This is a genomic window from Bradyrhizobium sp. SZCCT0231 (genome assembly GCF_018130245.1).
GTDB classification, from domain to species: Bacteria; Pseudomonadota; Alphaproteobacteria; order Rhizobiales; family Xanthobacteraceae; genus Bradyrhizobium; species Bradyrhizobium japonicum_F.
Genome location: NZ_JAFCKP010000021.1, coordinates 1 through 57,671 on the forward strand (window position 1 = coordinate 1; position 57,671 = coordinate 57,671).

The following is a 57,671-nucleotide window of genomic DNA, read 5'->3' on the forward strand; positions in this document are numbered from 1 at the left end:
GCGACCAAGGAGGTCACCACCAATATCGGCGGCGTCTCGACCGCCGCGAACGAGACCGGCAACGCCGCCGGCATGGTGCTCGCAGCAGCTTCGAACCTCTCCAAGCAGGCCGAGCAACTCTCCGGCGAGGTCGGCACGTTCCTCGCAGGCGTGCGCGCGGCGTAAGCGGCACATAACACTCCCAAGCGATCGCCGTCATGCCCGGGCTTGTCCCGCCTGCGCGGCCGAAGCCGCTTCGGCGAGGCGAAGGCCCGGGCATCCACGTTCTTGGTGCCGTGTGGTGAGGCGTGGATGGCCGGGACAAGCCCGGCCATGACGTCGGAGAGAAGCAGGTCGCCGCTATCGCCGCGCGAGGCTGCAGCCGCTCGACAGCTGGCGCGTCGATCCGGTCGAACCGTCGTTCGACTGCGAGGGGAATTCGTCGAACGGCGAGTTCTGCTTGCCGGTGTTGAACTCGAAGATCTTGCGGAACAGGCCCGGCGCCATCGCCGAGATCGGATTGACGCGCATCACGGGCGCGGCCGGCGTGCCGACGACCTCGTAGGTCACGCCGATCAGCCCCTCATTGTTGCCGCCGCCGAGGAAGATGCCGAACAACGGGATCTGGCCGAAGATGTTGTTCACGCCATACATCGGCACGAAAGTGCCGCTCATGCACACCTGGTTGCCGGGATAGTCGATCGAGCCCTCGATGGTGGCACCGATCATCGGCCCCTTGACCACGCCGTCGCGGATCGTGAGCGCGCCGTTCTGCCGGGTGAACTCGGCGCGCAGCGCGCTGAAGGAGACGCCGTTTCCGGTCCCGTTGGGAGCGCCGGCAGCCACGCGCTCCAGCTGCGCCTCGCCCTTCACCGTGAAGTCGCGCACGTTGATGAGACCCTCGCGCGAGGTGTTCGGCTCCGACGTCGGCGGCTCCAGCGCCACCACCATCTGGCCGCCGACCGCCTTGGTGTAGGTGTCGGTGAAGCGCAGCAGCGCGCCGGCATCGTTGGTCTGGAGGTAGATCACCTCGCGGTTGCCCTGCGCGCGGCCGCCGCGCAGATCGGCTGCCACCGGCGTGTCGCGGCCGATCTTGCCGCTGAGCGTGAAGGCTTTGATCGCGCCATTGCGTTTCGACATCTTGGCATCGACGCTGCGCATCGCCTCGCCGTTGAAGCCGGCCACCGCACCGAGCTTCACGTCGATATCGAAATCGACGTTCTTCAGCTTGTTCTTGTCGTCCCTGGAATTGCCTGAGATCGCCGATTTCAGGAAACCGCGGCCGTCGAATACGTCGCCACGCATGGTGCCGCGTACGACACCGTCCTGGTTACGCTCCACCTTCAACGACGCCTTGTCGCCGTCGGACGGCGCGTAGGTCGGGAAGTTCGCGTTCATGAGATCGCCGTTCGCGTCGACCTCGAGCGAGCCCTTGATCGAGGCGCCGCCGCCTTCGATGACGATGTCTTCCAGGCGTGTCGATTGCGCGGTCGGCACCACCTTGAATGTGGCTTTGCCTGACTTGCCCGGCAGCTTGACCCAGCCGGGCAGGATGTTGTCGAGCCTGACCGGGGTCAGGTCAACCTCGACGCCGAGCTTGGTGGTCTGATCCACACCGCTCGCGATCTTGCCCGACAATTTGATCGGCAACGATCCGCTCACGGCGGGGCTGAGATCGAATCCCAGCCGCGCGCGGCTGGCATCGTCCAACGTCGCCTGCAATCTGACATCCGCATCGCCCTCGGTCGGCTTGCGATAGTCGAGCGAGGCTGCCTGGCCGTTGATCTTGACGTCGCCCTTGACCTGATAGCCCTGGTTATTGGCTGATATCTTGAGGTTGTTGGCCTCCAGCTTCTGGTTCATCACCAGCTTGTCGGCGGCAAAGCCGTTGAGCTCGGCGGTGACGGCATAAGTGGTGTCAGCCTTGGTCAGCTCGCCCTTGACCGGCATGCCGAGCTGAATGTTCGCGGAGAAGGTTCCCTTGCTGGTGTTGGGATCGACGACCGTTGCCGACAGATCGCTCAGCCGATCATTGGCGAGCATCTCGGCGGCCGCAGGCACCGGGCCTTCGACACGGAACCTGCTCCGCGACGGCGACGGCTTGGGCGCCATGTCAGGCACCTCGAACACGAAGTCGGAGATCGTGACCTTGCGACCCGAGGGCGTATCCGCAACGCCCTGCCCGATGTTCACGGTCGCGGTGCGCCCGGTCACGCGCGCCTTCAAATCGGCATCGCGCACCACCGGCATGCCGTCCACGGGGCGGACTGCGACGCCGCTCGCTACGATGTTCACCGACAGGCCGTCGTCCGGAATGGGCGGGCCCTTGCGCGGCAGGTTCCTTGTCGGCGAGTTGACGCCGATCTCGATGCGCTGGAGCGTTCCGCGCTCGATCCGTTCGATCACCCATTCACGCAATTCAGGGACGATCAGCGTCGGCCACATCCGCTTCAAGGCAGAGGCCGACATCGGCGTCCCCGCAAAGCCGAGAGTCAGCCGCGGCTCGCCCGAATAGTCGATGGCGCCGGTGCCGGCGACGCCGATCTCGCCGTTGGAGACGTCGGCCTGTGTCAGCAAGATGCGCTTGTGGTCGGTGTCGAAGCGGAAGCCGATCGCAATGCGGTTGAAGACCAGCGGCGGCTCGTTGTCGATGCCGCCGAGCAGGATCGATCCACCGCTGAAGCCGAGCTGCCAGTCGTTGATGTTGCCGTTGGGCGGCTCGAGATGGGCCAGAAGCGTCAGACGGTTGGCGCCGGAGAGAATCTTGAATGGTGCGACCAGCACGCGCCGGTTGGCGTCCCATTCGACATTGATCTCGGCCGAGTCGATTGCCATGGGATAGTCGGGCGTGTCGGTGTCGATGATGTTGCCGGCGCCGACCGCGATCTTGCCGCGGAAAAAGGTCGGCACGCCGTCGCGGCCGAGCTCGCCCTTGAGCTCGCCCGTCAGCGGCAGGTCGGCGGTGTAGGTGAGGTCCTTCACCCGCAGCGCTAGCAGTATGTTGGAGGTCGAGACCTTGTCCGCCTTGATGTCGACCGAGCGCACGCCATTCTCGGCGGGACCGATCGTGGCACGCAGCATCCACGGGCGCGCGCCCTCCTCGCCGAGGCTGAGCGCGACGCCGCCACGGCTCGGCCGGCGCAGGCTGAGCGTGATATTCTCAAACGACCATTTGCTGCCGCGCTGCTGATCGTCGACGATCAGATTGCCGTTCCTCAGACCGATCTCGTTGAGATTCTGGCCGTCGAGGCCGGTCATGCTCAGGCTGTCGAGCCAGTCGAGGCCCTGAAGGATGCCGCTCTGCGCGGGCGCCTGCGGTGCGGCCTGCGATACCTCCGGGCTCGCAGGCGCGGTCGCGAATGGCGGCGGGGGTACACCGTTGCGCGGGAATGTCGGCGGCAGGCCCGCGTCCTTCTTGGACGCGACGCCGGTCGCCAGCGGCTTTGCAGTGTCGCCGGCGGACACGGTGACGGTGCCGTCAGGCGCAATGCGGATTGCGAGCTCGGCATCGACGAGATTGAGGCTCTCGGCGCGCAGGTGCCCCATCAGGAGGGCCGCACCCGACAGCTTCACCTCGGCCTTCGGCGCGCTGGCGACGATGGCGTGATCGCGATCCCGAACGATGATGTCTCGGATGCGGACGGCGATGCGGACCCGCCCGGCGCGCTCGATCTGGGTGCCGCCGATCTCAACCGTGTTGCCGTGACCGATATTGTCCTCGATCGCGGCTGCCAGCCATGGCGTTGCGATGTCCAGATTGATGGGACCGGCGCCGAGCCGCCACCACAGCGCACCGAAGCAGCCGACGAAAATGGCGACCAGGGTGCCGACGACCACGGCCATGCGCTTCAGCCAGCGACCACCCCCCACCCAGCGGCGCAACGCGACGAATCCGTCACCGAAGCGATGGAAGCCCGAACCGGAACGCGCCAGCAACCGGCGTGCGCGATAGCCCGCCGCCGCTTCCTGATCCGGATCCCAGTCGGCGTCGTCCCATTCCTGCGGCTCATAATGGCCGCCGCGCCGATCGAAATCCCGGTTGTAGTCCTGGGGCGACGTATTCCTTGCCATTGCCTCTCGATACAGGCGCCCGTCGTAGGATTGAGCGCCGCCGGGACCGCAGCCGTTCGCGGGAGGTGAAGCTCCCCGCGCCGGCACTGCCGCCATACCTCGAATATTCCTGCTGTTCGTCATTTCGCCCCGGGAGCGCGTTCAACGAGCAGTGGGGTGGTGTGTGGAATTCCTTGTAACCATACTCCGGCGTCGTCAGACTTGCCCAGCCGAGGGCGCGCTTCCGGCACGCCGGACGAGAGCTGCAATACCGCTTCGGTTGACCCGCCGAAAGCGTCGAAAGGAAGGCGTATGTCCAAGAAATCCCGAAAGAAATCGTCCAAAACGTCCTCCGGCAGTCCGACCGCCAAAACGAAGACCGCAAAAACGCGGGCATCGACTCAAGCAAGGTCCGCGAAAACACAGCGGACACCGGCAAGCAAATCAACCGGGACCATAGCAAAAGCAGGATCACATAAGGCCGCATCGAAACAGTTAAAATCATCCAAATCGGCCTCCCCGCCCGCTGCGGCGAAGTCCGGCTTGGCCGAGGGCCAGAAGGCCCCCGCTTTCCGTCTGCCTCGGGACGGCGGCGACGTGGTCACATTGGCAGGCTATGCCGGCCGAAAGCTCGTCCTGTTCTTCTACCCCCGGGCCGACACGCCCGGCTGCACAAGGGAGGCGATCGACTTCACCCGCCTGGCCGACGCCTTCGCTGCCGCCGGCACTGCGGTGCTCGGCATCTCCGCCGATCCATTAAAGGCCCAGGAGAAGTTTCGCGACAAGCACAAGCTCGGCGTTCCCCTCATCTCGGACGAGAAACATGAGATGCTGGAGGCCTATGGCGCCTGGGGTCAAAAATCCATGTATGGCAAGAGCTTCCTGGGGATTCTTCGCACCACGATACTGGTCGGGGCCGACGGTCGGGTGGCCCGGGTCTGGCGCAACGTCCGGGTCGACGGCCATGCCGACGAGGTGCTGGAGGCGGCAAGAAGCCTTTAACCAGTCCGTTAAATTCGCGTGTTCCCGTTTCCGGAAAATTAACCATGACCGGCCCAGATTGCTGCGGCAATGAGGCCGCAAGGAACCCATCCGACCGGCGCGGGAGTGCCGATGTCGAAAAGTTCTGCCCAATACTCGCAGTCCCCCCAACATCATCCACACGACCACGGACGGCCCTTCCAGCGCCGTCCGGCCGCCCCGGCGGCGGCAACCGCGATTCCCCTGCCCGCCACCGACGACGCCTACACCATCGTCCATGCCGGCAAGCAGGTCCGCTTCGGACCCGTGGTGTTCTGGATCGTGGTCGGCACCGTGGTGCTGCTCGGGCTATGGTCGGCAGCGACCGCCACCTATTTTGCGTTCCGTGACGACGTCCTCACCCGGCTGATCGCCCGCCAGGCCGAGATGCAATACGCCTATGAGGACCGCATCGCCGAGCTGCGCGCCAAGGTCGACCGCACCACCAGCCGCCAGTTGCTCGACCAGGAACAGTTCGACCAGAAGCTCGACCACATCATGAAGCGCCAGACGGCGCTGGAGTCCCGGGCCACGGCGCTCGGGGCCATGCCCGACGTGACCGGCTCGATTCCCCGTACCGCCCCGCAGCGAGGCGATTCGAGCCAGGCCACGCCAAAGCCGTCGCCGATCAGCGACACCGTCATCTTCGTGGCGCCACCGGATCGCGAAGCGCGCCTCGAATCGCGCGCGCCGACCGTCGTGGCGCCGCCGACCAGCCAATTCGCCAAGAACCAGGGCTTCGACAACGTGCTAGTCCGGCTCACGACTTCGCTTGACCAGGTCGAGCGCCGCCAGATGGCGGCGCTCAACGCCGTCGAGGAAGGCATGGATTCGCGCATGCGCCGGATGCGCGGCGTGGTCAGCGATCTCGGGTTGAACCTTGCCCATCTCGAAGCCGCCGTGCCGCGCAGCGCGATGGGTGGGCCTTTCGTACCCGTCAAATTGACGGCCAGTGCCGGACCGTTCGAAAAGCAGCTCTATCGCATCAACACGACGCGCGCCGAGATGGACCGTCTCAACCGCACGCTGGCCCTGGTGCCCTACCGCAAGCCCGTCATCGGCGAGGTCGAGTTCACCTCCGGTTTCGGCGTGCGCAGCGATCCCTTCCTGGGCCGGCCCGCGATGCACACCGGCCTCGACTTCCGCGCCGCCAGCGGCGATCCCGTTCGCGTCACCGCCAACGGCAAGGTGGTCTCGGCCGGCTGGTCCGGCGGCTACGGCCGCATGGTCGAGGTCGACCACGGCAACGGGCTTTCGACCCGCTACGGCCATCTCTCCGAGATCAATGTCAGGGTCGGCGAGATCGTGAAGATCGGCCAGGTCGTCGGGCTCGTCGGCTCGACCGGCCGCTCCACCGGTCCGCATTTGCACTATGAGACCCGCATCGAGGGCGAAGCGGTCGACCCGCAGAAATTCCTGCGCGCCGGCGTCCGGCTCAGCGCGGGTTAGTCCCGCGCTTCTCTCCGTCCCGTAAGCGGCCTCTAGCGCCGGCCACCCATTCCGCCTCCAGGGCCGCCGAAGCCGCCACCACCCATTCCACCACCGGGTCCCATGGGCCCGCCGGGCCCTGACGGGCCGCTCGGTCCTGTCGGCGCAGAGCCGGGCGGCGCGCCGAGCCCTGCTCCTGGCGCAGGCGCCCCCGGTGCACCGGGCTGGCCGCCGCCAGAGGTAGTGCCGCGATTTGGATGCAGGATCGAGCCGCCCGACGAGCGCCCGGGATGCTCCGCTCCGCCGGGAGCCTGCCCCGGCGATCCCGGGAATTGCCCAACCGCCTGCGCCGAATCGAGCTGAAGCCCGCGCGACCGGTCGAACACGCCATTGACCACCATGCGCGCTTCACCGGCGGCTGGGCCGAAGCGCGAGCCGTCATGGGCAATGAGCCCGGAGCCGAGCTGGAGGTTCGCCCCCGCCCGCTGCACATAGGCTTCGATCGACAGGCGGCTGGCGCCGACGAGATCCGAAAAATCGTCGATTCGCGTGCGCGCCGCCTGCATCGCCCCCTGGCTCGCGCTGCCCTCGATCTGGACTCGCTGGCCGACCAACCGGGGATCGACGCCGTTCAGCTTCAACCCGCCGATTCGCAAGCCGTCCGGCCCGCGCTCGACCAGACCCGTCACGCGTGCGACCGCATTGCGCCTCGGCTCGACTAGGCTTGCGACGATGACCGCGTCAGTCCGGCGCAAGCCGTAGACGGCGACTTGCGTACCCGTCCGGAGCTTGCTCGCCTTGTCACCGGCGAAGATCTTCTGGCCGAGCACGGTCAGCTCGTTGCCCTTCACCTGCTCAATCGGACCGGAGACCTCGCTCGCGATCGTGATGTTGCGCGTGACGAGCGTGCCGTCGGCCTGACGGATCGCAACCACGCGCGCGAGTTGACCGATACGCAGCGCCCTAGGGCTGGCTGCCTCCCCGTCGATCCGGACCGGCACATCGCTCGCGTAAGTGATGCGCTCGCCGTTGACGTAGATGCTGCCGAAACGCTGGATCACGCCGACGATGCCGGTGCCGCCGATGCCGTGATCATCACCGCGCTTGATCCCGGTGCCACCGATGCCCTGATCGGTGCCGCGCTTGACCTGTGCACGGGCGATAGCCGTGCCGGCGAGCCAGAATCCGGCCAGCAGCAGGCGACGAGAGATGAACGGCGGCCGGCTCATGAAGGACCACCTTCTTTGCCACGCGCCTTCGCTTCACCCCCCTCGTCGGCACCTTCGCTGTAGATGTAGATGCCGAAATTCCAGCGCGCATTGCCACCCTTGTCCTTGGCGAGCGCGCGGTTGGCCTCGCGATTGGCGGTCTTCAGCGCATCCATGGCGAGCTCGCGCGAGCGCGCTTCGAGCCGCCGCGCCAGCTTCGGCGAGATGTTGTTGTAGTGCACCGCGCGCTCGAGGAAGCGTGGCGCGGGCCCGGAGACGTTTTCCGCGGCGGCCGCGATATGGTCGTGCAGATTGCGGCCGAGATAATGCCATTTGCCGTCGTCCTCGCCGCTCGGCACGAAAGCGGCCTCGACCAACTCGATCTCGTCGGCCTCGTTGATGGTGACGAGCTTGCGGTCGATCCACTCGTCGAGCACCGCGCGTGGCCGCACGTCCTTGGTGACGGAAGCGACCAGTTGCTCGAACGAGGGCGCATCGTCCTCGGCCGTGCGCGGCAAAGCGAGCGGCTCGCCCCTGGCATCGGTAAACTCGGGCGCGGCGAGCCAGCGCGCGATCACCGCGCTGGTCAGCGACACTGCTGCCGGCGCCTCGTGCACGGGCGCGCCGGCGCCGCGCAGCCGCGCCACTTCCTTGCGATGGATGCCGGTGAGCAAGCTGACCCGGCTGTCGGTCTGCTCCTTTCCTTCCAGCGAGAAATCGTGCTCGGCGACGTTGACGAACAGTTCGCGAAGCAGCTGCGCCAATGCCGGAAAGGTCATGCCGCTTCGGATGCAGAGCCGCACGAGCGGGCGCAGCAGCCGCGCCAGCGGCGCGTGCAGCTTCGAGGCGGCATTCGGCTGCGGCGCCGCTGCTTTGAACCCGGACTTGGCATTCATGTCTGAACTGTACCAACGCTACACGTGGGACACAATCCCACACTTTCTCGTGTTGCAATTGACGTGGTAAATTTTCCCACATATACGCGACACCACTGAGGGCGCGACATAGAGGGACTTTACCCATGGCTGACCGCTTGGTCCGCATTTCCAGTTCACCGCGTGCTGTGCCGGCTCTCGACTGGGGACACGGTACGATCGAGCCGATGCTGCCGGCGCTGATGCGCAGCGTCATCTTCGTCTCGATGTTGGCCGCACCGTTCCTCGCAGCGCTTCTCGCAGGCTGACCGCCATCATGCATCACACCAGCGACAGCCCGCCCCGCCCGTCGGTGCTGCACATCTTCAAGGTATATTATCCCGACCTGTTCGGCGGCACGCTCACGGTGATCCGCGACATCTGCGCGAGCCTGAAGGATGCCTTCGCCTCCGCCGTGCTGGTCTGCTCGCAATCGGTCGAACGGCGTGAGATCGTCGTCAACGACGTCCCGGTCGAGCGCGTGCGCTCGTTCGGCAACATCATGTCGCTGCCAGCCGCCCCGACCTATCCCTGGCGTCTGTGGCGCAGGATCGCCGAGCACGACCTGCTCGCGCTCCATGCCCCCTTCCCTCTCGCCGACCTCGTCTTCGCCTTCGGAATCGGCGCCAGGCGCCCACTGGTGGTGCACTGGCACGCCGACATCGTCACTCATGCCGGCCTGCGCTGGCTCGTCGAACCTTTGATGCGGCGAACGCTGCACCGCTCCAAGGCGATCATCGTCTCGGACCAAGCGCTGATCGACAACACGCCGCTGCTGCGCGAATTCGAGGACAAATGCCACGTCGTGCCGTTCGGCATCGACACCACAAACTACGATGGGCCGAAGATCGAGCCGCACCATGTCAACGATCGCGGCCGGCTCGTGCTGGCCTGCGGCCGGCTCGTGCCCTACAAGGGTTTCGACGTGCTGGTCCGCGCTGCAGCCGCGCACGATTTCGAGGTCTGGATCATCGGCGAGGGCATCGAGCGGCCGCGGCTCGAGCAGTTGATCCAGGAGCTCGGCCTTCATGACCGCGTCCGCCTGCTCGGCTCGGTCAACGATTGCGAACGCATCAAGCTGATGCGTCTCGCCGACGTCTTCGTGCTGCCGTCGGTGACCAATGCCGAGACCTTCGGCCTCGTCCAGCTCGAGGCCATGGCCGCCGGTCGCCCGGTCGTGAATACGGCGCTCGACACCGCGGTGCCGCGTGTCGCCCGCCACGGCATGGAGGCGATCACCGTGCCGCCCGGCGACGTCGCGAAGCTGGGTGAGGCCATCGATATCCTGATCCGCAATCCCGAGCGACGCCGTCACATGGGGCTTGCAGCGCGCACGCGCGCCCTCACCCGCTACTCGACCACGGCCTTCAGGCAAGGCATGGAGACCGTCTACCGCGATGCCGTTGCCGTACCAAGCAAGGAGCGATCAGCAACCGCGGAGCCACTTCAAGCGACCGCCTGGCTGGACTGCGTTCGGATCGCGGCGGCACTGGCCTGGTCGGACATGCGCCACCGTTACGTGCGTTCGTTGCTCGGTCCGTTCTGGATGTCGCTCCAGATGGCGATTGTGGTGGCGGTTCTGGGCTCGGTGATCGGCCAGATGTCGAACGACGACATGCTGTCGCGCCTGCCCATGCTGGCGCTGTCGATGACGGCCTGGACTTTCCTCAACAGCGTGGTGCTCGACGCCACCACGGCGCTCCAGAACTCCGCGAGCCTGATCCGCGACCGGGCGCTGCCGCCGGTCATCTTCCTGCTGCAATGCACGTTCCGCCAGGCGCTGTTCGCGCTCCATAACGCCAGCGTACCACTCGTCCTATGGCTCATCCTGTCCCGCCATGAGCTCTCCCACGCACCGGCGGCGCTGCCGGGCCTCCTGGTGTTCGTGGTCTGCACCTTCGCCTTGAGCCTCGTTCTCGGTGCGATGGCAACACGCTATCGCGACCTCAAGCCAATCATCGAGTCCACGTTGATGCTCGCCTTCCTCGCCTCGCCCATCATCTGGTCGTCGGAGATGATCAACCACCGCTCGACGGTGATGCGGATCAATCCGCTCACGCATCTGTTCGCGGTGTGGCGCGAGCCACTGGCCGGCGGCCATGTCGACCCCGTCAGCATCGTCTATGTCCTCGTCGCGCTGGCGCTTCTGATCGTTGCGAGCGTGCTGACGCTGCTCCACCTGCGCAAAGCCGCGTTCTGGATCTGATGCATGGTCTCGATCAGCCTACGCAACGTCTGCCTCGACTATCCGGTCTATGGCGCCTACGACTATTCGCTGAAACGGCGGCTGCTCGGCCATCTCATCCGCGAGCCCGGCGAGATGCGGATCATCCGCGCCGTCGACGACGTCACCATCCAGGCTGAAGCCGGCGCCCGTATCGGACTTGCCGGAGCCAACGGCTCCGGCAAGTCGACGCTGCTACGGCTGATCGCCGGCGTCTATCCACCAAGCAGCGGCAGCGTCGCGATCCAGGGCAAAGTCGTGCCCCTGCTCGGGCTCAATGCCGGCGTCAACCTGGATTTCGTGGCCGAGGACAACATCGCGCTGCTGCTGCGGATCGGCGGCCGCAAGCCGACCCGCGGCGTGATCGACGAGATCTGGGCCTTCACCGAGCTGGAGGCGCGCATGCAGCGGCTGCCGCTGCGGATGTTCTCCTCGGGCATGCTGATGCGGGTCCTGTTTGCGACCGCCACGGCCTTTCCGGCCGACATCCTCCTGCTCGACGAATGGCTCAGCGTGGTCGACGAGCACTTTGCCGAAAAGGCGCAGGAGCGGCTCCTCAAGCTCATGTCGCAGGCGGCGATCGTGATGATCGCCTCGCACGACCAGCCGCTGCTGCGCCGCACCTGCACCAGCATCATCAACCTCGATCACGGCCGCATCGCCTCGACCATCACGGTCAACCCGCCGGCCCCCAACGCCTTCGAGCTCCGCGAGAAACGCGCATGAAGCACAACATACTCGTCATCTCCGAGTCGCTCGGACAACCCAATCACAAGCGCGGTATCTTCCACTTCACCCGGGAATTGGTACGTTCGCTCGCCTCGGAAGGCCACGAACTCACGCTGGTGGTGGAGACCACGAAGCGCTACCGCAAGCTCTGCCGGCGCGAGCGGCGTACGAGGCTGTTCGCGGCGCAATCGCGCAACATCGAGCTGCTTGCGCTTTATCGCTACCTCGACGAAATCAACGTGAGCGGGCCGTTGACGCTCAGCGGCACGCGCCGCAAACTTGACTGGCTCCGCCGCAGGGTCGGCCTGTTGCTGTCGCGGGACAACACCGTCTGCCTCCTGCGCGCGATCGGCCTGCTCGGCCTGCCCACGCGCCTGATCGAGAACCGGCCCGCCGCGCTCGAATACATTCCGCCGGATCTGAGGCACCTCGAGCTGTTCGGCGACTTTCAGCTCGAGCCCGGCTTCTTCAACTATCAGGACGCATCGGCCTTCTTCCTGCTGCCTCCGCCGCGGATCGACGCGCGCGATTACGACTTGATCGTCGTGGACACCCCGACACGGGTGGTGATCAGGCGCAAACCCGGCGCCAAGGTGATCTGCATCGTCCACGACCTGTTGCCGCTCACCGACCTCAAGCTCAGCGACATCGCCACGCGGCAGTTCCTGGCGCGAATCCGCACCAGCCTGCGCCAGGCCGACGAACTCGCCTTCGTTTCAAACTACGGCATGATGCGGTTCAGGGAACTGCTGCCGCAATTTGCGCGCCTGCCGGCGCGGGTCGTGTATCCCCGCACCCGGTTCGACGCCCCGGATGTCCTGCACCTTCCAGCCCCGTCGGGGCGTCCGGGGCGGCCGAGCTTCGTCGTCATCGTCTCGAACGAGCCACGCAAGAACGTGGCCGCCGTCGTCCGCGCCTTCCGCAACGTTCCCCACGCCGATCTCGTCGTGATCGGCTATGCCGGCGAGATCAGCCGGATGCGCAACCTCCCGCCCAACGTCCGCTTCGCCGGCTATGTCGACGAGCACGAGAAGGCGGCGCTGATCGCGGAAGCGCACGGCCTGATCATGCCGAGCCTCGCCGAAGGTTTCGGCGTGCCGATCATTGAGGCGCTGGCTGCGAACACGCCGGTGCTGTGCTCCGACATCGCCGTCTTCCGCGAGGTCGCGGGCGAGCTCGCCGACTATTTCGACCCGTTCTCCACGGAGGCGATCGCCGCCTCCGTCACCCGCGTACTGACGCGGCAGGAGGAGTGCCGCGGCCGGATTCGGGCGCGGCGCCACGAGCTCGCCGAACGCTTCGGCTACGAGACCCAGGCCCGGGATTTCCTCAGCCATGAGGCGCCCAGAGAAAGCCTGGTCGCAGCACAGTAAGCGTCAGCCACATGCCCGCTGAGCAAGCCGTATCGCCCAGTCCGGCCAGCCCGCCAGCCGTGTGCAACCGATCGCAGGCCCCGGGCCACTCCGACCGGCTGTTTCGTGCTGCCGACCTGTTCGTCATCCTGATCGCGGCATCGCTGCCCTGGTCGACCACCGCGACTTCGATCTTGGTCGGGTTCTGGTTGCTTGCGGTGACGCCGACCATCGCCTGGCGCGCCTATGCGCGCCAGCTTGCGCGACCGGCGTTTGCCTTGCCCTTGGCACTCCTGCTGCTCGCGCTTATTGGCGCGCTGTGGTCAGAGGGTGCGTGGGCAGACCGGCTGCATGCGATCAAGCCGGTTGCAAAGCTCATGCTGATTCCGCCGCTGCTCTACCATTTCAGCCGGTCCGAGCGCGGCTTCCATGTCTGCATCGCCTTTCTCGCCTCCTGCGCGCTGCTTGCCGTGTTCTCCTGGATCGTGCTGCTCGATCCCGCCTGGAAGATCAGTGCAACGGCGTCATCAGGCGTTCCCGTCAAGAACTACATCGACCAGAGCCAGGAGTTCACGCTCTGCGCCTTTGCGCTCGCGCTGCCTCTCTGGCGCGGCAGGCGCGCGGCGACAACAGTCGTCTGCCTGGCCCTGATCCTGCTGTTCGTCACCAACATGGTGTTCGTTGCCTCGGCCCGCACCGCCCTGCTCTGCATCGCGGTGCTGCTGGCGCTGTTCGCCTTGAGGCATTTGAGCCGGCGGGCGGCGCTGGTCCTGCTCGCAGGCACGGTCGCCGCGAGCCTGTTGGCCTGGACCACATCGTCCTATCTGCGCCAGCGCATCGACGACATCGCCGTCGAATACCGCCACGGCCACGAGGACATCAGCCGCGCCTCGACCGCGCAGCGGCTGACCTATTGGCGCAAATCGCTCCATGCCTTTATCGAGGCGCCTCTGATCGGCCACGGCACCGGTTCGATCAAGCGCCAGTTCGAGCGCGCCGCCACCAGCGAAAGCAGACTCGATGCCGAGGTCGTGAGCAATCCGCACAACCAGACCCTCAACGTCGCGGTGCAGTGGGGCCTTCTGGGTGTCGTCCTGCTCTACGCCATGTGGATCGCTCATCTTCGCATGTTCGCGGGTGAAGGCTTCGCCGCCTGGATCGGCCTCGTGGTCGTCGTACAGAACATCGCGAGCTCGCTGCTCAACTCGCACCTGTTCGATTTTCATGAGGGCTGGATGTATGTGCTCGGCGTCGGTGTCGCCGGCGGCATGGTGCTGAAGGCCCAAGCCGGAGAAGCGACAGGCAGCCCGCGATTGCTGGCTGGGCTCGCCCGTCAATCACCAGCAGCGCGCTGCCGATGACGATTGCGCCCGCGATCTCGCGTCTGGAGATCGGCTCACCCAGCACCAGCCACCCCAGCAGGATGGCGGTGACGGGAATGAGCAGCGCCACCAGCATGACATTGCTCGCACCCGAGCGCCGCACGATCTGGAAGAAGACGATGTAGGCGAGCGCCGTCGACAGGCCGGCGAGGCCGAGCACCGCAAGCCATGTCGTGACGCTCGGCATCGCAAGACGCCAGGGCTGCTCCACCGCACCGGCGATGATCGCCATCATCACGGTCGATGCGATCAATTGAAACGTCGCCGTTCCAAGAGGCGGAGAATCCTTCAGCAGCCGCCGCGCCGCCAGCGCCGCAAAGCCATAGCTCAGTGCGCCGCCAAGGCAGAGCAGGATACCGAGCCCCTGTCCCGGCCTTGCCTCGAAGCCCCATCCGCGCAGAAGGATCACGCCGGCAAGGCCCAACACCACCCCGGCCAGGCGGCGCATCTGCAAGGCCGACTCGCCCGCTGCAATCATCACCACAACCGTGAACATCGGCGTGGTCGCGTTCAGGATCGACGCCAGCCCGCTCGGAATGAATGTCTGCCCGATCACGATCAGCGAGAACGGGATGACGTTGTTGAGCAGCCCGATCGCGACGAACGGCGTCCAGCCCGCCCAGCTCTTGGGAAAGCCGATTCCCTGCATGCGGAGCAACGGCAGCAGCAAGGCCGCGCCAAGCGCAACACGCAGGAAAACCAGGGTCAGCGGCGGCAATTCCCGCAAGGCCGCGCCGTTGAAAAAGAACGATCCACCCCAGAGGATCGAGAGCACGGCGAGCAGCGACCAGTCTCGCGCGTCGATCCGGTTGTCTTTGGGGGGCATGCGTTTCACCTTGGCGGCCGAACCTGCCGCGTAAGACAGCACGGCAGGCAGAGCCACCCGATTTCCGATGAAGTTTGGAATTCCAGTGTGCGGAAGAGACAGGGCGAACACGGCTGCCCCATGTAGATGTACGGACTAGGGCGGCTTCTTCGGCCGCGACACCAGTTCGATCATCCTGCCTTCGTCGTCATCCGGCATCTTCGCCTTCGCCTGCGCGTAGGCCTCGACCGCGGCGCGCGCGACCCGCGGCTTGCCCGCGAGCAGGCTCTCCGCGAGCTTCACGGCATAGGCGGCATCCTTATGCCGCAGCGCTGCGGTGAAGGTCGCGCCGCTGAAATCACGGGCGACCATGCGCTTGGAGTGACGCTGCACCTGCGGGCTTGCGGCCACGCCCGCCTGGATCGACTCCAGCACCAGGTTCATGTCGAGCCCGGCCTGCTCGGCGATGGCGAGGCCCTCGGCGAGACCAGCGATCTGGATTGCGCCCAAGAGATTGTTGATGAGCTTGTAGACCGTGCCAGCGCCGACCGGGCCGAAATGGCGGATGGTCGAGCCGATCGGCGTCAGATACAGCCGCGCGCGTTCGAGGTCGGCGGCATCGGCGCCGGCCAGCAGCGTCAACTTCCCGGCCGCCGCCGCGTCCGGCAATCCCGTCACGGGACAATCGATATAGATCAGCCCGCGCGCATTGAGCTCGCGGCCCATCTCGCGGGCGTGGTCATAGGAGACAGTGGAGCACTCGATCGCGATGGTGCCGGCCTTCGCCGTGTTGGCCGCGCCGTTCGGCCCGAGCCAGACCGCGCGCGAGGCCTCGTCATCGGCGACCATGGTCACGACGGCGTCAGCATCGATCGCGGCGTCCTCCGGCGAGGTCGCCCAATGCGCGCCGCGCGCGATCAGGTCTTCCGCTTTTGTCCTGCTGCGATTCCACAGCGTCACCGTGAAGCCGGCATCGAGATAGCGGCCGGCCATGCCATGGCCCATCCGCCCAAGCCCGATGAAGGCGACGCGGGGCATGGCTAGTCCACGTCCTCGACGTCACCCGCGGTGGTGCCGAACGCGCGCTGCGCCAGCGTCGCGGCCATGAACTCGTCGAGATCGCCGCCCAGCACACCAGACGTGTCGGAGGTCTGCACGCCCGTGCGCAGATCCTTCACCATTTGATAGGGCTGCAGCACGTAGGAGCGGATCTGGTGACCCCAGCCGATGTCGGTCTTGGCCGCCTGATCGGCGGCGGCCTTCTCCTCGCGCTTCTTCAGCTCGATCTCGTAGAGCCGAGCACGCAGCATGTCCCAGGCCTGCGCCCGGTTCTTGTGCTGGGAACGGCCGGCCTGGCAAACCACGGCGACACCTGTCGGGATGTGCGTCAGGCGCACTGCGGATTCGGTCTTGTTGACGTGCTGGCCGCCGGCACCGCCCGAACGCATGGTGTCGGTGCGGACGTCGGATTCCTTGATGTCGATCTTGATGCTGTCGTCGATGACGGGAAACACCTGCACGCTCGAGAACGAGGTGTGCCGCCGCGCGTTGGAATCGAACGGCGAAATGCGCACCAGGCGATGCACGCCGGCTTCCGTCTTCAGCCAGCCATAGGCGTTGTGTCCGGAGACCTGGATCGTCGCCGACTTGATGCCGGCCTCCTCGCCCTCGGACTCTTCGAGGTACTCGACCTTGAAGCCATGCGTCTCGGCCCAGCGCGTGTACATGCGCAGCAGCATCTGCGCCCAGTCCTGGCTCTCGGTGCCGCCGGCGCCGGCATGGACTTCGAGATAGGAATCGAAGCGGTCGGCTTCGCCCGACAGCAGCGCCTCGAGCTCGCGCCGCGCGACTTCCTTCTTCAGGTTCTTCAGCGCAGCTTCGGCTTCGGCAACGACACCGTCATCGCCCTCGGCCTCGCCGAGCTCGATCATGCCGATGTCGTCTTCGAGCTCCTGCTCGACCTTGCCGATGCCGGACAGCGAATCCTCCAGCGAGGTGCGCTCCTGCATCAGCTTCTGGGCCTTCTGGGGATCGTTCCAGAGGTTGGGATCTTCTGCGAGCTTGTTCAGCTCGGCGAGGCGTGCCGTCGATTTCTCGACGTCAAAGATGCCTCCTCAGCAGCCCGACTGACTGCTTGATCTCTTCTACCAACCGTTCGATTTCGGCGCGCATGTCGTTCTCTGATCTCGCGGAATCCCGCGTGCAATTCGAGATGGGGATGTAGCGGCGGTGGCTCGAAAGCGCAACCGCCGGAACCGCGATCGTCTGTCTTGTCCCTAAGCCCTAGTACAGCCCGCCGGTGCCCGGCCGCATGAAGAAGCCGGAATCCGGCTGCTGCTGTTGCGACGCCGGCATGCGCCCGTCGGCGTCGGCGACGCCGATGACCGAATAATTATCCGGCGGCGCCGTACCCGGCTTGAAGGCTTCGAGGATGGTTCCGCCGGTCTCGCCCGGGCCGGCGCGCATGCCGGTCTTGGCGACGACGCGGACGAGCTTGATGCCGGCCGGCACCTTGAACGGAACGGCGGGCTTGTCGGCGAGCGCGAGCTTGAGGAAGTCGCGCGCGATGGGAGCTGCCAGATGGCCGCCGGTCGCGGCGTTGCCCCTGCCCAGCGGACGCGGCTTGTCGTAGCCCATGTAGATGGCGACGGCGATGTCGGGCGAGAAGCCAACGAACCAGGCGTCCTTGGCCTCGTTGGTGGTGCCGGTCTTGCCGGCGACGGGTTTGCCAACGTCCTTGACGACGGTGGCCGTACCAGCCTGCACCACGCCTTCCATCAGCTCAGTGATCTGATAGGCGGTCATGGAATCCAGCACCTGCTCGCGGCGGTCGATCAGTTGCGGCTCCGGCTGGCTCTTCCAGCCGCCCGGCGCGTCGCAACCGCGGCACTCGCGCTGATCGTGCTTGAAGATGGTGCGGCCGTAGCGGTCCTGGATACGGTCGATCAAGGTCGGCTTCACCCGGCGGCCGCCATTGGCGAGCATCGAGTAGGCCGTGACCATGCGCATGGCCGTGGTCTCGCCGGCGCCGAGCGCGTAGGAGAGATAGTTCGGCAGCTCGTCATAGACGCCGAAACGGCGGGCATATTCGCCGATCAGCGGCATGCCGATGTCCTGCGCGAGGCGCACCGTCACCGTGTTGAGCGACTGCCGCAGCGCGTTGCGCAGCGTCACCGGTCCCTGGAACTTGCCCGAGGAGAAGTTCTCAGGCCGCCACACACCGGCGCCCTGGCCCTGATCGATTTCGATGGGCGCGTCGAGCACGACGGTCGAGGGCGTATAGCCGTTGTCGAGCGCGGCCGAATAGACGATCGGCTTGAACGACGAACCCGGCTGCCGATAGGCCTGCGTGGCGCGATTGAACTGGCTTTGGTCGAACGAGAAGCCGCCGACCATCGCGAGCACGCGGCCGGTCCAGGGATCCATCACCACCATGGCGCCGGAGACTTCCGGGATCTGGCGCAGCCGGTACTGGCCTTCGACCGGTTGTCCTTCCTTGGTGTAGAGCGGATCGGCATAGATCACGTCGCCGGGCTGAAGCACCTGCGACACCGCCGTCGGCGTCTTGCCCTTCGTGCCGCCCTGCACGGCCCGCGCCCAGCGCACGCCGTCCACCGTGACGATGCCGGTTTCGCGCTGTTTGCTCACCGCGCCGCCAAGCTCGCGGCTCGGCTGGAAGCCGATGCGCGCCGACTGATCGCTGGTCTCCAGCACGACCGCCATGCGCCACGGCGAGATATCGGAGAGCGATTTGATCTCGGCGAGCTTCACGCCCCAGTCGCCAGAAATATCGAGCTTGCTCATGGCGCCGCGATAGCCCTGCTGCTCGTCATAGTTCACGAGACCTGCGACCATGGCCTTGCGCGCCATGACCTGGATCTTCGGAGCGAGCGTGGTGCGAACCGACAGGCCACCCTCGTAGAGCTTCTTCTCGCCGTAGCGCTCGAAGATGTCGCGGCGGACTTCCTCGGCGAAATATTCGCCGGCGAAGGTGTGGGCGCCGTTGGAACGGCTGGTGACCGCCAGCGGCTCCTTGCGCGCCTTGTCGGAATCGGCCTGCTTGATCCAGCCGTTCTCCAAGAGACGGTCGATCACGTAATTGCGGCGCTCGATGGCGCGGTCGCGGTTACGCACCGGATGCAGCGTCGCCGGCATCTTCGGCAGCGCCGCCAGATAGGACGCTTCCGCCACCGTCAGCTCGTTCACCGACTTGTCGAAATAGACCAGCGAGGCGGCGGCGATGCCGTAGGCGCCGAGGCCGAGATAGATTTCGTTCAGGTACAGCTCGAGGATCTTGTCCTTCGAGTAGGTCTTCTCGATCCGCATCGCCAGCAAGGCTTCCTTGATCTTGCGGGCGAAGGAGACCTCGTTGGTGAGCAGGAAGTTCTTGGCGACCTGCTGGGTGATCGTGGAAGCACCCTGCGGACGGCGGTTGGAGCCGTAGTTCTGCAGGTAAAGTAATCCGGCGCGCGCCATGCCGGTGTAGTCGATGCCGCCATGCTCGTAGAAATTCTTGTCCTCGGCGGCCAGGAACGCGTTGATCACGAGCTTGGGCACCGCCTGGATTGGCAGATACAGCCGCCGTTCCTTGGCGTATTCGCCGAGCAGCGAACCGTCGACCGCGTGCACGCGGGTCATCACCGGCGGCTCGTAATCCTGGAGCTGAGAGTAGTCCGGCAAGTCCTTGGAGAAATGCCAGATCAGGCCTGCCACGGCCCCGACACCGACGAGGAACACCACTGTTCCCGCGGCGAACAGGAAGCCCATGAACCGCACCAGCAAGCGCATTATCTGTTTATCCGTTCAAACTCTGGATCAGCCCAGTATCAGCCCCTTAGCACCCCAAACAGGCGCCAATTTCACGTCGCGAATTCGCCGGCTTACGCAATCACATCAATGCCGGACTTAAGACGCTTGCCGAACAGGATTCTCGCCGATTCCGGAACCCCCTGCTGGGTTTTTATAAAGGGTCCGCTGTGGCCAAACTAGGGCCTTTGGGTCGGGAGGAACAAACCGTTTCAGTTGGACGTCCCGGCTGTGGCCATCCGCTTGGTCAAAAATCCGTCGATCGCCTGTGCCATCGAGCCCACGGCGCGGGACCGCCACCCCTCGGAGACCAGGTGCTCGCGGTCGCCCTTGTTGGAGACATAACCGATCTCGACCAGCACCGAGGGCACGTCGGGCGCCTTCAGGACCCGGAATCCGGCGGACTTCAGGGGATGCTTGTGCATCCGCACCGTCTGCTTCATTTCACCCATCAAGAGGCGGGCGAAACGGTTTGAAAAGGTGCGGGTTTCGCGCTGCGTGAGGTCGATCAGGATGTCGGCGACGTCGGTCGGCTCCTCCGCGAGGTTGAAGCCGGCGATCGCATCCGCCCGGTTCTCCGCATCGGCCAGCCGCTGGGCCTCGGCGTCGGACGCCTTGTCGGAGAGCGTATAGATGGTCGCGCCTTGCGCATCGCCTTCGGCACGCGGCAGCGCATCGGCATGGATCGAGACGAACAAGGCCGCCTTGAGATTGCGGGCGATCTTGGTGCGGTCATGGAGGGGAATGAAGGTGTCGTCGTCCCGCGTCATGACCACGCGGTACTTGCCGGCCTTCTCCAGCCTGTCGCGTAGCGCCCGGCCAAAAGCCAGCACCAGGTTCTTTTCGCTCTCACCGCCCGACTGCGTCCCGTTGTCGATGCCACCATGGCCGGGATCGATCACGACCACCGGACGGCCGTCGGCCTTCTGCTGCGCGGCTTCCGGGGTCGCCGCGCCGGGAACCGTGGCAGGCGGCGACGCCGCGATCGCGGGCCGCAGCTCGGGATGGTTTTCGGGGGCAGGCGACGGCACGAAGGCGGAGCGATCGACCTCCTCCAGCTCGAGCACGAGCCGAGCCGGCTGGCCGTTGGCCGCCTCCAGCACGTAGGAATTGGCGATCTTCGCCGGCCCGGTCAGATCGAACACGATTCGCGAGCCGCCCGGCATGACAAGCCCGTAGCGGAAGGCCTTGACCAGCCCCCGCCCCCCGCTCCCGGCCCCGGCGGGCAGCTGAAAATTGACTTGCGGGACGTCCACCACCACGCGGTAGGGATCGGCCAGCGTGATGGCGCGGAAGGTGACGGTCTGATCGAGGTCGAGGATGAAGCGGGTCTGCTTGCCATCGCCGGCCAGCCGGGCGGCCGAGGCGATTGGAAAATTCGCTGCCGCAACAGCGGGTTGGAGCTCGCTTTCCGCAGCAATGAGGCGCGAGGAATCAGCACACGGCAATGCCGCGATGCACAGCAACACGCCTGCCAGCAAAATCCGTCGATTTGTGCGGCTCGCCACCGATTCCGTGCCTCCGAGCAGCCCTCTTAACGCAATAGAACCACAGGGTTAATCGCTCTTTAATGACGAAAACGCGAAACTCGCCGACTGTGACCGCCGTGCGACGCTCCCTTGCACGGCTGGCTCATTCCTCGTATGTACGGAATGCTGACGGCCGATATTTCCGGTTGTGTCGCATTCAGCCTCCCGGTGCAGCGCCGGAACTCCCAAGGTTTGGGAATTCCAGCGTTTTCCGCTTCCCTCTAAGACCAGCGCGGTGCGCGGCAGCGAGGTGGAGCGGGTCAAGCTCCGGCGGCGGACGGTCTCGGGTTACCACTCATGTTACCGGGACGGTTCTGACAGCGACGTAACCCATTACCCGGTCCCTTGATCCCAAGGGAGCGGTTCGTGACCCCCAAGGCGAGCGCGCTCGCGCCGTGCCTGGCCAGCAGCAACTGATTGAAGGGCGGCCTCGCCGCCCAGTGTTTCATACGGGCCGACGCTTGATGCGCCAGACTGTGCCGACGAAATCTGAAGGATCATTCGCGACGCTGCGGAGTGACAATCCCGCGCGTCGCAACGGTCCTGAAGCTTCCGGTTCGGCGAGGCGCGAGAGACGGCGTTTCGGCCTTCCCCTCACCCCCGAATCAGGTGGACCGTCGCGTCACCCGGCAGCGCGATACGCGCCCACGGTTTATCGCGCCCGCCGCCGCCAAGAGTTAAGACATGCCCAACAAGATGTTGATCGATGCCACCCACCCGGAAGAGACCCGGGTCGTCGTGGTCCGCGGCAATCGCGTCGAAGAGTTTGATTTCGAGACCGCACAACGCAAGCAACTGCGCGGGAATATCTACCTCGCCAAGGTCACAAGGGTCGAACCCTCGCTCCAGGCCGCCTTCGTCGAATATGGCGGCAACCGCCACGGCTTCCTCGCCTTCAGCGAAATCCATCCCGATTACTACCAGATCCCGGTTGCCGACCGGCAGGCGCTGATCGAGGCCGAGGAACAGGCCCATCGCGAGGCCGAGGAAGAGAGCGAGAATCGCTCGCACGGCCGCCGCCGTTCGCGCCACCGCAACGCCCGCCGCCGCGGTCATGGCGAACGCGTGCGCAGCGACATCGTCGAAGGCCTCGACGCCGGTGCCGATCCCGTCGCCCAGCCGGTCGAGGACGCGACGCTGCCGGAGCATGCCGAGGGTGCCCTGCACGAGGGCGAGCATCTGCACGCCGACGCGGAGCATCACGGCGAGCACGAGAGCCACGATCACGATCATGGCGAACATGATCATGACGATCATCATCATGCCCATGATGACGAGCACCATCACGCTCACGATCATGACGCCCACGGCCATGAGGGTGAGCACGATCGTCACGACCATGAGCATGCCGACGAGGCGCCCGCGCCCGTCGCTGCGGTCGGCGCCGAACCCGTGGTCGCAACCGAGACCGTTGCCGAACCGCAGCAGGCCCCCACGTTCGAGACTCCCGCCTCCTTGGAAGCGCAAGCAGAACCTCTTGCGGAAGCCGTGACTTCGGCCGTCGAGCCGGCCGATGCCGTTTACGCCGCCGGCGAGCGCTCTGAGGCTCCTCATCAGGAGTCCGATGAGGAAGACGACGAGGACGAGGACGGCGAGGAAGCCGAAGAGGAGCACGTCGAATCCGTCGGCGGCGACGACGTGCTGGAGGAGGTGCCGGAGCGCACCTTCCGCCCGCGCCGTCAATACAAGATCCAGGAAGTCATCAAGCGCCGCCAGGTGATGCTGGTGCAGGTCGTCAAGGAAGAGCGCGGCAACAAGGGCGCGGCGCTGACGACCTATCTCTCGCTCGCCGGCCGCTACGCCGTGCTGATGCCGAATACCGCGCGCGGCGGCGGCATCAGCCGCAAGATCACCAGCGCGCAGGACCGTTCCCGTTTGAAGGAAGTGGTGCAGGATCTCGACGTGCCCGAGGGCATGGGTATCATCCTGCGCACCGCAGGTGCCTCCCGCACCAAGCCCGAGATCAAGCGCGACTTCGAATATCTGATCCGGATGTGGGAGACGGTGCGCGACCTCACGCTGAAGTCGCAGGCCCCGACCCTCGTCTACGAGGAAGGCTCGCTGATCAAGCGCTCGCTGCGCGACCTCTACAACAAGGAGATCGACGAGATCCAGGTCGCCGGCGAAGCCGGCTACCGCGAAGCGCGCGACTTCATGAAGATGCTGATGCCCGCCAATGTCAGCGCGGTGAAGCAGTATCGCGACGGCCAGCCGCTGTTCTCGCGCATGGGCGTCGAGAGCCAGCTGGATGCGATGTTCTCGCCGACGGTGCAACTGCGCTCCGGCGGCTACATCGTGATCAACCAGACCGAGGCGCTGGTCTCGATCGACGTCAACTCGGGGCGATCGACCCGGGAGCACCATATCGAGGACACCGCGCTCAAGACCAATCTGGAGGCGGCCGAAGAGGTCGCCCGCCAGCTTCGCCTGCGCGACCTCGCGGGCCTGATCGTCATCGATTTCATCGACATGGACGAGAAGCGCAACAACCGCGCGGTCGAGCGCAAGCTGTCCGATTGCCTCAGGCAGGATCGCGCGCGCATCCAGGTCGGCCGCATCTCGCATTTCGGCCTGCTCGAGATGTCGCGCCAGCGCATCCGCGCCAGCGTGCTGGAGAGCTCGACCGATCCGTGCCCGCATTGCGGCGGCACCGGCCACGTCCGCTCGGTGTCTTCGGTGGCGCTGCAGCTCTTGCGCGGCCTCGAAGAGATCCTGATGAAGGGCGCGACCCACAATCTCGTGGTCCGCACCCGCACCGACGTCGCGCTCTATGTGCTGAACCACAAGCGCGGCCACCTGCGCGACCTCGAGAACGGCTTCAAGGTCACCCTGTCGGTGATCGCCGATCCCAGCGTCAGCGGTCCGCAGGCCTATGTGATCGACCGCGGCGAGCAGGTGCATACGCTCGAAGCCGCCAAGGCGCTGCTCGCTGCGCAAGCCGCAGCGAGCCCGCCGCCACTGGCCGAAGAAGCCTATGACGACGAGGACGGCTTCGACCTGGAGACTGAATCCGAGGTCGAAACCGACGAGACCGAAGGTCTTGCCGACGAGCAGGCTGCGGGCGAGGCAGCCTCCGAGCAGGACGGCCAGCGCCGCAAGCGCCGTCGCCGCCGGCGCGGCCGCGGTGGCCAGCGCGAAAGTGAGTTGCGCGAAGATACCGCCCCCACGCTGCCCGAAGCGGCCGTGGCGGCCGGTGAAGGTGAAGACGAGACCGAGTCCGAGCAGGACGGCGAGGAAGGCGAGGAGCAAGCAGCTCGCGGCGAGCAGCAGGGCAGCGGCGAGCGCCGGCGCCGGCGTGGTCGCCGCGGCGGACGCCGCCGTCGCGGTGGCGGCGAGGAAGGTCTCGCCGGTTCCATCAACGACGAGCTCGGCACCAGTCCGCCGTCGGAAGCTGCCGACGCGGTTGCCGATTTCGATAGCTTCGGCAGCGAGGCTGCGCCCTCGATCGCACAGACCGAGCACACCACCGAACCGCAAGTCACTGAACAAGTCGCGCAGCCTGAGCCGCACGCCGAGGTCCAGACCGAGGCGCCGGCCCGGCCGGAGCCGGCTCCCGCCACGACCGCGACGCCAGAAGAAGAGCCCGCCGGCGACAAGGCCGCGCGGCGCCGCTCCACCGTCCGGGAAAAAGTGAGCTTCCAGCTGAACAGTCAGCCCGAGCCCGCAACGCCGGTGGCTCAGGCGACCGAACCGGTTGCTGCGCCCGCGCCGGCAGCCGAGCCCGCGCCGGAGGCTGCAAGCGAAACTCCGGCCGCCCCGCGCCGTGCCGGCTGGTGGTCACGCCGTTTCGGCGGCGGCGAGTAAAGGGAACGATGCAGTTGAAACCGCCCGGCCAAGCCGGGCGGTTTTGATTTGGTGAGGTCAGCTTCGATGCAAAGCGCGATCATTCTCGGCGGCGGCATGGTGGGCGTGGGTGCCGCGCTGCATCTGCAGCAACGCGGCTGGTCGGTCACGCTGGTCGATCGCAGGGAGCCGGGCCGCGAGACCAGCTACGGCAATGCCGGGATGATTCAGGCGGAAGCGGTGCGGCCCTATCCGATGCCGCGCGATCTCGCTTCGCTCTTGAAGATCGCGACCGGCCGCACCAACGACGTGCGCTACAGCCTCTCCTCCCTCCATCTCCACATCGAGCCCCTGCTCCGCTATTGGTGGCATTCGGCGCCGAAGCGGCATCGCGAGGCGATCGAGGCGTGGGCGCGGCTGATCGCCTACGCAACGGCCGAGCACGACATCCTGATCCGCGCGGCGCATGCCGACAATCTCGTCCGCCGCGCCGGCTACCGGGCGCTATACCGTAACGCCGCGGACCTGGACCTTTCGATCAAGGCTGCGGAGGAAGATCAGCGCGAATTCGGCGTGAACTTTCGCGTGCTGTCGGGCAGCGAGCTTGCCAAGGCCGAGCCGATCCTGCGCGACGATCTCCCTGGAGCCATCCATTGGCTCGACACCTGGACCGTGTCCGATCCCGGCGCGCTGGTCACGGCCTATGCCGAGTTGTTCGAGCGTCTCGGCGGCAGGATCGTGCTCGGTGATGCGCAATCGCTGCAGCAGACCCCGACCGGCTGGTCGGTCGACACCGACCAGGGACGCATCGATGCTCCCCACGCCGTCGTGACGCTCGGGCCGTGGTCGCCCGATCTGTTGTACAAGTTCGGCTATCGCATCCCGCTGGTGCGCAAGCGCGGCTACCACATGCATTACAGCGGCGGCGCGTCGCTCGACCTGCCGCTCATCGACAAGACCGGCGGCTATGCCATGGGGCCGATGGCCAAGGGCATTCGCATCACGACGGGGGCGGAGCTGACGGGGCCGGATGCGCTGGCAACGCCGGTGCAGCTCGCCAGCGCCGAAGCCTCGGCACGCGAGCTGATCGACCTCGGCAAGCGCGTCGAGCCGGATCCGTGGTTCGGCACGCGGCCCTGCACGCCCGACATGCTCCCGGTGCTCGGCCGCGCCCCGCGCCACCCCGGCCTCTGGATGAACTTCGGCCATGGACATCAGGGCTTCACGCTGGGCCCCGCGACCGGACGCCTGCTCGCGGAGATGATGAGCGGCGAAACGCCGGCGGTCGATCCCGCGCCGTACGGACCTGATCGGTTTTAGCCTCGAAGAAAAGGGCTGATCGAGCAGCTCGACCAGCCCTGTTGCTTCAAGGCCTGACAGCGCGTTGTGCTGCCATATCCGGATCAGTCCGTGGTGATCGCCGTCTCCATGTCGGTCGGATCGATCTGCTTGGAGAGGTTGGCGTCGAGCTTGTCGCGGTCGAGCTCGCCCTCCCACCAGGCGACGATCACGCAGGCGACGCCGTTGCCGCACAGATTGGTCAGCGCGCGGCACTCGCTCATGAACTTGTCGATGCCGAGCACGATCGCCATGCCCGGCACGAGGCGCGGATCGACCACGGCGAGCGTTGCCGCCAGCGTGATGAAGCCGGCCCCGGTGATGCCGGAGGCGCCCTTCGAGGTCAGCATCGCCACCACCAGGATCGTGAGTTGCTGGCCGAAGGAAAGATCGACGCCGAGGGCCTGCGCGATGAACAGCGTCGCCAGCGTCATGTAGATGTTGGTGCCGTCGAGGTTGAACGAGTAACCCGTGGGCACGACGAGGCCGACCACCGACTTGGAGCAGCCGAGCCGCTCCAGTTTCTCCATCAAGGACGGCAGCGCGCTTTCCGACGACGAGGTGCCGAGCACGATCAGCAGTTCGTCCTTGATGTAGGCCAGGAACTTGAAGATCGAGAACCCAGCCATGCGCGCGATGATGCCGAGCACGACGAACACGAACAGTGCGGCGGTGACGTAGAATGTCGCGATCAGGCCGATCAAATTGAGGATCGCACCGGTGCCGAACTTGCCGATCGTATAGGCCATCGCGCCGAACGCGCCGATCGGCGCCGCGCGCATCACGATGGAGATGACGCCGAACACCGCGTGCGCAGCATCGTCGATGAAGCTGCGGATGGTATGGCCGCGCTCGCCGAGGCTCATCAAAGCAAAGCCGAACAGCACGGCGAACAGCAGCACCTGAAGGATTTCACCCTGCGCGAACGCGCCGACCACAGTATCAGGAATGATATGCAGGACGAATTCAACGCTCTTCTGTGCCTTAGCCTGATCCGCAAATTTTGCGACCGCCTCCGCACTTGCCGCCGCATTGCCGAAGCCGGAGCCCGGTTTGACGAGATTGCCGACAATGAGCCCGATCACCAGCGCGAAGGTCGAGACGACCTCGAAATAGATCAGCGCCTTGACGCCGATGCGGCCGACCTTCTTGGCGTCCTGGATGTGGGCGATGCCGGAGACGACGGTGCAGAAGATGATCGGGGCGATCACCATCTTGATCAGCTTGATGAAGCCGTCGCCGAGCGCCTTGATCCATTCGTTGGTGGCGACGGACGGCCACAGCCAGCCGACGATGGCGCCGAGCACGATGGCGATCAGCACCTGGACGTAGAGGACTTTGTACCACGGCTTGGCAGCGGGCGGCGCGACCGGCGCCCCCGCTATTGTTGTCGTCGTCATCGTTTCACTCCCCCTCAAAACACTGGGCCAGCCAAGATCAACTTGGCCGGCCCTGTCAATTGGAACCGCGCGTGATGGCGCGTTTTAGCCGCGACGCTCGACAATCCGGCGTGCCGCCGGCATCAGGGCCGCGCCGAGCGCATTCTTGACCAGTGAGGCCGCAATGAACGGCACGATGCCGACCTGCCAGGCCTTCGCAGTGCCGAGGCCAAGCCCGAACGCCAGCCAGCCGAACCCGGCCGCCAGAATGACGACGTGGCCAACAGCCATCGCCGCAAACAGCAGCACGACGCTGCGATCCCAGCCGCGCTCGGCGAGCCAGCCGGTCACGAACGCAGCCAATACGAAACCGAACAGGTAGCCCGCGGTCGGGCCGACCAGCGGAGCAATCCCACCCACGGGGCCGGCGAACACCGGCAGCCCCATCGCGCCCTCGGCGAGATAGGCAATCATGGTTGCGCTGCCGAGGCGCCAGCCATAGGCGGCGCCGATCATCAGCACCACCAGCGTCTGCAGCGTCATCGGCACATAAGGCAGCGGCAGGTTCACCTTGGCTGACAGCGCCATCAGCGCTGTGCCGAGCGCAATCAGCACGAAGGCGCGCAAGCTCCCGACGGCTTCGCCCGGCCGGGTCGGCCACATCAACGCGGCGAGAGAAGAATGTGGTGCAGTGGCGGACGGGACGGAACGGTCTGACAAGTTGAACTCCGGAAGGCTGTCGAAAACTGGCGGCTATTTAAGCCAGTGAGCGATCCGGTCAACTGCCTCCCGCATCTCATCGAGCGAGCGGGCATAGGAAAACCGTATGAATGAACGGCCATGGATGGGGTCGAAATCGAGGCCTGGCGTTGCCGCAACATGCGCCTGCTCCAGCATCTGCTTGGCGAACTCGAAGCTGTCGGAGGTAAAGTCCGAGACGTCGGCATAGAGATAAAATGCACCATCGGCCGGCAGGAACTTGGCCAGGCCGGCTTTCGGCAACCCCTCGATCAAGATGCGCCGGTTTTCCTGATAGCCATGCTTGATCTCCTCCATCTCGGCCGCGCCATCGAAGGCAGCCTCTGCCGCGATCTGCGACAGCGACGGCACCGAGATCGAGAGATTCTGCTGCAGCCGCTCGATCGGCCGCACCAGGATCTCGGGTACGACCATCCAGCCGACGCGCCAGCCCGTCATGCAGAAATATTTCGAGAACGAGTTGATCACGAGTGCGTGCTCGGACAGCGACGCCGCCGTCACGGCGGGAAACGCGTAATCGAGCCCGTGATAGATCTCGTCCGAGATGAAACGGATGCCGGCGTCTTCCGCGGCCGCAATGAGGCCGGCGAGCGCTTCGCGGGACATCATCGTGCCCGTCGGATTGGCGGGGCTGCCGACCAGCACCCCCTTCAGCGGCGCCTTGCGATGGGCCGCCAGCAAGGCCTCGCCGGTCAGCGCATGGCGCGTGTCATTGGTGGTCTCGATCAGCACCGGCTCGCAGCCGAGCGCGGTCAGGATATGACGGTATGGTGGATAGCCCGGCACCGTCACCGCGACGCGATCGCCGGGCTCGAACATCGCCAGGAAAGCCAAAATGAAGCCGCCGGAGGAGCCTGTGGTCACCACGACCCGCTCGGGGCTGACGTCACAGCCATAGGTGTCGCGATAATGGCGCGCGATGCGCGCGCGCAGACTGGGGATGCCGAGCGCGGAGGTATAATCGATCCGCCCCGCCTCGAGCGCGGCATGGGCGGCCGCGATCGCGGTCTTGGGCGCGCCGGCCGCGGGCTGGCCGACCTCCATGTGGATGACATGGCCGCCGGCGACCTCGATTCGGGCCGCCGCGGCCATGACGTCCATCACCATGAACGGGGGAACATCGCTGCGGCGGGAGGGCTCGAGCCACTGCCCCAACCGGTTCCTCAATGTCGCATCGTGCATCGATTTCTGCTATTCGCTGGCGGATCGATCTACCCGGTCCTCAAAACCGGGCGCTTGCGCCCCAGACTGGCCGCATTATACGGCTCATAAAGGGCGCGGATCACAAGGGCATATCGCGTATCCGGTCCGCCGCCAATCGCCAAAACCAATCACGAAACTGCTTGACCAAGCCCGTTTGACCAAGACCGTTTGACCCAGACCGCTCGATGTTGCTCCAGATCGCATTGCGCCGGAAGGCCTCCGCCCTCACCGCCCTCGTCACGGCCACGGCGATCGCGCTGACGCCGTTCTCGGCCGCACGCGCGCAGGCCAAGGGGCCGCCGGTCCTGCGCGACACCGAGACCGAGCAGTTGCTGCGCGAATACACGCGCCCGATCCTCCGCGTCGCGGGTCTGGAGAAGCAGAACATCCAGATGGTGATCATCAACGACGGCTCGTTCAACGCGTTCGTCGCGGACGGCCGCCGCATCTTCGTCAATTGGGGTGCGATCCTCCAGTCGGAAACGCCGAACCAGATCATCGGCGTGCTCGCGCACGAGACCGGGCATCTGGCGGGCGGCCATCTGTCCAAGCTGCGCGAGCAGCTCGCCACGGCCCAGACTCAGATGATCATCGCGATGCTGCTCGGCGCCGGCGCGATCGCAGCCGGCAGCACCCGCAGCTCGAGCGCCGGCAACAACGGGCTGGCCAATGCCGGCGCGGCCGCGATCGCCGCTCCACAGGAAATGATCCGCCGTACGCTATTGTCCTACCAGCGCCAGCAGGAGGAGAACGCCGACCGCGCCGGCGTGAAATTCCTGACTGCGACCCAGCAATCGCCGAGGGGCATGTACGAGACCTTCAAGCGCTTCACCAGCGAGAGCCTGTTCGCTTCGCGCGGCGCCGATCCCTATCTCCAGTCGCATCCGATGCCGGCCGAGCGCGTCGCCGCGCTCCAGGAATTCGCCGGCTCCAGCCCATATTGGAACAAGAAGGACGATCCCGCGCTTCAGCTCCGGCACGACATGGTCCGCGCCAAGATCTCCGCCTTCATGGAACGGCCGGAGACGGTGTACCGCCGCTATCCCCAGACCAACGACAGCCTGCCGGCGCGCTATGCCCGCGCCATCAGCACCTATCTGCATGGCGATTTGCGCAGCGCGCTCTCCCAGATCGACGCGCTGATCCAGGTTCAGCCGAACAACCCGTACTTCTACGAGGTGCGCGGTCAGGCGCTCTTGGAAAGCGGCAAGCCGGCCGAGGCGATCGCTCCCCTGCGCAAGGCTGCCGCACTCTCGAACAACGGGCCCCTCATCGAGATGTTACTTGGGCAGGCTCTGGTTGGAACCGATAATAAAGCCTACACCGACGAAGCCGTTCGGATTCTCCGCGCCGCGGTGGCGCGAGAGCCTGAGGCGGCGCTCGGCTACACCCAGCTCGCGATGGCCTACGGCCGGAAGGGAGACTATGCCGAGGCAGATCTCGCCTCGGCCCAGGCCGCTTCCTTGCGCGGCGACAACAAGACCGCCCGCGAGCTCGCTACGCGCGCGAAAACCCGTTTCGCCGTCGGCACGCCCGGATGGGTCAAGGCCGACGACATCGTGGCGGCGAAGCCGCCGCGCAACTAGAGCATGATCCGGACCCGGAGGGCCGCGTTAGCGCAAAGTGCGAAGCGGTTTTCCGAAATGATCATGCTCAAACGAAGACCTCAAAGTGCGATGAAGATTCAATCGAATCTCATCGCACTTTAGCGAAAGAACTCGAACGACGCCCGATACCACGACGTCACGACACCGAGCTCAAGTCCACCGGGACGTTTCTCGAAACCTGCTTTGAATAAGAGGATTTGCCTATGCCTTCGCTGCGCCTGCTTGCCCCCGCATTGTTTGCGCTCGCCATGCTCGGCGCGGCCGTGCCCGCCTCGGCCGACGGTTTCTCCGATAGCCAGCGCACCGACATCGAGGCGATCATCAAGAACTATCTCGTCAGCCATCCCGAGGTGCTCGAGGAGGCCATGGCCGAGCTCAGCAAGCGCCAGGCCGCGGCCGAAACGCAGAAGCACGAAGCCAGCATCGCACAGAACGCCGATGCGATCTTCAACTCGCCGCGCCAGGTCGTGCTCGGCAACAGGGACGGCGACGTCACCTTCGTCGAGTTCTTCGACTACAATTGCGGCTATTGCAAACGCGCCATGGACGACATGCTGACCCTCATGAAGAGCGATCCGAAGCTGAAGGTCGTGCTGAAGGAGTTTCCGGTGCTGAGCCAGGGCTCGGTCGAAGCAGCGCAGGTCGCGGTCGCCGTGCGGATGCAGGATCCCTCCGGCAAGAAATATCTCGACTTCCACCAGAAGCTGCTCGGCGGCCGCGGCGCTGCCGACAAGGCGCGCGCGATTCAGGCGGCGAAGGAGGCCGGCCTCGACACTGCGAGAATCGAAAAGGACATCGCCAGCCCCGAGGTGCGCGCCACCATCGAGGAGAACTTCAAGCTTGCCGAAGCGATGGGCATGAACGGCACGCCGAGCTACGTGATCGGCAAGCAGATCGTGATCGGCGCCGTCGGAGTCGAAAGCCTAAAGGAGAAGATCGGCATTGCCCGCTGCGGCAAGGCGACTTGTTAAAGAAGGCGACCTGCTCAGCGTCACGACATTGCGTTAAAAGAGGCCGGCTCACAGCCGGCCTCTTTTTTGCGCGGGTTCGGACGCAGTTCGTCCGCGATCCGGGCGAGACCGTTCATCCGGCGTTCAACAAACAAAGCTCGTCGGAACCTCCTCGAATTCGGAACGACCGCGCTCTCCTTTCGTTGTCGGCGCGGGCAATGACGCAAAGAAATCACGTGAGGAGAGGTTCAAATGACTAATCGCTTTTTGGTCTCGGTTGCAGCCTTGGCGCTGATCGCCGGCACCGGTTTCGCCAACGCGCAAGGAACCGGAACCAAGGACTACGGGAGTGGCCAGCAGACTCAGCAGAGTACGCAGCCTTCTGGCGAGCGCAGCGGCTCCATGGGCAAGCAAGAGTCCATGGACAAGCAAGACAAGCGTGACAAGGGAACGGTCGGTCAGGCCGGCGGCATGAAGGATCAGCCGAGCGCTCATGACAAGTCGACTCAGTCCGACAAGATGAACAAGGACCAGCCGGGTGCGACGCGTGAGAAGTCGACGCAGTCGGAGAAGTCGTCGACGGTCGGCCAGAGCCCGCGGAGCGACGAGAAGTCCAAGGATAGCATGAGCAAGGGTGGCATGAGCAAGGAAACCGAGACCAAGGGCACCAAGGACATGAAGGCCCAAGGTCAGGAGGACCGCAGCGGCATGAACGCGCCTGGCCACCAGGGTTCGCAAACCCAGACCCAGACCGGCACCGAGCGGTCGCAGACGACGACCGGCCAGGCTGGCGCGGCCGCCAAGCTCTCGACTGAGCAGCGCACGCAGATCACCTCGGTGATCCGCGAGGAGAAGATGGCGCCCGTGACCAATGTGAACTTCAACATTTCGGTCGGCACCCGCGTGCCGCGCGAGGGCATCACGCTTCACGCCCTGCCGTCGCGGGTCGTGACGATCTATCCGGAATGGCGGGCCTACAAATACGTCCTGGTCCGCGAGCAGATCGTGATCATCAATCCGGACACCTATGAGATCGTCGCCGTCCTCGACGTCTGAGGCGAATAACCGTTAGCCGCTTGGGGCGGGCATCGCTGCCCGCCCCAAGTCCTTCAAAGATTTCTCACGGCTTATCGCCCGAAACCGCGAACCAGCGCCACCAACGCTGCCTGATTGCGCATGGTGGTCTTCTCGAAGACGTTCTTCAGATTTTGCCGCACGGTTCCGACCCTGATCTGCAGACGCGCGGCAATTGCGCTCACGCCGATCCCGCCAGCCAGCATGCAGACGATCTCGCATTCGCGCGCCGTGAGCCCAAACGTTTCGATGAGCGCCCTTTCGTCGATCTGCGGCGGCGCGTCCGGCTCCTTGATGAAGATGATGACGCGCGGTGAGCGCATCCCGGGCTCGGGAAGACCAAGTCGCCAGACCGGCATGACGTCGAGCAGCAACGGTAATCTCCGGCCAGAGCGCGCTACACTGAATCGCCGCCCATGATCTGCCGCCGACGTGGCGGCCTCCGCAATGGCATGCTGGAGTCGATCGGTGATGGCTGCGGTCGCGGCTTGTAACGCGCCAGCGACTTGAGAGAGCCCGTCCCGTTGATTGAGGATCTGGCGTGCACGCGTGTTGACAAGCAGCAGACGGCCCGCCGCGTCAAGTACGATCGCGGCATCCGCGAGCCGTTCGATCACGGCCGTCAGTCCCGCCGCTCGATCATCCCCGGTCCGCAACCGCCGGTGCAGCTGTTGCGCGCGTGTCAAATGGGGAAACAGTTGCTCCAATGCGTGCGCCTCGGACTCCGGAAAGGGGCCTTTCGAGCGGGTGCGGCAGCAGGCGATCTGAAGCCACGGATTCTGCGAGCCGTCCCATACCGTGAGGCCGTAGTATCTCTTCATCGGCCGAAGGATCTCGTTATAGAATTCGGTTTGCTCGAATTCGGCGTCGGCCATCAACTGATCGCCGGTGAGTGCGGTGCCCGCCGCCAGGGTGGGAGAACGCCGGTCCATGATCGGCACAAGCATGCGAGCCGCGTCCGGCGACAGCAAGCGCGCGACATCGGACTCGTCGATTCCGGCCTTCGCGATCAGCGGCGCCGTGACATCCGAGCCATGGCCTATGACAAGAAAGCTGTGCTCGGCATCCAGCCGCCGGTTCAAGCCATCAAGGGCCGCGGGCCAGGTGCTCGGCTCCAGCGCCGCCTGGTAGAACATCTCGATGAGTGCGAGCCCTTCGGGATCCACGCCGCCGTCCTGCTTCCGGAACACTGCAAGCCGCATATTTGCGGGAACTGCACCGCAGCGAAATGGGGTCTGCTGCTCGTTTTTGTCGCATGCAGAGGCGGTGTGACGATCCTGCAACACGCAGGGGCAATAGCACCAGATCACTACCGTTTGGGCAATGCGGCCCGCACAGGTTTCAACGATCAATCCCTGCATGGGGCACCGCGGAATCTCAATGCGGCTGCCTTGCAGCAGGGGTGGTCGATGAGGGACAGATTGAAACCGACGCGCTTCCAGACGCCCGCGTGGCTTCTCCTGAGCTGCCTGCTGGGCGGCGGGCCCAGGCGCAGTCTTGCGGCCGCGGCCGGCATGATGACGGTCGCCGGCATCTCACCGGCCTTCGCGCAGTGCTACTCCGCCGGTGCAGGCCTCGCGGGGTCTTGTAACGCGATCGTTCCAACCGGTCCGCAGGCGACCGCGGTCGGCCCGAACGCGAATGCGACCGGCGGCCGCGCAACCGCATTCGGGTCGAACGCCATGGCAGATGGCGACAACGCGACCGCAACCGGTACCTTCGCCATAGCGAACGGTGATGCTGCCACTGCGATGGGCGACAGCAGTGCTGCGGATGGCCTGTTCGCTACCGCGATCGGTCAAAATAGCCAAGCGCGCGGCTCCGAGGCGACCGCGACAGGCGCGAACAGCATCGCGAACGGCACCAACGCAACCGCGACGGGCCGAGGTGCCAACGCGGTTGGAATTGCTGCGACTGCAACCGGCGCGTTCAGCCGCGCAAACGGCGATTACGCGACTGCGACGGGTCTCAGCAGCCTCGCGGACGGCACTTTCGCCACGGCGACGGGCCGAGGCAGCGGCGCAACAGGCACTAACGCGACCGCCACGGGGGCGCAGGCCCGCGCGAACGGCGTCAACGCGACCGCTACTGGCCAGGACAGCATCGCGAACGGCGCCACCGCGAGCGCCTATGGACAGGGCAGCAACGCCACCGGCGACGCCACCACGGCCATCGGCCAGGCCAGCACCGCGAACGCCACCGGCGCAACCGCCGTCGGTGCCAGCGCACAGGCCACCGGGACCGGCGCGGTCGCGGTCGGCAACAACTCGGCCGCGACCGGAACTAATGCGACCGCCATCGGTCCGAATGCCTCCGCGACCTTTGCCAATTCGACTGCGATCGGCAACGGCGCGAGCACGACCGCAGTCAATCAGGTCTCAATCGGCACCAGTTCCAACACCTATCGCATGGCCGGCATCGCCTCCGCGGCAAGTCTCGCGGCGCAGTCCGGCCCGACTTCGATTGTCACCACCGACGCCAACGGCAATCTTGCCGCGGCTCCTTTCAGCACGCAGGATATTTCAAGTCTCCAAACCAACGTGTCCGTGCTCCAGGGCAACGTCGCGACATTGCAGACGCAGATGCGGCAGGCTTTTGAGGGAACGGCGATCGCTATCGCCATGGGTGGCTCCGCGCTGCCGTCGGACAAGAAGTTCGCGATCTCGACCAACTGGGGCACCTTCCGCGGGCAAAACGCCATGAGCCTGGGCGCACAGATGCGGTTGAACGACTACGTTGTCCTCAATGGCGGGGTCGCCGCCGGCTTTGCGCAAGGCGGCGTCGGCGGACGCGCCGGATTGACCGTCGCATGGTGACGGCAGCGTGATGACGAGCGGGCGGCGCGGCTGGAGAGTGCTCGTGTTCGCGGCCGGGCTGTTGGGAATGACATCCGGCAGCCATGCGCAGACGCCCGCCTCGCCAGCGCCAAAACCTGCGCAGATCGACCGTAACGGGGTGGTCATCCTGATCAGATCGACGCTGCTGGCGCTGGACCAGGCCAACAAGACAGGCAACTACACGGTGCTGCGTGACATCGGCGCGCCTGGATTCCAGAGCAACACGGCGGCGCGGCTCGGCGAGATCTTCGCTAAACTGCGCAACGACAATCTCGACCTCTCCGGCGTTGCCGTGATCGATCCGCAGCTCAATTTGCTGCCGCAGATCGAAGCCAACGGCCTGATGCGCATGGCCGGTTTTTTTCCGTCGGTGCCGACCCAGGTCAATTTCGATCTCGCGTTCGCGCCGGTGAACGGACAATGGCGGCTGTTCGGCCTTTCCGTGTCGATCGGACAGACCGCGCCCGCTGCGCCCGAACCACCCGCACCGTCGACTGCGCAAAAACAGCCTGCGCCTGCGAAGAGCGCGAAACCGGCTACGGCCGCCAAGCCGCCGTCCACGATCAAACCCCTGTCCCCGGACAACAAGCCACCTGAGGGCAACCAACAACCGAAATAGACCGATCTGCAAGCCAGCGGACGACCGACAATGTTACCGGACCAAGCTCTGAAATCGATGAAGGTGATGTTCGCGACGCCGTGCTACATCTCGGCGGTCAGCATGCACTACGTCACCAGCATCTTCGACCTCACCCATCACTGCAATCGGTTCGGACTGAAATGCATTCTGCACATGCATTCGGAAAGCCTGATCACGCGTTCGCGCAACAAGATGGTGCTGAAATTCCTGTCGGACGAGACATTGACCCATCTGTTCTGGATCGATTCCGACATCACCTTCGCGCCACAATCGGTCTGCCGGCTGCTGCTGATTGATCGCGACGTCGCCGCCGGCGTCTACCCGATGAAGAGCTTCAACTGGCCTGCCCAGGGCCTGCCGTCAGGCACGACGCGGGAGCAATTCGAGGATCGTTATACCGACTACCCCTTCAACCCGATCGGCCACGGCGCCGAGCGGGTCAGCAGCTATGCCGACGCAGACGGTTTCGTCGAGGTCGCGGAGGCGCCGACCGGCTTCATGTGCATCAAGCGTAACGTGTTCAAGCAGTTGATGGAGAAATATCCCGGTCTGAATTACGTCCCGGACGGTCCGCCGAACAACCCCGAGGCCCATCTCCACTGGTTGTTCTTTGATTGCATGGTCGATCCGGACTCCGGCCGCTATTTGTCTGAGGATTACGCGTTCTGCCGCCGCTGGCGCGACATCGGCGGTAAAATCTGGGTCGACCTGCACTGCAGGCTGCTGCACCTCGGACAGCACAATTTCCGCGGGGACCTCGCCGAAAGCCTGCGGCTCCAGAATCGCTGGTGATGCGGTCGTGGCGGCAACCGTGCCAACCGGCACGGTTGCGCAGCGCCGGCGATCACTCCTCCCCCGCAGAGCGGCGTGGATCCACCGGACCGCCCGAGGACGGCTGGAAGGCCTACACGGGGTAGCGTCCCCTTGGCGTACGCTGAGAGCTTGGGCTCCAGGGCTGCGGCAGCCCGCCAGTTCTCGGCTGCTTGTCCCCGAGGACGGTTTACAAGTAGTTTCCGTAGTTTCCGCACAGGTTTTTGCGCACTGGATGAGGTGGCTGAACCCGCCCCTGAGGCCCCTTCAAGGCTTCCCCTCACGCGCTTTGTTACCTATAACCCCGCCACGCCGAAGCACCTCTTCCGGGATTGGAATGGCCGAACCTGCAACAGACACGATCCTCGTCCTGAACGGGCCGAACCTCAACATGCTGGGGACGCGCGAGCCCGAAAAGTATGGGCATGCGACGCTGGCCGACGTCGAGGCACTGTGCCGGGAGACGGCGGCGACCTTTGGTCTCAAGGCCGACTGCCGGCAGTCCAACCGCGAGGGCGAGCTGATCGACTTCATCCACGAGGCGCATGCGCGCAAGATGAAGGGCATCATCATCAATGCCGGCGGCTATTCCCACACCTCGATCGCGCTGCACGACGCGCTGCTCGCGGTGCAGATCCCCGCTGTCGAGGTGCATGTGACCAACATCCACGCCCGCGAGAGTTTTCGTCACCATTCCTACACCGCGCGCGCGGCTTTCGCCTCGCTCTGCGGTTTCGGCATCGAGGGCTACCGCCTCGCCATCCAGGGCCTTGCCGCCAAGCTCGGCATCAAGCCCAACGCCTGACGCTCCCTTCCAACAGAACATTCGGATCAAACAACATGGCGCGCCAGCCAGACGACAAAGCAGCCGCAAAGTTTTCCAGCGAGGATTCCGCGCTCATTCGCGAGCTTGCGTTGCTGCTCGATGAGACCAGCCTCACCGAGATCGAGATCGAACGGGCCGGCCTGCGCTTGCGCGTCGCCCGCAACATCAGCGTTGCCGCGACCATGCCGATGCCGGTCGCGGCAGCTCCCGCCGCCCTTCCAATGGCAGCAAGCGCCGCCGCGCCCGCCGCTGCTGCGGCCGATCTGTCGAAGCATCCCGGCGCCGTGACCTCGCCGATGGTCGGCACCGCCTATTGGGCGCCGGAGCCGGGCGCAAAGCCGTTCATCGACGTCGGCACCAAGGTCTCGGTCGGCCAGACGCTGCTCATCATCGAAGCCATGAAGACGATGAACCAGATCCCCTCGCCGCGCGCCGGCACGGTGACGCAGATCCTGGTCGAGGACGGCCAGCCGGTCGAATACGGCGAGCCGCTGGTGATTATTGAGTGACGCGAATGGGGAATAGCGAATAGCGAATGGCGTCAGCCTTCCCTACTCGCCATTCGCCGCTCGCCATTCGCTGCAGGACAACATGTTCGACAAGATCCTCATAGCCAACCGCGGCGAGATCGCCCTTCGCATCCTCAGGGCCTGCAAGGAGCTCGGGATCGCGACCGTCGCCGTGCACTCGACCGCCGACGCCGACGCCATGCATGTGCGCCTGTCGGACGAGAGCGTCTGCATCGGGCCGCCGGCGTCCAAGGACAGCTATCTCAACGTGCCAGCGCTGCTCGCGGCCTGCGAGATCACCGGCGCCGATGCCGTGCATCCCGGCTACGGCTTCCTGTCCGAGAACGCGCGCTTTGCTGAAATCCTCGCCGAGCACAATCTGCATTTCATCGGCCCGAAGGCCGAGCACATCCGCCTGATGGGCGACAAGATCGAGGCCAAAAAAACCGCCAAGCGGCTCGGCATCCCCGTGGTGCCCGGCTCCGATGGTGCGGTCGGCCCCGACGACGACGCGATGGCGATCGCGAAGAAGATCGGCTTTCCCGTGCTGGTGAAGGCGGCGGCTGGCGGTGGCGGCCGCGGCATGAAGGTCGCGCACAGCGAGGCAGACCTCCAGCTGGCGCTGTCGACGGCGGCCAACGAGGCCAGATCCGCCTTTGGCGATGCCTCGGTGTACCTGGAAAAATACCTGCAGAAGCCGCGCCACATCGAGATCCAAATCCTCGGCGACGGCCGCGGCGGCGCGATCCATCTCGGCGAACGCGACTGCTCGCTGCAACGCCGCCACCAGAAGGTCTGGGAGGAAGGCCCCTCGCCCGTGCTGGCCGCAGCCGCGCGGGCCAAGATCGGCGAGACCTGCGCGAACGCGATGCGCGAGATGAAATATCTCGGCGTCGGCACCATCGAGTTCCTGTACGAGGACGGCGAGTTCTACTTCATCGAGATGAACACCCGCATCCAGGTGGAGCATCCCGTCACCGAGAGCATCACCGATATCGATCTCGTGCTGGAGCAGATCCGCATCGCCGCCGGCGGCGACCTGCCGGCCAAGCAGGACGAGGTTCAGGTCATCGGCCATGCCATCGAGTGCCGCATCAACGCCGAGAATCCGCAGACCTTCCGCCCCTCGCCCGGCCGGATCCTGCAATATCACCCGCCCGGCGGCCTCGGCGTCCGGATCGATTCCGCCGTCTACCAAGGCTACACGATCCCGCCTTATTACGATTCGCTCGTCGGCAAGCTGATCGTGCACGGCAAGACCCGCGCCGAATGCCTGATGCGGCTGCGCCGGGCGCTGGATGAGATGGTGGTCGAAGGTATCGAGACCACACTGCCCCTGTTCCGTGCGCTGGTGCGCGAAGACGACATCATCAACGGCGACTACCATATCCACTGGCTCGAACAATATCTCGCCGGCAAGACGGAACCCAGCCCGAGATAATCCTCCCCCTTTTGGAACCCTTTCGCCCCGATCGCGTTCTGGACCGCGGGACAGTTCCAAGGGGGCGTTTTGAACTCCACTGAACGTCGACAGGTAGATCGTCGTGAGGGCTGAAGCCCACCGACGGCGCGCGTTTTGGCAGATCCTGCTGCTTTCGGCGGGCCTTTTGGTGCTGACCGTCATCAGCGCCGGCTCCGTCTACCTCGTCAACAAGGCCCGGGAAGACAGCAAATGGGTGCTTCATACCATCGAGGTGGAGAACCAGATCAACGCCCTGCTGCTCGAAGTCCGGCGCGCCGAGAGCAGCGCTCGCGGCTTTCTCCTGACGCAGGGGCCGGATTTCCTGTCGGACCATGAGAAGGCCGTCGCGGCGATCATTCCGGCGCTCGACAAGCTCACGCGCCAGGTCGGCGACGATCCGGCGCAACGCGACAACATCGAGAAGCTGAGAGCGGCAATCGAGACCCGGCTCGACCAGTTCTCGCGCGAGATGACCTTCGTGAAGCAGGGGCAGCCCGACAGGGCCACGGCGCTGATCCGCGAGGCCGCCGGCGGCAACACCACGACCACGATCGGCAACATGGCCAACGCCATGATCCGCGAGGAGGAACGATTGTTCCGGCTCCGAACGGCAAATTCCGACCGCAGCCAGACCCTCGCCGCGTCGATGACCGGCATCGGCTCCGGCTTCGTGGTGGTGCTGGCGATGATCTCGATCTGGCTGGTGCGGCGCTCGGCGCGCGTCCGCGACGAGGCTGAATCCCGTCTGCGCGATGCCAACGTCAACCTGGAAACCGTCGTCGACGAGCGCACTGCGGACCTGCGCGAAGCCAACGACGAGATCCAGCGCTTTGCCTATATCGTCAGCCACGATCTGCGCTCGCCGCTGGTCAACATCATGGGCTTCACCAGCGAGCTCGAGGAGCTCGGCGACGATATCTTCCGCCGGATCGGCGGCCTCACCAACGTCTCCGCCGACGGGTCGCCGCCGGCGCCCGGCGCTCCCGGCGAGATCGCGCTCGAAGGCGCCGACAAACAGCTCTCGGAGGATTTCTCCGAAGCGCTCGGCTTCATCAAGACGTCGATCGCCAAGATGGACCGGCTGATCTCGGCCATCCTCAACCTCACGCGCGAGGGCCGGCGCGAATTCGAGCCGGTGAAGATCGACACGCGCGAGCTGATCGAGGCCATCGTCTCGACGCTGGCGCATCAGGCGGTCGAGGCGCAGGCCGAGATCCACCTCGAGCCTCTGCCGAACCTCGTGAGCGACCGTCTCGCCCTCGAGCAAATCTTCTCCAATCTGATCGACAACGCGATCAAGTATCTCAAGCCCGGCGTGCCCGGTGAGATCAGAATCCGCGGGCGGACCAAGCTCGGCTACGCTATCTTCGAGATCAGCGACAACGGCCGCGGGATCGATCCGAAGGATCACCAGCGGATATTCGACCTGTTCCGCCGCGCGGGAACTCAGGACAAGCCCGGCCAGGGCATCGGCCTTGCGCATGTGCGTGCACTTGTGCGCCGTCTCGGCGGCACCATGTCGGTATCATCGGAACTGAACGCGGGCAGTACCTTCACGATCACGCTGCCGATCGCCTGGAACGTGAGCAACCGGAACAGAGATCGATGACCCAGCCTGTCACCATCGTCATGATCGAGGACGACGAGGGCCACGCCCGCCTGATCGAGCGCAACATCAGAAGGTCCGGCGTCAACAACGAGATCGTCGCGTTTGCCAACGGCAACGACGCCATGCGGCACCTGTTCGGCGCCGACGGCAGCGGGCTCGTGCAGAAGGGCAATGCGCTCTTGATCCTGCTCGATCTCAACCTGCCCGACATGACCGGGATCGACATCCTGAAGCAGATCAAGGAAAACAAATACCTGAAGGCCTCGCCCGTGGTGGTGCTGACCACCACCGACGATTCCCAGGAAATCAAGCGCTGCTACGAGTTCGGCTGCAACGTCTACATCACCAAGCCCGTCAATTACGAGAATTTCGCCAATGCCATCCGGCAGCTCGGGCTGTTCTTCTCGGTCATCCAGGTCCCGCCCGCCGCCACATGAACCAGCGCACGCCGACACTGCTCTACATCGACGACGACGACGCGCTGGCGCGCCTGGTCGATCGTGGCCTCACGCGGCGCGGCTACCGGGTCGTCCATGCCGCGAGCGGCGAGGAAGGTCTCGAGCGCATCCGCCGCGCCGGCGCCGAAGGCGGCATCGATGTCGTGGCGCTCGATCAGTACATGCCGGGCCTCGACGGGCTGGAGACGCTCGAGCAGATCATGGCGATCCCGGATGCGCCGCCGGTCGTGTTCGTCACCGCGTCGCAGGATTCCAGCATCGCGGTGACCGCGCTTAAAGCGGGGGCGGCCGACTATCTGGTGAAGGACCTCCAGGGCGACTTCATCCCGCTCCTCCACGTCGCCGCCGAAGGCGCGCTGCGCCAGGCCGAGTTGCAGCGGGCACGCGATGAAGCCGAAGCCGAGATCCACGCCTCGCGCGACCGCTACGCGGCCCTCGCCGCCGAGCGCGAGCTGTTGCTGCGCGAGGTCAACCACCGTGTCGGCAACTCGCTCCAGATCATCGCCTCGCTGTTGCACCTTCAGGCAAGCTCCGCCGCGCAGGAGGAGGTCAAGGCGGCGCTGACCAATGCGATGGGCCGCGTCGCTGCGGTCGCGCAGGTGCACCGCCGCCTCTACACCTCGCAGGACCTGAAGAGCGTGGTCCTCAATCAGTATCTGGACTCGCTGCTCGAGGATCTCCGCCGCTCGGCCGAAGGCGACCGGATGTCGCGCCTGACGCTGAAGGCCGAGCCGATCGAGATCGATCCTGACCGTGCGGTCGCCGTCGGCATCATCGTCAACGAGCTGGTGATGAACGCGGTGAAATACGCCTATCCCGACGGCGCCGGCCCGATCCATGTCGAGCTGATCTCGCAAGGAGACGATCTGCTGCTCTCGATCACCGACGATGGCGTCGGCGACAACGTCAAGGCCGATCCGCGCTCCACCGGCATGGGCCAGCGCATCGTCGCGGCCATGGCGTCCAAGCTCGACGCCACGGTCGAGCGCGATCCCGCGCATTTCGGAACCCGGATCGTGCTGAAGTTCGGCCGCATCCCCGCAGCCCCCCGCAAGACCAGCACCGCCGCCGCGAGCTGACCGCGCCCCCATCGCAACCGCAATGCGATCCTGCTATGGTGGCAAGCCATGACTTCGCGCGACTCCGCCCCATCTGAAATCACCCCGGCCGTGCTGCTGCGCGCCTATGCCTGCGGCATCTTTCCGATGGCGGAAAGCGCCGACGATCCGACCCTGTTCTGGGTCGAGCCGGAGTTGCGCGGCGTCATACCGCTCGACGGCTTTCGCGTCGCCTCGCGACTCGCGCGCACCGTGCGGTCGGACACGTTCCGCGTCACCGTCAACACCGCGTTCAAGGCGACCATCTCCGGCTGCGCGGCGCCGCAAGCAGGACGCGAGGACACCTGGATCAACAAGCGCATCCGCGACCTCTATGGCGGCCTGCACGAGCTCGGCCATTGCCACAGCGTCGAAGCCTGGCAGGGTGACGACCTCGTCGGCGGGCTCTACGGCGTCAGCCTCGGACGGGCCTTCTTCGGCGAGAGCATGTTCCACACCGCGCGCGATGCCTCGAAGGTCGCGCTGGTGCATCTGGTCGCGCGGCTCATCCATGGCGGCTTCGAGCTGCTCGACACCCAATATGTCACCGAGCATTTGAAGAGCTTCGGCGCAGTCGAGATTTCGCGGCGACGCTATACGGCGCTGCTCGACAAGGCGCTGGCGGGCGAACCCGGCGATTTCCTGAGGCTCTCCGCCGGCGAAGCGATCCCCGGCGCGCACGCGCTCGAGATCATCGCTTCGCGGCAATGATCGTTTGCTGGGCTTAGCGGCCAAACCCCGGGATGCCGAACAGACCTGGCCTCTGCTCCGGCGGCGGAGGGGGCGGCGGTGCCGGTTGCTGCTGCTGGATCGGCGGCAGAGGCTGCGGCGGCCGCTGCTGCACCTGCTTGGGCGCGGCCTTCTTCTGCGCCGGTGGTGGTGGCGGCGGCTTTGCCGCGGCCGGATCCGGTGCCGCGGTCGCGATGGTCTGCTGCGGCTCTTTGCAGTCGGTCAGCCAGATATCGTAGATCGGATGCTCGACGCCGTGCAGGCCCGGGCTTGCCGCATACATCCAGCCCGAGAAGATGCGCTTCACCTCGCCCTGCAAGGTGATCTCGTCGACCTCGACGAAGGCATCGGTGTTGGCGGCCTCCGTCGCCGGCCGCGTGTAGCAGGCGTCGGTCTTGACCCGGAGCGCGCCGAACTGGACGGTCTCGCCGATCTCCTCGTCGAAATTGATGATGCGTCCGGTGATCTTGTCGAGACCGGAGAAGGTCGCCTTCTTGTTCACGATCTTCTGGGCCGGCGGCTCGGTCACGACCTCGTCGCCCGGCTGGAGGCTCGCCGGCGTCTGCGGGACGGCGCCGCCCGGCCCGCCCTTCTGCTGAGGCTGGCGCTGACCGGGCGCACCCGGAGCCCCTTGCGGACCGGGTGGAACGATCGCGGCGGAGGGCGGCTGGTTCGGTGGCGCGAGGGTCGAGCCCGGCGGCGGCGCCAGGGGCTGGCTCTCGACCGGCCCGGGCATGACATTCCCCTGCCGGCCCGCGGGCGGCGGCATCGGGCGCGACGGCAACACGCGCCCCTGCGGCGGCAGCTCGGGCACCTCTTCGTCGTCCTCGGGGATCTGCTGCGGCTGGGGCTGGCCACGCGGAATATTGCCGGGCGGCCGCAGCGGCGGCGGATCGGAGAAGATCGTGCCGATCTGCGCCTGAGCCGGCGTCGCAGCCGTCAGTGCGGTGGCGGCCAAAAGCGCCGCAAGACCGGTCAGGGAAAAGGTTTTGAACATCTCGCGCGGCTTCAACAGCGAATCGGGCTCGTTGGACATTCTACAGGGGATACCGCCGCTCGCAGGCCCTCCGGTTAACACGCCGAATACGGCGGGGGAAGGGCGGCATCCCTGCCCTTCCCGGCGCGGTCTGGCCAGGCCAGCTCCCGGATGGGATAGTCGAGGGCCTCTCCCCGGGGGCCCGAAGGCGGGCGCCGCCCCCAAAATGACACCAACTTGGACGCACCCGACAATACCGACAGAGATGCCCTCCTCCCTCCGAGCCGTCCTCGCCCTTCCCCTGCGTGCCCTCGCCTGGCTCGGCGGCCAGGGCACCCGTGCGGTGGCTGCGATCGCCTTCATCGCGGTCGCGGTGCCGCCGCTCGGCGCGCTGCTGCGCCCTTATGTCACCGAGGCGATCTTTCTTCTGCTCTGCATCTCCTTCATGCGCGTCGATCTCGTGTCGCTGTACGGACATCTGCGCCGGCCGGCGCTGGTCGCGGCCGCGACGGCCTGGACCACGATCGGTGTGCCGCTGATCGTCGCCCTCGCCGCCTACGCGACCGGGCTCGCCGCGAGTTCGCCCGGCTTGGCTCTCGCGCTGATGCTCCAGGGCATGGCCTCCCCGATGATGGCGGCGCCGGCCCTTGCCGCACTGATGGGCCTCGATGCCACGCTGGTGCTCGTGACGCTGGTGACCTCGACCGCACTCGTTCCCTTCACCGCTTCGCTGTTCGCGGGTCTCTTTCTCGGCGGCGTGCTCGACATCTCGCCGGCCACGCTCGGCCTGAAGCTGCTCGGCATTCTCGCAGCATCGCTGCTGGCCGCGACGATCATTCGTTGGATCTTCGGCGCGGAGGCGATCCAGCGTCGGAAGCGGCCGATCGACGGCTTCAACATCATCATCCTGCTTGTGTTCGCCTGTGCGGTGATGGGCGATGTCGCCAACGACCTCATCGCCGATCCGCTGTTCACGATCGGCGTCGCGCTGCTCGCCTTTGCGGTCTATTTTACCCTGCTCGCCGCGACGACGCTGATCTTCCGTCGCGTCGGCACCGAGCGCGCCTTCGCCATCGGCCTGATGGTGTCACAGCGCAATCTCGGGCTGATGCTGGCTGCCACCGCTGGCGCGCTGCCGGCCACGACCTGGCTCTATTTCGCGCTGACGCAGTTTCCGATTCATCTTGCGCCGTACATGCTGATGCCGATCGCGCGGCGATTGACAGCGCGCATGGATGCCTCCAGCGCGGTGGCGGCAAAGAGCACTAGCTAGGCATGTCGCCCCGCGTCGCGCGGCGACACCGGGATTGCAACAGCACGACGACAAGTTCCGCCGCCGCGCGGCCAATCTTCGTTGCAATCAAGATCTGTCCCGAATTCCAGCATACCTCCGCCATCCACCAAAACTAGATTCGTCTCCGTGAAGCGTGGTCACAACACGCCGGGCAAGAATTTGCCGACGTCAGGCACGCTTCCGACAATGAAATGGGAGTTACGCCATGCAGCATCTGCCGAACGACACCATCGACGTCCTGCTCGACCAGTTTGGCCAAATCGAAACCGTCAACGGAGATCCGAACTTTCCGACCGCCACCGACGCCTGGGGTGGCAACGACACCGTGACGGCAACGATCACCCAGCCCGAAGCAGAAGTCACGATCTTTGGCGACGACAACACGACGCTGCATGGCCTGTCCCACGGCGGCAACGACACGCTCACGGTCAACTTCAACTATGGCTGGAACGAAGCTCTCGTGGCCGGCGATGCCCAGGCGATGACCGACGACGCCAGCGGCGGCAACGACACGATCAATGTCTTGGCCGACTCGCTGTACACCAACGTGCATGCTTTCGGCGACGTTGCCGGCGACTTGTCGGGCAATTCGCACGGCGGCAGTGACGCCATCACCGGTGCGGTGGGTTGGCGAAGCTACGATAATGTGTACGCCGGCGACGCCGGTGGTTCCATGAGCGGCACGGCGCAGGGCGGCAATGACACGCTCGACATCAATCTGAGAACCATGGAGGGCTCAGCGACAGCCAGTGGCGATGCCATCGGTTCCATCGGCGGCGATGCGCATGGCGGCAACGACAATATCACTGTAACCTTTGGCACCGAGGTCTGGACTGTCGGATTTGTTGCGTACGGAGATTCGGCGACCTCGCTGACCGACAATGCCCAAGGGGGAGATGACACTATCACACTCAAGTTCGATGGCCCCGACACTATCCAGCTTACGCACCCAGAGCTCTTCGGCGATGCTCGGACCATGTCCGGCAATGCCCATGGCGGTAACGATATTCTCACCGGCGGCGCAACCAATGATTTCCTGTATGGCGATGCGAAGGTCTATGACCCCGCGACGCCGGGCTCGATCATCGGCGGCAGGGATATCCTCAACGGCGGCGCCGGCAATGACCAGCTTTCAGGCGGCGGAAACAGCGACATCTTCGTCTTCAACGCCGGCTCCGGCAATGACCTCATCACCGACTTCGATCAGGGCAACAAGGCGGTCGGCAGCACCGCGACGGAGCACGATCTGATCAATCTGCACGACTACGGGTTTGCGGACTGGACCGCGCTGTCGAGCCTGATCAGCGACAATGCCGCCGGCGACGCCGTGATTCATCTGTCGGCGAGCGACTCCATCACACTCGACGGCGTCAACGCGGCGAGCCTGCACCCGACCGACTTCCTCATCTGAACGGGTTGCTCCGGGAGCAACGGTCTCGCCCCGCCTCCAGTGGGGCGAGACGCGGGTTACACGCCCACCCCTATAGCGCGCCACTCGTTCGCTGACACGAGCGCAAGCCCTACCCCACCCGCGCCGCGCGCCGCAGCGCCTGCGGTGGCTGTCCGTAGGCGCGGATGAAGGCGCGGCGCATCCGTTCGGGGTCGCGGAAGCCGGTCGTTTCCGCAACGCGCTCGATCGCTTCGCGCGAAGACTGCACGCGCTCGCGCGCGACTTCGAGCCTGAGCCGCTCGATCGCCTTGGACGGCGTCGTGCCGGTCTCGGCGGCAAAGGCGCGGGCAAAATGCCGTGCGCTCATCCCGGCGCGATCGGCGAGATCCTCCACCGTCAACGGTGCGTCGAGATTTTCGCGCGCCCAGGACAATAGCGTGCCGAAGCGTCCGTTCGGCGCCTTCAATTCCAGCAGCGAGGAGAATTGCGACTGACCGCCGCTGCGGCGATGGTACAGCACGAGTTGCCGCGCAGTCGCCTGCGCGATCTCCTCGCCGTGGTCCTCAGTGACCATCGCCAGCGCGAGGTCGATCCCTGCGGTGATTCCTGCGGATGTCCACACATTGCCGTCGCGGGTAAAAATCTGGTCCGGCTCGAACTTCACCCTGGGATAGCGCGCGACGAAATCGCGCGTGCGGCCCCAATGCGTCGTGGCACGGCGGCCGTCGAGCAGGCCCGCCTCAGCGAGCACATAAGCCCCCGAGCAAACGCTCGCGACCCGCATGCCGCGCCGCGCCAGCCGTTGCACGAAGGCGCGCGTGACCTCGCAGCGCGCAGCTTCCGCAACGCCGGCACCGCCCGCGATCACCAGTGTCGTGATCGCATTCGCCGATTTGAAATCACGCGCCATCATCTCGACGCCCGACGAGCTTCGCACCGGCCCTGCGTTCAGCGCCAGCACCCGGAGCGCAAGCGGCTTGCTGGAAGCACGTGCCGCGATCTCGAACACCGAGATCGGACCTGCAGCGTCGAGCAGCTGAAAATCGGGAAAGATCAGGATGCCGATCATGGTCCAGCTCCGAATACGATGTCCGAAATAGAGGGAATTATGCCATTTCGGACGGGAGGGCAGCATGCCATCCTGCCGGCGTCAAGCTCGCAATTGGAGGATCTGCCGATGTCGTCACCGCTCCAGATTGGTCTGTTGGTGTTCCCACGCGTCACCCAGCTCGACTTCACCGGCCCATTGCAGGTGTTCGCCATGGTTCCCGGCGCGAAACTGCATCTGATCTGGAAGCGGATCGAACCTGTGCCGAGCGATTCCGTGATGACGCTGACGCCGACGACGACGTTTGCGGACTGCCCTCAACTCGACGTGATCTGCGTGCCCGGCGGCAGCGGCACCAACGACCTGCTCAACGACGAGGAGGTGCTCGACTTCCTGCGCAAGCAGGCCGCAGGCGCCAAATATGTCACCTCGGTCTGCACGGGATCGCTGGCGCTCGGCGCGGCCGGCCTCTTGAAGGGCTACCGCGCCGCGACCCATTGGAGCGCGATGGAAATGCTCGCCCAGTTCGGCGCGATACCGACAAAGACGCGCGTCTGCATCGATCGCGACCGCATCACCGGCGGCGGCGTCACCGCCGGCATCGATTTCGCCCTGACGCTGGTGTCGATCATGATCAATCGCACGACGGCGGAAGCGATCCAGCTCCAGATGGAATACAACCCCGCCCCGCCGTTCAATTCGGGTTCACCCGACACCGCATCCGCTGAAGTGCTGGCGTTGCTGAGGGAGCGCGGCGCGCAAAACCAGGCGCGGCGCCTCGAGGCGGTGAAGCGGGCCGCCGAGCGGGTGAACTAGACTCCGCTCTCGTGTCCCGGACGCGGTGCAGCGTGCAACGCTGCTCCGCCGAGCCGGGACCCAACAGGAAGCTACGCAGACCGCCGCAACATGGGCCCCGGCTCTGCAGCGCATCGCTGAAGGGAGCGCTGCGCTGCGTCCGGGGCAAGTCGACCTTCGTGCTGATCTCCAAAAGAAAAAGGCCGCTTGGTTTCCCAAGCGGCCTTTCCTGTCTCACGGCGGCTGCACATTCACATCGGGCGATTTCGGAGCTTCCAGACCGGGGGCCTATCTCCCGATCGAGTCCTTCCTCGGCGGCCGCTGCATCTCGGGACAGTCGCGAGCTGTTGCCCGAACCGAACGCGATGGTCTCCCATCTCCGTAAGATGGGATCATTGAGCCGCATCGCCCGCCCCGGCGCAATGCCCGCGCAAGCGGCATCCCCGCTGTTCCCGTTGTCCACAGCGGCGCGGATGCACGTGCACCCGCTTCGAAAGATGGCGGTTCGCAGGTCGGCCGAAAGGCTAGCCGGGCGTCCAGGGCTGGTAGTCGCCGGTCGCCTTCGGACGCCGGCCGCTGGCAAGCGTCGAGCCGGAGGGACGATAGGCCTTGGCCGTGCCGGTGAGATTCGGCTGGTGCGGCTTTTCCCACTCGCGCGGCTGGTAGTTGGCCTCGGTCGGCGGCGCATCGACGACGTGATGGATCCAGCCGTGCCAGGACGGGGGAATCCGGCTCGCCTCAGCATAGCCGTTATAGACCACCCAGCGCCGCTCGAAGCCGAGCGTCGGGTCGACCGCCCCGCCGCGGGTGCGATAATAGAGGTTGCCCTGCTCGTCCTGGCCGACCAGCTCCCCGTACCGCTTGGTCCAGAGCTGGGTGCCAAAAGTCTGGCCATTCCACCAGGTGAAGAACTTGAGGAAGAATTGTTTCATGCGGCAAGGGCCCTGCTTCGTCGGGTCCTGATGCCATCCGGGCAGCGAAATGTCCAGTTCGGTGGGGCGCCGGCACCCTCCACAAATCGTCCATCAACCAGCTCCTGCCGCAAAGCGGACGCGATTCATTCATGCCCGGTACAGCGGCCGCGACGGAAGCTCCATTTGCGCGCAAACCAGCGTGATCCCCGGAACCCCAGCGCTTTCATAGGGTTTGCCTCCCGGGAAAGGAGTTTAACCATGAACAGTCTGAAAGCCTTGAGTGCCGCCGCGGCGGTGGCGCTGGTTCTTCCCTTGGCGACGCCGAGCTTTGCCCAGAATCGTCCTGCGTTGGGCGGCGGCGGTGGCGCCCATATCGGCGGTGGTGGCGGCGGTGCTCACTTCGGTGGCGGCGCGCGCATGGGTGGCGGCGGTGCCGCGTTCCATGGCGGTGGCGGCGCCATGCGCCCGAGCGGAGGCAGTTTCGCGGCCGGCGCCGCGATGCGTCCGAGTGGTGGCAGCTTCGCGGCCGGCACGGCGGTTCGTCCGAGTGGCGGCAGCTTCGTAGCCGGCGCGGCGCCCCGTCCTGCCCTCTCGCCGTCCTTCAGCGGCACCCGCAGCGTCGCAACCGCCGGCAACTGGCAGGGCGGAAGCAACTGGAGCGGCCGCCATTGGCATCACCATCGTCGTCACGGCGGCTTCTGGCCGGGCTTCGCGGCGGGCGCCGCGATCGGCGGCATCGGCTCGTATGCCTATTACGGCGGCGGCTACTACGACGATCCGTACTACTACGACAGCTACTATGACGAGCCGTCGGTTGCGGTGGTGCCGGATAGCGGCGGCGACTCCGCGGCCTATTGCGCGCAGCGCTACAAATCCTACGACCCCGCCTCGGGCACTTATCTCGGTTACGATGGCCAGCGGCATCCGTGCCCCTAGGCGGATCGCCCGGGCGTTAGGCAAAAGGCGTCGCAGCGATGCGGCGCCTTTTTCGCAGCTAGCGTATCCCTCAGCTGTTTCGGCCCCGTCGTGCTCGCACGCACGAGGATGCGTACAAGTCGAGGCAAATGGATCTTTATGCACTGCGCCGTGCATATCCTTCGCGATCCAATCCAAAATTGACCGGACACACGATTCGCGGATATCACCAATCGCAGTGGGGACTTCGATCACCTGGGAAGTGTCATGCCGCGTGTTCTCGTGGTTGATGACGATCCGATGGTCGGCGCGACCATCGAAGTCCTCCTCCAACGTCAGGGCTTCGACGTCACGCTGACCGACGGCGGCGAAACAGGACTGGCTGCGCTGGAATCGCAAGCCTTCGACGTAATGCTGGTTGACATCTTCATGCCGCATATGCGCGGCTTCGAATCCATCCGCATCTTTCACGAGCGCGCCCCGACTACGCCGCTGATCGCGATGTCGGGCTACGCCTTCGCCTCATCCGCCTCGCCCTCTCCCGATTTTCTCCGCATGGCGCTGGAGCTCGGCGCAACGCGCTGCCTGCGCAAGCCGTTCACGCCGGAAGCGCTGCTGACCACGATCCGGGAATGCCTCACCGGCGCGGGCGTACAGCCGAAGGACAAGAAAGAAGTCCCTTGATTCCAACGCAGCGCGTCATTCTCGGTGCTGGACTTGCCATCCTCCTGATCATCACCGCGGCTTCGATTGCCCTTGACGTCAAGGCGCGGTCCGACGCGGCATGGGTCAATCATACCGTCCAGGTGCAAAAGAAGATCTCCGACCTCCGCGTGCTGTTGCGCCGTGCCGAGAGTGCCGCGCGCGGCTACGAGCTCTATCGCACCCGGGGCTTCAGCGATGAGTTCCAGGCGATGCACGCCATGATCGCGCCGGCCCTCGCCGACCTCAAGCGCGACGTGCGCGACAATTCCGATCACGTCGCGCTGCTGGAGAGCACCGAGCCGCTGGCGCTGCGCCGGATCGAGATCGCCGCCACAGCGATGCGCCTGCGCGCCGAGAACGACCAGGCCGGCATTGCCGCGCTCAACAGCAAGGCCGAGGGCCGCGGCCTCATGGACAAGGTGATGGGCAATCTCGACCATCTGAGCGCCGAGGAAGAACGCCTGCTCAATGCGCGCTCCCAGGATTCGCGCCGCACCGGCATCGTGCTGCTCGGTATCGACGTCGCCGGCGCCGTGCTGATCCTGCTGCTGGTCGCCCTGGTGATGCGCGAAAGCCGGCGCGCCACGGGGGTGCTCCAGAGCTCGCTCGAGCAGACACAAGCCGCCAAGGCGGCGCTCGAGGCGGCGGTGGCCGAGCGCACCGAGCACCTGGTCACCGCGCATGACGAGCTGCGCCTGTCGGTCAACGTGCTCCAGAGCACGTTTCGCAGCATGGCGGAGGCGGTTCTGGTCATCGACGCCGAGGGCAATGTCCTTCTGTCCAATCCCGCCGCCGAGCGCATCCTGGTGCATCGCACCGGCATGAATTTGAGCAATCTGCGCGCGCTGTCCGCTGTGTTTCACGGCGACGGCGTCACGCCACTCGCGGCCGACGAGCTGCCATCGACGCGCGTGCTGCGCGGCGAGCAGTTCGAAGAGCTGGAGATGATCGTCCGCCCGCACAGCGGCAATCCTCCCCGCCATCTCATGATCAGCGGCCGGCCGATGCGGGACGGGCAAGGCAACATCTCCGGCGCGGTGCTGGTCTATCACGATGCGACGACCTCGCGCGAGACGGAGCGGCAGCTGTACCAGTCGCAGAAGCTGGATGCGATCGGCAAGCTGACCGGCGGCGTCGCGCACGACTTCAACAACATGCTGACCGTCATCTCGGGCAATACCGAGACGCTGGTGGAGAGCCTGAAGGGCCAACCCGAGCTTCAGCGCACGGCACGGCTGATCGACGATGCCGCCGAGCGCTGCGCCGATCTGATCCAGCATCTGCTGGCATTTGCGCGCCGGCAGCCGCTCGAGCCGCGCAACGTCGACATCAACGCCGCGATCTCGGACATCGCAAAGCTTCTGCGCCCCACCCTCGGCGAGCAGATCCAGATCGAGACCGTGCTGGAACAGGGGCCGATGACGACGCACATCGATCCGTCCAGGCTCACCAACGCCGTGCTCAACATGGCGATCAACGCCCGCGACGCCATGCCGAACGGCGGCAAGCTGCTGCTGGAGACCCGCCGCGTCGTGCTCGACGAGGCCTATGCGCAGGCCAATGCGGAGGTTCGGCCCGGCCCTTACGTGATGCTCGCGGTCAGCGACACCGGCACCGGCATGCCCCCCGACGTCCAGCAGAAGGCGTTCGAGCCCTTCTTCACCACCAAGGAGGTCGGCAAGGGATCTGGCCTCGGCCTCTCCATGGTCTACGGCTTCGTCAAGCAGTCCGGCGGCCACACCAAGATCTACAGCGAGGAAGGCCACGGCACCACGATCAAGCTCTATCTGCCGCCGGGCGAAGGCGCCGCGGACGTCGCAGCCAGTGTCGCGCCGCAGGCCGAAGGCGGCGCCGAGACCATTTTCGTGGTCGAGGACGACACGCTGGTGCGCAACTTCGTCACCGCGCAGCTCCAGAGCCTCGGCTACAAGACGGTGGCCGCAGCCGACGGCAAAGCCGCGCTGCAATTGATCGAGGCCGGCCAGACGTTCGATCTGCTGTTCACCGACGTCGTCATCCCCGGCGGCATGAGCGGACGCGAGCTCGCCGAAGAGGTGGCCAGGCGCCGGCCGGGTGTGAAAGTGCTCTACACCTCCGGCTACACCGACAACGCCGTCGTCCATCACGGCAAGCTCGACGACGGCGTGCTGCTGCTGACGAAACCCTACCGCCGCAACCAGCTCGCCGAGATGATAAGGAAGGCGCTAGGCGGCGGGGCGGTCCAGGCAAGTTAGCTAGCGCATTGCCAAAGAGGCGCCGCCTAATCCCGCAAAGCTCCGATTAGACTCGGCAAGCCCAAGTAGTAGCCGTGTTGCGCTCCAGAGCACTGAGAAGACGCTGGGGCTTGACTGCCTTCGTAACCCAGCATTCCACTCAGCAGTTCTGGCAACGGTTTCGAAAGCAAACAATATGAGCGACGAAAGCGAATACGAATATTTCAAGCTCCGCAAGCAGTCCAAGACATATATATCCAAGATATTCACGTTCGGTGGATCGAATGCAGAGCGGGTCCGACACGTCAGAATGGTGCTCGAAGGAAGCGATCGACTCCATCTCGGCGAGATTGAGGGTGCAATGTGCCTACGTCTTACCGGAAACACTCGAAAGACGCAGGTGTCTGCCCTTGTCTCACAAGACGACAAAAGGATTAAGCGTCTCACGCTCCAAACCTTCAAATCACGTTCAGGGGACTGGATTGGGGCAGTCGAGAAGGACGAGTTCACATTCCGCGGCGATGAGTTCAACCGACTTCTTAGCTTCCTCTCCCACATCGAATTCATTGACCTATCGAATAATGAGAACTTTCAGATTGAAGACATATCCACGAAAGCTGGCCCGAAAGCGATCATCGACGCATCGGACCGAGGAATCGTAGAACGCATCAAAGGAATGACAGAAGAACAGAGGGACGGAGTACTCCGCGCCCTGCAGCAATCGCTAACACCGGAAGAAATCAATATCCTTCTCGGTCGAAAGCAGGGCCTGAACGAGTACGAGCAGCACATGCACGACATGAGCTGGAGAGAAGCACAGTGGCAGGACTTTTTTGAGCGCGAACAATGGGTGTTTGGTTACGGCCTTGACTATCGGGTAATGAGGCAGTTTGACCGGGAGATGACGGTAGGAGCTGGAGGCTCAGACAATCAAAACAAACCTGTAATCGATTTTCTCATGAGCTTCACGGACTACACGGTGCTCGTTGAGATTAAAACGCCCAACACACCGATTTTTACGGCAAGCCGTCGTGGACGAGCAGGTACATGGGAGTTCAGCAGCCAATTCATGAGCGCCGTTTCTCAAATTCTAGAACAAAAGGCTGAGTGGCTAGCTTTCGCTCAGACGGGTGAGCACTACAACAAGTCCGGTACTGAAGTTTTGACAACCCGCACCAGAAACGCAAAGAGCATCTTGGTCCTCGGATCGCGTAGCGAGTTCTCCCGTTCCGGCACACCAAGAGATACGAGAATTATGAGCGACACTTTCGAGCTGTTTCGACGAGAAAACCGCAATATAGAGATTGTGACATTTGACGAATTGCTCGAGCGCGCTCGCTTCATCACACGGAGCGGCCAATAGCGACACTCCTTTAAACTCTGTGCAAATCAATGGGCATTCCCTGCCCGTGGATTTCCTTGGCTAGCGTCAACGCCGCCTCTCCAACACTATCTTTGTAGGAGATGTAGATTAGGCCTTGAATGTCGGAAGGCCGCTCCATTTGAACGTCACTCTTAAGAAGGACAGCAACTTTAGGACGCCCCAATATTGCGAGCATCATTCCGAGCTCCAAGACCACGTTCTGACGAACGCGAAACGCCTTCTCGTCGGGATGTTCTTTTCGGTGCCCCTCATCATCCGGTGTTGCCAAGACAACTGCAAAGTCGGCCTCAGCTCGCACAGTTTCAAGCTTTTCAATAATGGTTTGGCCGCCGGATTTGATCTGATCGAAAATCAAAGGCTCAAGACCCCACCGCCTCAGCATGGCCTCAAGCTCCGTCCGAGCTTGGGAGTCATGGCCGTAAACGACAAACACCTTCCGAGCTGGCGCCTGCTTAGACTTTGCTGGAACGAACCCGAACGTGCTGGACGCGACCTCGCCGTCCAAACCTAATGCCCGCTTAGTTGCGTCTTGATTTTTGCCCTGAATAACAACCTTGCCGCTATCATATGCATTAATGATAGCTCCGTTGTCGCATTCCATTCGCCAACCAGTGTCGTTACCGTCTCGGCGTTCAGACCTGATTTTTATACTGGCTCTCGCCAGCAACGTCCCAACCTCTTCCCGGTCCATATCTCCCCAACCCTCCAAGGTTGTGCAATCGTCTCTTCTAGCGCGAGGCAAGTCAATACTTGAGGCAAATGTACGGGCTTGCCCTAGCGCGTCGCCAGCGCCACGGCCGCCAGCGTGAAGATCAGCGCCGCGATCTGCCCTGCTCCCAGCGGCTCGCCCAGCGCGATCGCCGAGGCGACGACGCCGATGACAGGCACCGCCATGGTACCGATCGCAGCGACCGAGGCCGGCAACCGTGCCAGCGCGGCGAACCAGCTGACATAGGCGATGCAGAACTGCCCGACGACCGAATAGACCAGGAGCCACCAGCCGACCGGCGTCACCAGCGACAGATGCGTGGTCTCGACCAGGAGGCCGACGATCGAGATCGGCAGGCAGCCGATCCCGATCTGCCAGGCCGCAGCCGTGATCGGCGGCAGGTGGATCGGGTACTTCTTGGAGAACACCGTGCCGACGGCGAAGCCGAAAGCGCCGCACAGCGCCATGATGATGCCGGGCAGCTTTTCCGCGCTGGCGGCAATGCCGTTGCCGCCCATGATCGTGGCAAGGCCGGCAAAGGCCAGCACCAGCCCCAGCGTGCGCAAGACCGTCGGCCGCTCGCCCAGCACCGGCCAGGCGATGATCGAGGCCCAGACCGGCATGGTGTAGGCGATCAGCGCCGCCTCGCTCGCCGGCAGCCAGAGCAGCGCGAGGCCCATCAGCACCATCCAGCCGGTGACGTTGAGCACGGCCGCGGTGAGGAGACGCGGCCAGATCGCGCCCTCGACCCGCAAGCTCTGCCGGCGCATCACCGCCAGCAGCGCCAGCAGCGCCGCCCCGAGAACGCCGGTGACCCCGCGCAAGGTCAGCG

The 57,671-nt window shown here is 65.1% G+C and carries 45 protein-coding genes and 2 pseudogenes (1 of these 47 running past the window's edge); 30 read left to right on the forward strand and 17 right to left on the reverse strand.

Annotated features, from left to right (window positions below; all coding sequences use genetic code 11):
• A pseudogene (locus tag JQ566_RS34750) lies at window positions 1–165 on the forward strand (methyl-accepting chemotaxis protein); the annotation flags it as partial.
• A gap of 174 nt (window positions 166–339) precedes the next feature.
• On the opposite strand, the gene JQ566_RS30650 reads toward JQ566_RS34750, so the two are convergent.
• Window positions 340–4,146, reverse strand: a complete 3,807-nt coding sequence (locus JQ566_RS30650; protein WP_212379337.1) for a YhdP family protein — start codon at window positions 4,144–4,146, stop codon at window positions 340–342.
• Window positions 4,147–4,341: 195 nt separating this feature from the next.
• Here JQ566_RS30650 and JQ566_RS30655 point away from each other — a divergent pair, with 195 nt between their 5' ends.
• The gene (locus tag JQ566_RS30655; protein ID WP_212379339.1) at window positions 4,342–5,031 is read left to right on the forward strand and encodes a peroxiredoxin; all 690 of its coding nucleotides are present in this window, start codon (window positions 4,342–4,344) and stop codon (window positions 5,029–5,031) included.
• A 111-nt stretch (window positions 5,032–5,142) separates the two neighbouring features.
• A complete protein-coding gene (locus JQ566_RS30660) occupies window positions 5,143–6,498 on the forward strand; it encodes a M23 family metallopeptidase (RefSeq protein ID WP_212379341.1) in 1,356 nt (451 codons plus the stop codon).
• Between the two features lie 32 nt (window positions 6,499–6,530).
• On the opposite strand, the gene JQ566_RS30665 is transcribed toward JQ566_RS30660, so the two are convergent.
• Window positions 6,531–7,706, reverse strand: a complete 1,176-nt coding sequence (locus JQ566_RS30665; protein ID WP_212379343.1) for a DUF5666 domain-containing protein — start codon at window positions 7,704–7,706, stop codon at window positions 6,531–6,533.
• Entirely contained in the window at window positions 7,703–8,581 is an 879-nt protein-coding gene (locus tag JQ566_RS30670) for a DUF6502 family protein (protein WP_212379345.1), read from the reverse strand. Before JQ566_RS30670 ends, JQ566_RS30665 begins: the two co-directional genes overlap by 4 nt.
• Before the next feature lie 125 nt (window positions 8,582–8,706).
• On the opposite strand from JQ566_RS30670, the gene JQ566_RS30675 reads away from it, so the two are divergent.
• The 5 genes and pseudogenes from JQ566_RS30675 to JQ566_RS30695 form a co-directional block, all read left to right on the forward strand.
• Window positions 8,707–8,868, forward strand: a complete 162-nt coding sequence (locus tag JQ566_RS30675) for a hypothetical protein (RefSeq protein WP_212379347.1) — start codon at window positions 8,707–8,709, stop codon at window positions 8,866–8,868.
• A gap of 8 nt (window positions 8,869–8,876) precedes the next feature.
• Window positions 8,877–10,805, forward strand: coding sequence for a glycosyltransferase (locus tag JQ566_RS30680; RefSeq protein ID WP_212379349.1), 1,929 nt, complete (start codon window positions 8,877–8,879; stop codon window positions 10,803–10,805).
• A gap of 3 nt (window positions 10,806–10,808) precedes the next feature.
• Window positions 10,809–11,549 carry an ABC transporter ATP-binding protein gene (locus tag JQ566_RS30685; RefSeq protein WP_212379351.1) on the forward strand — a complete coding sequence of 247 codons (741 nt, stop codon included), beginning with the start codon at window positions 10,809–10,811 and terminating at the stop codon, window positions 11,547–11,549.
• Window positions 11,546–12,925, forward strand: a complete 1,380-nt coding sequence (locus JQ566_RS30690) for a glycosyltransferase family 4 protein (protein WP_212379353.1) — start codon at window positions 11,546–11,548, stop codon at window positions 12,923–12,925. The genes JQ566_RS30685 and JQ566_RS30690 overlap by 4 nt, the downstream gene beginning before the upstream one ends.
• A gap of 11 nt (window positions 12,926–12,936) precedes the next feature.
• Window positions 12,937–14,196 (forward strand): annotated as a pseudogene (locus tag JQ566_RS30695) (O-antigen ligase family protein); the annotation flags it as partial.
• On the opposite strand, the gene JQ566_RS34755 reads toward JQ566_RS30695, so the two are convergent.
• The 5 genes from JQ566_RS34755 to JQ566_RS30715 all read right to left on the reverse strand — a co-directional run bounded on the left by JQ566_RS34755 (window position 14,105) and on the right by JQ566_RS30715 (window position 21,405).
• Window positions 14,105–15,112, reverse strand: a complete 1,008-nt coding sequence (locus tag JQ566_RS34755; RefSeq protein ID WP_249139902.1) for a DMT family transporter — start codon at window positions 15,110–15,112, stop codon at window positions 14,105–14,107. The pseudogene JQ566_RS30695 and the gene JQ566_RS34755 overlap by 92 nt on opposite strands.
• A 135-nt stretch (window positions 15,113–15,247) precedes the next feature.
• A complete protein-coding gene (locus tag JQ566_RS30700) occupies window positions 15,248–16,129 on the reverse strand; it encodes an NAD(P)-dependent oxidoreductase (protein WP_212379357.1) in 882 nt (293 codons plus the stop codon).
• A 2-nt stretch (window positions 16,130–16,131) separates the two neighbouring features.
• Window positions 16,132–17,263, reverse strand: a protein-coding gene (gene prfB, locus JQ566_RS30705; RefSeq protein WP_100234372.1) for a peptide chain release factor 2 whose coding sequence is annotated in 2 segments (ribosomal slippage) — window positions 16,132–17,193 and window positions 17,195–17,263 — 1,131 coding nt in all. Because the reading frame shifts where the segments join, the coding sequence is not laid out codon by codon here.
• Between the two features lie 111 nt (window positions 17,264–17,374).
• Window positions 17,375–19,879: a penicillin-binding protein 1A gene (locus JQ566_RS30710; RefSeq protein ID WP_212379359.1), complete on the reverse strand. Its 2,505-nt coding sequence runs from the start codon at window positions 19,877–19,879 to the stop codon at window positions 17,375–17,377.
• A 230-nt stretch (window positions 19,880–20,109) separates the two neighbouring features.
• Entirely contained in the window at window positions 20,110–21,405 is a 1,296-nt protein-coding gene (locus tag JQ566_RS30715; protein ID WP_212379361.1) for an N-acetylmuramoyl-L-alanine amidase, read from the reverse strand.
• 705 nt (window positions 21,406–22,110) lie between these two features.
• Between JQ566_RS30715 and JQ566_RS30720 the strand changes: the two genes are divergently transcribed.
• Both JQ566_RS30720 and JQ566_RS30725 read left to right on the forward strand, forming a co-directional pair.
• Window positions 22,111–25,230 carry an Rne/Rng family ribonuclease gene (locus JQ566_RS30720; RefSeq protein WP_212379363.1) on the forward strand — a complete coding sequence of 1,040 codons (3,120 nt, stop codon included), beginning with the start codon at window positions 22,111–22,113 and terminating at the stop codon, window positions 25,228–25,230.
• A gap of 66 nt (window positions 25,231–25,296) precedes the next feature.
• Complete coding sequence (locus JQ566_RS30725) at window positions 25,297–26,529, forward strand: NAD(P)/FAD-dependent oxidoreductase (protein ID WP_212379365.1); 1,233 nt, start codon at window positions 25,297–25,299, stop codon at window positions 26,527–26,529.
• Window positions 26,530–26,612: 83 nt separating this feature from the next.
• Here JQ566_RS30725 and JQ566_RS30730 read toward each other — a convergent pair whose 3' ends face one another.
• From JQ566_RS30730 to JQ566_RS30740, 3 genes are all read right to left on the reverse strand, one after another.
• Window positions 26,613–27,947 carry a dicarboxylate/amino acid:cation symporter gene (locus tag JQ566_RS30730; protein WP_212379367.1) on the reverse strand — a complete coding sequence of 445 codons (1,335 nt, stop codon included), beginning with the start codon at window positions 27,945–27,947 and terminating at the stop codon, window positions 26,613–26,615.
• A gap of 84 nt (window positions 27,948–28,031) precedes the next feature.
• On the reverse strand, window positions 28,032–28,589 hold the full coding sequence (locus JQ566_RS30735) for a biotin transporter BioY (RefSeq protein ID WP_212379481.1): 558 nt from the start codon (window positions 28,587–28,589) through the stop codon (window positions 28,032–28,034).
• Window positions 28,590–28,679: 90 nt separating this feature from the next.
• A complete protein-coding gene (locus JQ566_RS30740; RefSeq protein ID WP_212379369.1) occupies window positions 28,680–29,867 on the reverse strand; it encodes a pyridoxal phosphate-dependent aminotransferase in 1,188 nt (395 codons plus the stop codon).
• A 206-nt stretch (window positions 29,868–30,073) separates the two neighbouring features.
• Between JQ566_RS30740 and JQ566_RS30745 the strand changes: the two genes are divergently transcribed.
• The 3 genes from JQ566_RS30745 (at window position 30,074) to JQ566_RS30755 (ending at window position 33,501) form a co-directional block, all read left to right on the forward strand.
• Window positions 30,074–31,474, forward strand: a complete 1,401-nt coding sequence (locus JQ566_RS30745; protein ID WP_212379371.1) for a M48 family metalloprotease — start codon at window positions 30,074–30,076, stop codon at window positions 31,472–31,474.
• A 224-nt stretch (window positions 31,475–31,698) separates the two neighbouring features.
• Window positions 31,699–32,466, forward strand: coding sequence for a DsbA family protein (locus JQ566_RS30750; protein WP_212379373.1), 768 nt, complete (start codon window positions 31,699–31,701; stop codon window positions 32,464–32,466).
• Window positions 32,467–32,697: 231 nt separating this feature from the next.
• On the forward strand, window positions 32,698–33,501 hold the full coding sequence (locus JQ566_RS30755; protein WP_212379375.1) for a DUF1236 domain-containing protein: 804 nt from the start codon (window positions 32,698–32,700) through the stop codon (window positions 33,499–33,501).
• Window positions 33,502–33,572: 71 nt separating this feature from the next.
• On the opposite strand, the gene JQ566_RS30760 is transcribed toward JQ566_RS30755, so the two are convergent.
• The gene (locus tag JQ566_RS30760; RefSeq protein ID WP_212379377.1) at window positions 33,573–34,601 is read right to left on the reverse strand and encodes a helix-turn-helix transcriptional regulator; all 1,029 of its coding nucleotides are present in this window, start codon (window positions 34,599–34,601) and stop codon (window positions 33,573–33,575) included.
• Here JQ566_RS30760 and JQ566_RS30765 point away from each other — a divergent pair.
• The 10 genes from JQ566_RS30765 (at window position 34,554) to aat (ending at window position 44,478) form a co-directional block, all read left to right on the forward strand.
• Entirely contained in the window at window positions 34,554–36,335 is a 1,782-nt protein-coding gene (locus JQ566_RS30765) for a YadA-like family protein (protein ID WP_212379379.1), read from the forward strand. The genes JQ566_RS30760 and JQ566_RS30765 overlap by 48 nt on opposite strands.
• 67 nt (window positions 36,336–36,402) lie before the next feature.
• Window positions 36,403–36,975: a hypothetical protein gene (locus JQ566_RS30770; protein ID WP_249139903.1), complete on the forward strand. Its 573-nt coding sequence runs from the start codon at window positions 36,403–36,405 to the stop codon at window positions 36,973–36,975.
• Window positions 36,976–37,005: 30 nt separating this feature from the next.
• Window positions 37,006–37,788: a hypothetical protein gene (locus tag JQ566_RS30775; RefSeq protein ID WP_212379381.1), complete on the forward strand. Its 783-nt coding sequence runs from the start codon at window positions 37,006–37,008 to the stop codon at window positions 37,786–37,788.
• A 355-nt stretch (window positions 37,789–38,143) separates the two neighbouring features.
• Window positions 38,144–38,611 (forward strand): type II 3-dehydroquinate dehydratase, encoded by a 468-nt coding sequence (gene aroQ / locus JQ566_RS30780; RefSeq protein ID WP_212379383.1) that lies wholly within the window; start codon window positions 38,144–38,146, stop codon window positions 38,609–38,611.
• Window positions 38,612–38,646: 35 nt separating this feature from the next.
• Window positions 38,647–39,141 (forward strand): acetyl-CoA carboxylase biotin carboxyl carrier protein, encoded by a 495-nt coding sequence (gene accB / locus JQ566_RS30785; RefSeq protein WP_212379385.1) that lies wholly within the window; start codon window positions 38,647–38,649, stop codon window positions 39,139–39,141.
• An 82-nt stretch (window positions 39,142–39,223) separates the two neighbouring features.
• Window positions 39,224–40,582 carry an acetyl-CoA carboxylase biotin carboxylase subunit gene (gene accC, locus JQ566_RS30790; protein ID WP_212379387.1) on the forward strand — a complete coding sequence of 453 codons (1,359 nt, stop codon included), beginning with the start codon at window positions 39,224–39,226 and terminating at the stop codon, window positions 40,580–40,582.
• 103 nt (window positions 40,583–40,685) lie between these two features.
• Window positions 40,686–42,212, forward strand: coding sequence for a sensor histidine kinase (locus JQ566_RS30795; RefSeq protein WP_212379389.1), 1,527 nt, complete (start codon window positions 40,686–40,688; stop codon window positions 42,210–42,212).
• Window positions 42,209–42,649 carry a response regulator gene (locus JQ566_RS30800; protein WP_212379391.1) on the forward strand — a complete coding sequence of 147 codons (441 nt, stop codon included), beginning with the start codon at window positions 42,209–42,211 and terminating at the stop codon, window positions 42,647–42,649. The genes JQ566_RS30795 and JQ566_RS30800 overlap by 4 nt, the downstream gene beginning before the upstream one ends.
• Complete coding sequence (locus tag JQ566_RS30805; RefSeq protein ID WP_212379393.1) at window positions 42,646–43,749, forward strand: sensor histidine kinase; 1,104 nt, start codon at window positions 42,646–42,648, stop codon at window positions 43,747–43,749. Before JQ566_RS30800 ends, JQ566_RS30805 begins: the two co-directional genes overlap by 4 nt.
• 48 nt (window positions 43,750–43,797) lie before the next feature.
• Complete coding sequence (aat, locus tag JQ566_RS30810; protein ID WP_212379395.1) at window positions 43,798–44,478, forward strand: leucyl/phenylalanyl-tRNA--protein transferase; 681 nt, start codon at window positions 43,798–43,800, stop codon at window positions 44,476–44,478.
• A 13-nt stretch (window positions 44,479–44,491) separates the two neighbouring features.
• On the opposite strand, the gene JQ566_RS30815 is transcribed toward aat, so the two are convergent.
• The gene (locus JQ566_RS30815; RefSeq protein ID WP_212379397.1) at window positions 44,492–45,532 is read right to left on the reverse strand and encodes a DUF2155 domain-containing protein; all 1,041 of its coding nucleotides are present in this window, start codon (window positions 45,530–45,532) and stop codon (window positions 44,492–44,494) included.
• A gap of 205 nt (window positions 45,533–45,737) precedes the next feature.
• Here JQ566_RS30815 and JQ566_RS30820 point away from each other — a divergent pair, with 205 nt between their 5' ends.
• Window positions 45,738–46,745 (forward strand): Na+-dependent transporter, encoded by a 1,008-nt coding sequence (locus JQ566_RS30820; RefSeq protein ID WP_212379399.1) that lies wholly within the window; start codon window positions 45,738–45,740, stop codon window positions 46,743–46,745.
• A gap of 226 nt (window positions 46,746–46,971) precedes the next feature.
• A complete protein-coding gene (locus tag JQ566_RS30825; protein ID WP_212379402.1) occupies window positions 46,972–48,177 on the forward strand; it encodes a calcium-binding protein in 1,206 nt (401 codons plus the stop codon).
• Between the two features lie 109 nt (window positions 48,178–48,286).
• Here JQ566_RS30825 and JQ566_RS30830 read toward each other — a convergent pair whose 3' ends face one another.
• Window positions 48,287–49,225 carry a GlxA family transcriptional regulator gene (locus JQ566_RS30830; protein ID WP_212379404.1) on the reverse strand — a complete coding sequence of 313 codons (939 nt, stop codon included), beginning with the start codon at window positions 49,223–49,225 and terminating at the stop codon, window positions 48,287–48,289.
• 108 nt (window positions 49,226–49,333) lie between these two features.
• Between JQ566_RS30830 and JQ566_RS30835 the strand changes: the two genes are divergently transcribed.
• Entirely contained in the window at window positions 49,334–50,020 is a 687-nt protein-coding gene (locus JQ566_RS30835; protein ID WP_212379406.1) for a DJ-1/PfpI family protein, read from the forward strand.
• A gap of 503 nt (window positions 50,021–50,523) precedes the next feature.
• Here the strand turns inward: JQ566_RS30835 and JQ566_RS30840 are convergent.
• Entirely contained in the window at window positions 50,524–50,931 is a 408-nt protein-coding gene (locus tag JQ566_RS30840; protein WP_212379408.1) for an NADH:ubiquinone oxidoreductase subunit NDUFA12, read from the reverse strand.
• Between the two features lie 240 nt (window positions 50,932–51,171).
• On the opposite strand from JQ566_RS30840, the gene JQ566_RS30845 reads away from it, so the two are divergent.
• The 4 genes from JQ566_RS30845 (at window position 51,172) to JQ566_RS30860 (ending at window position 56,109) form a co-directional block, all read left to right on the forward strand.
• The gene (locus tag JQ566_RS30845) at window positions 51,172–51,849 is read left to right on the forward strand and encodes a BA14K family protein (RefSeq protein ID WP_212379411.1); all 678 of its coding nucleotides are present in this window, start codon (window positions 51,172–51,174) and stop codon (window positions 51,847–51,849) included.
• A 246-nt stretch (window positions 51,850–52,095) separates the two neighbouring features.
• A complete protein-coding gene (locus tag JQ566_RS30850; RefSeq protein ID WP_212379413.1) occupies window positions 52,096–52,512 on the forward strand; it encodes a response regulator in 417 nt (138 codons plus the stop codon).
• Window positions 52,509–54,767 (forward strand): CHASE3 domain-containing protein, encoded by a 2,259-nt coding sequence (locus JQ566_RS30855; protein WP_212379415.1) that lies wholly within the window; start codon window positions 52,509–52,511, stop codon window positions 54,765–54,767. Before JQ566_RS30850 ends, JQ566_RS30855 begins: the two co-directional genes overlap by 4 nt.
• Before the next feature lie 175 nt (window positions 54,768–54,942).
• Window positions 54,943–56,109 carry a Shedu immune nuclease family protein gene (locus JQ566_RS30860; protein WP_212379417.1) on the forward strand — a complete coding sequence of 389 codons (1,167 nt, stop codon included), beginning with the start codon at window positions 54,943–54,945 and terminating at the stop codon, window positions 56,107–56,109.
• A 10-nt stretch (window positions 56,110–56,119) separates the two neighbouring features.
• Here JQ566_RS30860 and JQ566_RS30865 read toward each other — a convergent pair whose 3' ends face one another.
• Entirely contained in the window at window positions 56,120–56,821 is a 702-nt protein-coding gene (locus tag JQ566_RS30865; RefSeq protein WP_212379419.1) for a TIR domain-containing protein, read from the reverse strand.
• 83 nt (window positions 56,822–56,904) lie between these two features.
• Window positions 56,905–57,671, reverse strand: partial view of a DMT family transporter gene (locus JQ566_RS30870; RefSeq protein WP_212379421.1) — the 3' portion only. 130 nt of this gene lie beyond the right edge of the window; 767 of the gene's 897 nt are visible here — the last part of the coding sequence; the start codon falls outside the window, past its right edge; its stop codon occupies window positions 56,905–56,907.

Excerpts from the sequence above, each read along its gene's own strand:
- JQ566_RS30650 (WP_212379337.1), bottom strand. The coding sequence starts at position 4,146 with ATGGCGGCAGTGCCGGCGCGGGGAGCTTCACCTCCCGCGAACGGCTGC.
- JQ566_RS30655 (WP_212379339.1), top strand. The coding sequence starts at position 4,342 with ATGTCCAAGAAATCCCGAAAGAAATCGTCCAAAACGTCCTCCGGCAGT.
- JQ566_RS30660 (WP_212379341.1), top strand. The coding sequence starts at position 5,143 with ATGTCGAAAAGTTCTGCCCAATACTCGCAGTCCCCCCAACATCATCCA.
- JQ566_RS30665 (WP_212379343.1), bottom strand. The coding sequence starts at position 7,706 with ATGAGCCGGCCGCCGTTCATCTCTCGTCGCCTGCTGCTGGCCGGATTC.
- JQ566_RS30670 (WP_212379345.1), bottom strand. The coding sequence starts at position 8,581 with ATGAATGCCAAGTCCGGGTTCAAAGCAGCGGCGCCGCAGCCGAATGCC.
- JQ566_RS30675 (WP_212379347.1), top strand. The coding sequence starts at position 8,707 with ATGGCTGACCGCTTGGTCCGCATTTCCAGTTCACCGCGTGCTGTGCCG.
- JQ566_RS30680 (WP_212379349.1), top strand. The coding sequence starts at position 8,877 with ATGCATCACACCAGCGACAGCCCGCCCCGCCCGTCGGTGCTGCACATC.
- JQ566_RS30685 (WP_212379351.1), top strand. The coding sequence starts at position 10,809 with ATGGTCTCGATCAGCCTACGCAACGTCTGCCTCGACTATCCGGTCTAT.
- JQ566_RS30690 (WP_212379353.1), top strand. The coding sequence starts at position 11,546 with ATGAAGCACAACATACTCGTCATCTCCGAGTCGCTCGGACAACCCAAT.
- JQ566_RS34755 (WP_249139902.1), bottom strand. The coding sequence starts at position 15,112 with ATGCCCCCCAAAGACAACCGGATCGACGCGCGAGACTGGTCGCTGCTC.
- JQ566_RS30700 (WP_212379357.1), bottom strand. The coding sequence starts at position 16,129 with ATGCCCCGCGTCGCCTTCATCGGGCTTGGGCGGATGGGCCATGGCATG.
- JQ566_RS30710 (WP_212379359.1), bottom strand. The coding sequence starts at position 19,879 with ATGCGCTTGCTGGTGCGGTTCATGGGCTTCCTGTTCGCCGCGGGAACA.
- JQ566_RS30720 (WP_212379363.1), top strand. The coding sequence starts at position 22,111 with ATGCCCAACAAGATGTTGATCGATGCCACCCACCCGGAAGAGACCCGG.
- JQ566_RS30725 (WP_212379365.1), top strand. The coding sequence starts at position 25,297 with ATGCAAAGCGCGATCATTCTCGGCGGCGGCATGGTGGGCGTGGGTGCC.
- JQ566_RS30730 (WP_212379367.1), bottom strand. The coding sequence starts at position 27,947 with ATGACGACGACAACAATAGCGGGGGCGCCGGTCGCGCCGCCCGCTGCC.
- JQ566_RS30735 (WP_212379481.1), bottom strand. The coding sequence starts at position 28,589 with ATGTGGCCGACCCGGCCGGGCGAAGCCGTCGGGAGCTTGCGCGCCTTC.
- JQ566_RS30740 (WP_212379369.1), bottom strand. The coding sequence starts at position 29,867 with ATGCACGATGCGACATTGAGGAACCGGTTGGGGCAGTGGCTCGAGCCC.
- JQ566_RS30745 (WP_212379371.1), top strand. The coding sequence starts at position 30,074 with ATGTTGCTCCAGATCGCATTGCGCCGGAAGGCCTCCGCCCTCACCGCC.
- JQ566_RS30750 (WP_212379373.1), top strand. The coding sequence starts at position 31,699 with ATGCCTTCGCTGCGCCTGCTTGCCCCCGCATTGTTTGCGCTCGCCATG.
- JQ566_RS30755 (WP_212379375.1), top strand. The coding sequence starts at position 32,698 with ATGACTAATCGCTTTTTGGTCTCGGTTGCAGCCTTGGCGCTGATCGCC.
- JQ566_RS30765 (WP_212379379.1), top strand. The coding sequence starts at position 34,554 with ATGGCCTATGACAAGAAAGCTGTGCTCGGCATCCAGCCGCCGGTTCAA.
- JQ566_RS30770 (WP_249139903.1), top strand. The coding sequence starts at position 36,403 with ATGACATCCGGCAGCCATGCGCAGACGCCCGCCTCGCCAGCGCCAAAA.
- JQ566_RS30775 (WP_212379381.1), top strand. The coding sequence starts at position 37,006 with ATGTTACCGGACCAAGCTCTGAAATCGATGAAGGTGATGTTCGCGACG.
- aroQ (WP_212379383.1), top strand. The coding sequence starts at position 38,144 with ATGGCCGAACCTGCAACAGACACGATCCTCGTCCTGAACGGGCCGAAC.
- accB (WP_212379385.1), top strand. The coding sequence starts at position 38,647 with ATGGCGCGCCAGCCAGACGACAAAGCAGCCGCAAAGTTTTCCAGCGAG.
- accC (WP_212379387.1), top strand. The coding sequence starts at position 39,224 with ATGTTCGACAAGATCCTCATAGCCAACCGCGGCGAGATCGCCCTTCGC.
- JQ566_RS30800 (WP_212379391.1), top strand. The coding sequence starts at position 42,209 with ATGACCCAGCCTGTCACCATCGTCATGATCGAGGACGACGAGGGCCAC.
- JQ566_RS30805 (WP_212379393.1), top strand. The coding sequence starts at position 42,646 with ATGAACCAGCGCACGCCGACACTGCTCTACATCGACGACGACGACGCG.
- aat (WP_212379395.1), top strand. The coding sequence starts at position 43,798 with ATGACTTCGCGCGACTCCGCCCCATCTGAAATCACCCCGGCCGTGCTG.
- JQ566_RS30815 (WP_212379397.1), bottom strand. The coding sequence starts at position 45,532 with ATGTCCAACGAGCCCGATTCGCTGTTGAAGCCGCGCGAGATGTTCAAA.
- JQ566_RS30820 (WP_212379399.1), top strand. The coding sequence starts at position 45,738 with ATGCCCTCCTCCCTCCGAGCCGTCCTCGCCCTTCCCCTGCGTGCCCTC.
- JQ566_RS30825 (WP_212379402.1), top strand. The coding sequence starts at position 46,972 with ATGCAGCATCTGCCGAACGACACCATCGACGTCCTGCTCGACCAGTTT.
- JQ566_RS30830 (WP_212379404.1), bottom strand. The coding sequence starts at position 49,225 with ATGATCGGCATCCTGATCTTTCCCGATTTTCAGCTGCTCGACGCTGCA.
- JQ566_RS30835 (WP_212379406.1), top strand. The coding sequence starts at position 49,334 with ATGTCGTCACCGCTCCAGATTGGTCTGTTGGTGTTCCCACGCGTCACC.
- JQ566_RS30840 (WP_212379408.1), bottom strand. The coding sequence starts at position 50,931 with ATGAAACAATTCTTCCTCAAGTTCTTCACCTGGTGGAATGGCCAGACT.
- JQ566_RS30845 (WP_212379411.1), top strand. The coding sequence starts at position 51,172 with ATGAACAGTCTGAAAGCCTTGAGTGCCGCCGCGGCGGTGGCGCTGGTT.
- JQ566_RS30850 (WP_212379413.1), top strand. The coding sequence starts at position 52,096 with ATGCCGCGTGTTCTCGTGGTTGATGACGATCCGATGGTCGGCGCGACC.
- JQ566_RS30860 (WP_212379417.1), top strand. The coding sequence starts at position 54,943 with ATGAGCGACGAAAGCGAATACGAATATTTCAAGCTCCGCAAGCAGTCC.
- JQ566_RS30865 (WP_212379419.1), bottom strand. The coding sequence starts at position 56,821 with ATGGACCGGGAAGAGGTTGGGACGTTGCTGGCGAGAGCCAGTATAAAA.